Here is a 56492-nt window from a genome sequence, read left to right as displayed (position 1 = left end):
GGCTCGCCCGCACGGCTTCGACGACGTGCTCACCGCGCAGCAGCGGGGCGACCTCGCTCAGATAGGTGTTGGGGGTGACGGTGGTGAAATCCTGGGCGAGGTAGTCGGGCGCCTGGGCCGGGTTGACGTAGCGATCCTCGAGCTGGATCGGCACCTCGTCCTCGCGGTGCACCAGCAGCGAGTGGAACACCGTGCCGCTCAGGTCGTTTCCGAGGATCGGATGGCCTTCGTCGATCTGCTCGGCGCGCACGAAGACGACCTCGGTGCGGTGCCGGTGCCCACGCCGCGCGATCTCGTCGGCGATGTTCCTGACCTCGAACAGCGGCGAGGTGGCCTTGCCCGCGGCGACGAACGTGCCGACGCCCATCACCCGGGTGAGGGCACCGTCGGCGGTGAGATCGCGCAGGGCACGGTTGATCGTCATTCTCGACAGCCCGAGCGCGGCGACCAGCTGATTCTCCGATGGGATCTGCTCCCCCGCGCTCCATCGGCCGCCCTTGATCTGCGCCATGATCAGCTGCTTGACCCGCTCGTACGCCGCGAACTCCGTACCGAGCTCGCCGTAGAGCGCGGCCAGCTCCGCATCGGCCACTTCGATCGCCACCACCGGTATTTCCCTCCGCTCGACCAAGAGAATACGTCGCGGCCGATTTCGGCAGCTACTTGTATAGACAGGACTATACCACTAATCTGATGTTCAGTGACCCCGGACACACCCGTCTTTCGAGGAGTGAACACATGACCGACGACACCGCGCCCGCCGCAGGCCCGCGCCACGTCCGCGCCCCGCGCGGTCCCCAGCTGCACACCAAGGGGTGGCAGCAGGAGGGCGCCCTGCGGATGTTGATGAACAATCTCGACCCCGAGGTCGCCGAACGCCCCGACGATCTGGTCGTCTACGGCGGTACCGGGCGCGCGGCCCGCAGCTGGGCGGCCTACGACGCCATCGTGCGGACCCTGGAAACCCTCGAGTCCGACGAAACACTGCTCGTGCAATCGGGGAAGCCGGTCGGCGTATTCCGCACCAACGAATGGTCGCCGCGGGTGTTGCTGGCCAATTCCAATCTGGTCGGCGACTGGGCCAACTGGGAGAAGTTCCGCGAACTCGAACAGGCCGGCCTGATGATGTACGGGCAGATGACCGCCGGCTCGTGGATCTATATCGGCAGCCAGGGCATTCTGCAGGGTACTTACGAGACTTTCGGTGCGGTGGCGCGCAAACGTTTCGGCGGGTCGCTGGCCGGCACGATCACGCTCACCGCGGGTGTCGGCGGGATGGGCGGCGCGCAACCGCTCGCGGTGACGATGAACGACGGCGTGGCTCTGTGTGTCGATGTCGATCCGGCCCGCATCGATCGCCGCATCGCGCACGGCTATCTGGACACCAAGGCCGACTCGCTCCAGCAGGCGCTGGAGCTGGCCGTCGCCGCGCGCGACGAGCGCAGGCCGCTGTCGATCGGTCTGGTCGGCAATGCCGCCGAGGTGTTCCCGGCGCTGCTCGCCATGGACGCGCCGATCGATGTGGTGACCGACCAGACCTCCGCGCACGACCCGCTGTCCTACCTGCCGATCGGGGTCGCGCTCGAGGACTGGCACACCATGGCCGAGAAGGACCCCGTGTGGTTCACCACCGAGGCGCAGGCATCGACGGCCAAGCATGTCGAGGCCATGGTCGGGTTCATGGACAAGGGCGCCGAGGTGTTCGACTACGGCAACTCGATCCGTGACGAGGCCCGTAAGGGCGGCTACGACCGTGCCTTCGCGTTCCCCGGTTTCGTGCCCGCCTATATCCGGCCGCTGTTCGAGGAGGGCCTGGGCCCGTTCCGCTGGGCGGCGCTCTCGGGTGACCCGGCCGATATCGCCGCCACCGACCGCGCGATTCTCGAGCTGTTCCCCGACAACGAGCATCTGAAGCGCTGGATCACCATGGCCGGTGAGAAGGTGAGATTCGAGGGTCTGCCCGCGCGTATCTGCTGGCTCGGCTACGGCGAACGGCACCGCGCCGGACTGCGTTTCAACGAGATGGTGGCCTCGGGCGAGCTGTCGGCGCCGCTGGCGATCGGGCGCGATCACCTCGATTCCGGTTCGGTCGCCTCGCCCTACCGCGAGACCGAAGCCATGGCCGACGGCTCGGACGCCGTCGCCGACTGGCCGCTGCTCAACGCCCTGCTCAATACGGCATCGGGCGCCTCGTGGGTGTCGATCCACCACGGCGGCGGTGTCGGTATGGGCCGTTCCATCCACGCGGGTCAGGTGTGTATCGCCGACGGCACGCCCCTGGCGGCGCAGAAGCTGGAGCGGGTGCTCACCAACGATCCCGGTATGGGCGTGATCCGTCACGTGGACGCGGGCTACGAGCACGCGGCCGAGGTCGCCCGGGAACGCGGTGTGCGAATCCCGATGCAGGAGAGCTGATCTCGCATAATTCGGCGCCGGGTGCGAAATGCACCCGGCGCCGAATCGTGTCACGGGTGTCTACGCGGCGGATGCTGGGATCACCTGGGTGAGTCGCGGCTCCTACAGCCTCCAGCAAGGCGCGACGGCCCGGGTCGGCGGTTTCATCACACGGAGCCAGGGAATCCACCACGAAACGGCCCCAGGTGGCGGGAACCACCTGGGGCCGAATCGGTTACAGCGGCGCGATCAGAACACCCGGGTCAATCCAGCGGGCCGACAACGGTTTCAGCGGCCTCCAGCAGTGCGCCGGACGCGGCAAGATCGACCGCCGCCTCGATTTCGGGCGCGAGGTGACGGTCGGGGCCGGGACCGGGGACACGAGTGCGCAGGGCATCGCGGACCGCTGCCGTGGCGGGCGACGGTGTGAGCGGCGCACGCAGGTCGAGGGCGCGGGCCGCGGTGAGCGCCTCGATGGCCAGCACACGGGTGAGGCCGTCGATGGCGCGGCGCAGTTTGCGGGCGGCCGACCAGCCTATGGACACGTGGTCCTCCTGCATGGCCGAGGACGGGATCGAGTCCACCGATGCGGGCGCGGCGAGGCGCTTGAGCTCGGAGACGAGCGCGGCCTGGGTGTACTGGGCGATCATGTGGCCGCTGTCGACACCGGGGTCGTCGGCGAGGAACGGCGGCAGCCCGTGGTTGCGCGCCTTGTCGAGGAAACGGTCGGTGCGGCGCTCGCTGATACTGGCCACATCGGCGACGACGATGGCGAGGAAGTCCAGCACGTACGCCACCGGGGCGCCGTGGAAGTTGCCGTTGGACTCGACGCGGCCGTCCAGGGTGACCACCGGATTGTCGACGGCGCCGGCCAGTTCGTACCCCGCGACCCGCTCGGCGTGGGCGAGGGTGTCACGGGCGCCACCGGCCACCTGCGGTGCGCAGCGCAGCGAGTAGGCGTCCTGCACCACGGTGCAGTCGGGGGTGGCATGACTGGCCACGATCGCCGAGTCGGCCAGCAGCCGGGTCATGTTCGCGGCGGCGACCGCCTGGCCCGGTTGCGGGCGCAGCGCCTGCAGGTCGGCGGCGAACACCTTGTCGGTACCGAGCAGGCCCTCCACGCTCATGGCGGCGGTGACATCGGCCAGCCGCAGCAGCGCGCGCAGATCGTGACAGGCGAGCAGCAGCATCCCGAGCATGCCGTCGGTGCCGTTGATGAGAGCGAGCCCCTCCTTCTCCGACAGCTCCACCGGTGCGATCCCGGCGGCGGCGAGCGCCTGAGCGGCGGGCCTGGCGGTGCCGCTCGCGTCCCGGACCGTGCCCTCCCCGATGACGGCGAGGGCCACGTGGGCCAGCGGTGCGAGATCGCCGGAGCAGCCGAGGCTGCCGTATTCGTGGACCACCGGGGTGATGCCCGCCGACAGCAGCGCGGCGTAGGTCTCGGCGACCACCGGTCGCACGCCGGTGCGGCCGGTGGCCAGCGTCGAGAGGCGGAGCAGCATGAGGGCGCGCACCACCTCCCGCTCCACTTCGGACCCCGATCCGGCGGCATGCGAGCGGATGAGGCTGCGCTGCAATTGCTTACGCGACTCCTGCGGGATGTGGCGCACGGCGAGCGCGCCGAACCCGGTCGACACCCCGTACACCGGTCGCGGGTCGGCGGCCAGCGCCTCGATGCGCTCCCGGCTTTCGCCCATGGCGGCCAGCGCCTCCTCGGCCAACCGCACCGCGGCACCCTCCCGTGCCACCCGCACCACGTCGGCGGGTGACACCGGGCCGGTGCCGACGACGACCGGTTCCAGCGTGACCGACCGGTTCGAGTCGATACCCACGATATTTCTCCATTCCGAATAAGCTTGCAGGACAAGCAACTTCAGGCGACGTCGGCCGGTACGGCGACCGGTTCGGGTTCGGCGGTCGCGGGCCGCACCCACAGGCGGTAGGCGATACCGAGCAGCGCGAGCCACACCACACCCACCACCAGGGCCACCCGGCTGTCGGCATCGAAGGCGATCACCCCGATCACGAACACCAGGAACGCGATGGTGATCAGCTGGCCGTAGGGCCACAGCGGCACCGGGAACTTCAGTGCGGCGACCTGTTCGGGGCTCATGCCGCGCCGCGAGCGCAGGTGCGCGAGCAGGATCATCAGCCAGACGAAGATGGTGGCGAAAGTAGCGATCGAGGCGATCACCAGGAACACCTTGTCGGGGATCAGGTAGTTCAGCAGTACGCCCACCAGCAGGGTGACGGTCATGATGACCACCGTCATCCACGGCACCCCGTTGCGCGAGACCCGCTTCATCGCCGCGGGCGCCTGGCCCCGCTGGGCCATGCCGTACATCATCCGGCCCGCACCGAAGATGTCGCTGTTGACCGCCGACAGCGCGGCCGTGATGACCACGACATTGAGCACCGCCGCGGCGGGCCCGAGGCCCAGGCTCTGGAAGATCTGCACGAACGGGCTGCCCTCGTCGCCGATGGTGCGCCACGAGTCGATCGCCATGATCACCGCGAGGGTGAGCACGTAGAACACGATGATGCGCACCGGCACGGTGTTGATCGCGCGCGGGATGGTGCGCTGCGGATTCTCGGCCTCGCCCGCGGTGATGCCGATGATCTCGGTACCGCCGAAGGCGAACATCACGATGGCGAAGCAGGCGATGAAGCCGCCGATTCCGGTGGCGAAGAAGCCGCCGTCGGCCCACAGGTTCTGCACGCCCGCGCTGGTGTCGTGGAGGCCGAAGCCGAAGATCAGCACGGCGATACCGCCGGCGATCATCGCCACGATGGCCACGATCTTGACCAGGCTGAACCAGAACTCCACCTCACCGAAGACCTTCACGCTGAGCAGGTTGATCGCGCCGATGAAGAAGATGACCGAGAGCACCCAGATCCAGCGTGGCACGTCCGGGTACCAGAACCCCATGTACACACCGAACGCGGTGACGTCGGCCAGGCACACGATGAGCATTTCGAAGGTGTAGGTCCAGCCGGTGAAGAAGCCCGCGAGCGGGCCGAGGTGCTGGCTGGCGTATTCACCGAACGAGCCCGCGACCGGATTGCTCACCGCCATCTCACCCAGCGCCCGCAGCACGAGGAACACGGCGGCGCCGCCGATCAGATACGCCAGCAGCACCGAGGGACCTGCCCGGTGGATCGCCTCGGCGGACCCGTAGAACAGGCCGGTGCCGATGGCCGAACCGAGCGCGATGAAACGGATATGGCGGGCGGTGAGGCCGCGGGTGAGCGCGGCGGCGGGCTTGTTCAAACCATTCTCCCGGGATCGGAAAGGGCGCAGGGTCGCCGGTGATGCCGGGTCTCTTCGCCTGTGGGGCCGGTCACAACGACCTCCACATGTATATGCCTGTCTATACAGCCGTGTCAATGGCCAGTTACTGCCTGGCACCGTAGCGCTTGACTATCCTGTATAGACAGGCATATACATAGCGGGCGTGATCCACCGCACAGCCCCCCGCCAGGAGGACAACCCGTGCCAACCACCGTGCTGCGCGATATCGGCACCCTCGTCACCAACGACCCGGCTCTCGGGGACGGCCCGCTCGGGTTGCGCCGCGACGCGGCCGTCGTCTTCGACGACGCGCAGGTGGTGTGGGTGGGTGACAGCGCCGACGCACCCGCTGCCGATCAGGCGGTCGACCTCGACGGTCGCGCGGTGCTGCCCGGTTTCGTCGAGTCGCATTCGCATCTGGTCTTCGCCGGTGACCGTGCCGAGGAGTTCGCCGCGCGCATGTCCGGCCGTCCCTACGGCGCGGGTGGCATCCGCACGACGATCGCGGCGACGCGCGCGGCGACCGACGAGCAACTCGACGCGACCGTGCGCCGGCTGCTCGCCGAGTCGCTGCGGGCAGGCAGCACCACGGTCGAGATCAAGAGCGGTTACGGCCAGACCGTGGACGACGAATGGCGCAGCGTGCGCATCGCGGCCCGCCACACCGACGAGGTGACCTTGCTTGCCGCGCACGTCCCGCCGCCCGAATACGCCGGGCGCACGGACGATTACGTGGCCATGGTGTGTGCGGAGATGATTCCGCGTTGCGCGCCCGAGGCCCGGTGGATCGACGTGTTCTGCGAGCAGGGCGCCTTCGACCGGGACCAGTCGCATGCCGTCCTCAGTGCGGGCATCGCGCACGGGCTGGTGCCGCGCGTGCACGGCAATCAGCTGCACCAGGGGCCGGGCGTGCAGCTCGCCGTCGAACTGGGGGCCGCGTCGGTCGATCACGTCGCCCACGTCGGCGCCGCCGATATCGACGCGCTCGCGAACAGCGACACCGTGGCGACGCTGCTGCCCAGCGCCGACTTCTGCACGCGCAACAGCTATCCCGACGCGCGTGCGCTGCTCGACGCCGGGGTCACCGTTGCCCTCGGCGCCGACTGCAACCCGGGCACGAGCTACACCACCAGCCTGCCGTTCTGTATCGCCCTGGCCGTGCGTGAGCTGCACATGACACCGGACGAGGCGGTCTGGGCGGCGACCGCGGGTGGGGCGAAAGCGTTGCGGCGCGGCGATATCGGCGCCCTCTCCCCCGGTATGCGGGCCGACGCCGTCGCGTTGGACGCGCCGTCACATCTGCATCTGGCCTACCGTCCCGGCGTTCCGCTCGTGCGCCAGGTGTGGCGCGGCGGCGTGCTCGCATCGAATTGAGGTGTCCCCCATGACTTCCTGGACCGGCCGCGTCGACGGCACGGCACCCGAGCATCTGCGCTGGCATCAGGCCGTCGCACCCTATGAACCCGGCGTCGACCCCGGCGCCTGCGTGTTCGTCGGCTTCGCCAGTGACGAAGGCGTGCGCCGCAACAAGGGTCGGCCGGGCGCCGTCGACGGGCCCGACGCCCTGCGCCGCGCGCTCTCGCCGATGGCGCTGCCTGCCCCGCTGCGCGCCTTCGACGCGGGCACGATCGCGGTCACCGATCAGCGGCTCGAGGACGGCCAGCGCAGGCTCGGCGACACCGTGACCGCGCTGCTCGACGCGGGTGCCTTCCCGATCGTGCTCGGAGGCGGCCACGAGGTCGCCTTCGGCACCTACCTCGGCCTGGCAGGTGCCGAGTGCGCCAGGGCCGCCACCATCGGAATCCTGAATCTGGACGCGCATTTCGATCTGCGTCCGGACCCGGTACCCAGCTCGGGAACCCCGTTCCGGCAGATCCTCGAATCCGGCGCCGACGTGCGGTACGCGGTGCTCGGGATCAGCCAGCCGGCCAACACGACGATCCTGTTCGACACCGCCGCTCGGTTCGGCGTGCGCTATCTGCTCGACGACGACTGCACCGCCGAGCGTGCGCAAGCCTTCGTCACGGACTTCCTCGCCGACATCGACCTGCTGTATCTCACGATCGATCTCGACGTCCTGCCCGCCGCGGTCGCACCGGGTGTCAGTGCGCCCGCCGCGTTCGGTGTCGCGCTGCCCATCGTCCAAGCCGTCTGCGACCAGGTCGCCACGAGCGGCAAACTCGTGGTCGCCGACGTCGCCGAACTCAACCCGGCGCTCGATATCGACAACCGCACCGCCCGCACCGCCGCCCGACTCCTGCACCGCCTCGTCACCCGGCGCGTCCCTCAGAAGTAGCGCACACCGACGTAGGCCCAGGCGATGACGCAGCTGAACACAGTGACGACCGCGCCGTATTTCGTGAACTGCCAGAAGCTGATTCGCTGGCCCGCCCGCGCGGCGATGCCGAGCGCGACGACATTGGCGCTGGCCGCGATCGCCGTGCCGTTGCCGCCGAAGTCGGCGCCGAGCGCGAACGCCCACCACAGCGAGCGCCCGGTCTCGGGGTCGGGGGCATCCGCCACGATGCCCTCCACGACCGGTGCCATGGTCGCGGTATACGGGATGTTGTCCACGAACGCACCGAGCAGCGCGGACCCGAAGACGAGTGCGGTGGCGGCGAGGAAATAGTCGTCGCCGACCCATGCGCTCGCCGCCGCGCCGACCGCGGCGATCACCCCGGTGTGCACCAGGCCGGCGACCATCACGAACAGGCCCATGAAGAACACCAGCGTCGGCCATTCCACTTCGTGCAGGATGTCCCCGATGTCGAGCCCGGACACCAGCACCATCACCCCCGCACCCACGAGTGCGATCACCGACGGCGCCACGTGCACCACGCTGTGCAGGCAGAACCCGGCCACCACCGCGGCCAGCACGATCAAAGACCGCACGAGCAGTCTCGGGTCACGGATCGCGCGCCGCTCTTGCAAGGCGAGCACGGCCTCGACCGAGGCCGGATCGGTACGCAGCGCCGAACGGAACAACACCCGCGTGAACAACACGAACAGGGCGAAGACCAGCACCACGACCGGAGCCATGTGCACCAGGAAGTCGTTGAAGCTCAGCCCCGCCCGGCTGGCGATGATGATGTTGGGCGGGTCGCCGATCAGGGTCGCCGCGCCACCGATGTTGGCGGCGAGCACCTCCGCGATCAGGAAGGGCTGGGCGCTGATACCGAGCCTGCGGCACACCACCAGCGTCACCGGGGCGACCAGCATGATGATGGTGACATTGTCGAGGAACGGTGAGGCCACGGCCGTGATCAGCATGAGCATCACCATCAGCCGGTAGGGATTGCCGCGCGAGCGCTTGGCCGACCAGATCGCCAGGTAGTCGAACAGCCCCGTCTGCTTGACGACGCCGACGATGATCATCATGCCGAGCAGCAGGAAGATGACGTTCCAGTCGATGCCCGCGTGCGGCGAGAAGAACACCTGCTCGCCGGGGATCAGCCCGAGCACCGCCATCAGGCCGGCGGCGATCAGCACGGTCTTCACCTTGTCGACACGCTCCGTGGCGATGAAGAAGAACGCCACCACGAAGATGGTCACGGCGAGGACGGCGGCCATCGTCGTCGCCGATCAGTCGCCGGGGCCGGCGAGGGCGAGACTGGTCAGCAACCGTTCGAGGGTGATCGCCCCGCACAGGGTGCGGGCCCGGTCCACGACCGCGATGAGCGGACTGTGCTTGCGCGCCATCAGGATCGCGATCTCGAGCAGCGTGGCATCCGGGGTCACGGTGGCCGGTCGTGGGGCTCCGTCGGCCAGGCAATCACCGACGGTGAGGCTGCCTGGTTCCTGCCAGAACAGGTCGGCGTGCACCTCGTCGATCGTGCGGACCAGGGTCGTGTCGTCCTGATACGACGCCGGAATCGCCAGGCGCAGCACCTGGGTGCCGGGCAACACGGCCACCGGTCGGTCCTGGGCGTCGACCACGACCAGGCCGGGCAAACGGTTGACGACCATCACCCGCACCGCACGGGCCACCGGGTCGGTGATGCGGACGGTCGGCAGGTTCATCGCGATATCGCGTGCGCGCATGGCTCGGCTCCGGGGTGATTCGACGGTGCTCACGGCTCGGCCCGCTTTCCGGCGAGCCGATCGACCCGCTGCTCGAGCCTGGTCAACCGATCGGCGAGGGGACGGGTGTGCATCAGCTCGGCCACGTGGTCGGCTTCCTCGGGTTCGAGCACGAGATCGACGCACGGCTCGTCACTGCCGGGGGCGTACACGAGCAGCCTGCGACCGCCGGACGACTCGGTGAGCAGCGCGAAGTCGATGCCGCGACCGGTGCGGAAATGGTGCAGCACCCCGGTTCCGGGGATCGTCGTCCTGTCGGTATCCATCCCGGGCGGTCCTTCCCCTGACACGGTCGAGTGCGTGCGGATTCGAGTCTGGTGCGCGCTCGGGGCGGCGACCATCGGCGCCGGCACCCATTTCCGACACCCGTCCGGCGGTCGTGCGCACGCGCGGATGGGTGTCGCACCCGATGGACAGCGACCGGGCGGGTCAGCATGCTGGGAGCTATGAAGGGTCTCGCGAGGGTGCGAGCAGGACGGGATCAGCGCACGCCGGTGACGGCGCTGTTCTGGCGGATCTGCCTGCTCAACGGTGTGGTGTTCACGCTCGGCACGCTGATCCTCGCGCTCTCCCCGGCCACCGTGTCGGCCCGGCTGCGTTTGACCGAGGTGCCGGTGCTGGTGATCGGCCTCGCGGTGATCCTCACCGCCAACGCGCTGGCGTTGCGCACCAGCCTGGCGCCCCTCGACGAACTGGTCACGGCCATGCGCCGCGTCGACCCGCCACGGCGCGCGGCGCGTTTCGACCGGCGCGCCAGTGGGGACTTCCACCGGCTGATCGAGACCTTCAACGCGATGCTCGACCGGCTCGAGGCCGAGCGATCGGCGGCCGGAGCCACGGCGCTCGCCGCACAGGAAGGTGAGCGTCAGCGGATCGCGCGCGAACTGCACGACGAGATCGGCCAGAGCCTGACCGTGGCGTTGTTGCGGCTGAAACGGGTCGTGGACCGCGCGCCGGAGGGATTGCGGGACGAGGTGACCGACGCGCAGGAAACGGTGCGCGGATGTCTCGACGAGGTGCGCGGTATCGCGTCACGATTGCGGCCCGATGTGCTCGACGACCTCGGGCTGCACAGCGCCGTCACCGCGCTGTGCCACGAATTCACCCGCAGCGCGGGCATTTCCGTGCACCGCGAGGTCGACCCGTCGATCAGCAGGCTCGACCCCGCGGTCGAACTCGTCTGCTACCGCATCGCCCAGGAGAGCCTGACCAACGTGCTGCGCCACTCGGGTGCCGACCAGGTGAGCCTGCGCCTCGCCGGCCACGACGACTCCGTGGTGCTTCGCGTGCACGACAACGGGTGTGGCGGGGTGGTCACCGAGGGCGCCGGAATCCGGGGGATGCGCGAACGCGCCATGCTCGTCGACGCGACGCTCACGATCACCGCGTCCGAGGACGCCGGCACCACAGTCGAACTGGTCGTCCCGGTTCACCGCGAGGCACACGTCGGAGAACCGGTATGAGCGCCCCCACCCGGATCCTGCTCGCCGACGACCACGCCCTGGTACGCAGCGGACTACGGCTGATCCTCGACAACGAACCCGACCTCACCGTGGTCGCCGAGGCGGCCAACGGCTACGACGCGGTGACCGCCCTCGCCGGCGAAGCCGTCGACCTGGTGATCCTCGATATCGCGATGCCGAGGATGACCGGCATCCAGGCGGCGCGCGAGATCACCCGCGCGCATCCGGGTGTCCGCATGCTGATGCTGTCGATGTACGACAACGAGCAGTACTTCTTCGAGTCGCTCAAGGCGGGCGCCTCCGGGTACGTGCTCAAATCGGTCGCCGACCGCGACCTCATCGAGGCCTGCCGGGCGACGATGCGTGGCGAGTCGTTCCTGTACCCGGGTGCGGTGACCGCCCTGGTCCGCGACTATCTGCACCTGGCCCGCCAGGGCGGACGACTGCCCGAGACCATTCTGACCGCCCGCGAAGAGGAGGTGCTCAAGCTGATCGCCGAAGGGTATTCGGCACGGGAGGTGGCGGCCGAACTGGTCATCAGTGTGAAGACCGTCGACCGCCACCGCGCCAATATCCTGCAGAAACTCGGCCTGCGTGACCGGCTCGACCTGACCCGCTACGCGATCCGCTCAGGTCTGATCGAGCCGTGAATCATTCCGCGTTCGGATCGATGCGCACCTTCGCCTTGCGCCCGACGGTCGCCCGGACCACCGGTTCGACCACGCGCGCCGCGATCGGTCCCATCACGGCCATCAGCAGCACGTACGTGGTGGCCAGGGCGGCGAAGCTGTCGGGTACCGCGCCCGCGGCGACGGCGAGGCCCGCGATGACGATGGAGAACTCGCCGCGCGCGACCAGGGCAGCACCCGCGCGAGCCCGGCCCAGTTGGGAGGCGCCCGCGCGCTTGGCCGCCCACCAGCCGGTGTACAGCTTCGTCACGGTGGTGACCACGACCAGCAGGACCGCCCAGCCGAGAACCGGTGGGATGGTCGCCGGATCGGTGCTCAAGCCGAACAGGACGAAGAACATGGCGGCGAACAGGTCGCGCAGGGGTTCGAGGATCTTGGTCGCCTCGTGCGCGGTCGCCCCCGAGATCGCGATGCCGAGCAGGAACGCGCCGACCGCCGCCGACACCTGCACCGCCGAGGCGACACCGGCCACCAGCAGCGCCGAACCGAGCAGTTTGAGCAGGAAGATCTCGCGGTCCTCGCTGGCCACGATCGCCGACACGTACCGGCCGTACTTCAGCGCGACGATGAGCACCAGCGTCACCGCGACCAGCGCGATACCGACGGTGGTGAGCCCGGCCATGAAGCCGACACCCGCCAGCACGGCGGTGAGCACCGGCAGGTAGATCGCCATCGCCAGGTCCTCGAACACCAGGATCGACAGCACCACCGGTGTCTCGCGGTTACCGAGCCTGCCCAGGTCGTTGAGCACCTTGGCGACGATGCCCGAGGAGGAGATGTAGGTGACGCCCGCCATCGCGATGGCACCGGTCGGTCCGAGCCCGAGCCACAGCGCGACGATCACGCCCGGCGTGGCATTGAGGACCAGGTCGAGCAGACCGGCGATCCACGATTTGCGCATGCCGGTGACCAATTCACCCGCGGTGTACTCCAAACCGAGCAGCAACAGCAGCAGCACCACACCGATCTCGCTGGCGATGTGGATGAACTCCTCCACCTCGTGCAGCTCGATCAGGCCGCCGGTGCCGAAGAGCAGGCCCCCGAGCAGATAGAGCGGAATGGGTGACAGGCCGATGCGGCCCGCGATGCGCCCGAGCACACCCAATCCGAAGAACACAGCCCCCAGCTGGATCAGCGCCAGCGTTGTTCCACTGATCTGCACGGGCTCAGCCGTCGGACAGGATCGAAGCGGCAGCGTCGAGCCCGGCGGTCGTCCCGACGATGACGACCATGTCGCCTCCGAGGAAACCGAACTCCGGTCCGGGCGAGGGATGGACCTGACCGGCCCGCAGCACCGCGACGATGGAGGCCAGTGTCCGGGTCCGCATCTCCGTTTCGCCGAGGCGGCGGCCCGCGTAGGGCGAATCGGGCAGCACCGGCAGCGACCGGGTGCTCACACCGTCGAGATCGCGGTGTTCCTCCTGCAGTTGCGCGACGAGTCGCGGGGCACCGAGCAGGCTGGCGAGCGTGCGCGCTTCGCCGTCGGAGAGCGGGACCTGCACGGTGGTGTCGGGGTCGTCGATCTTGGTGAAGATCAGATCGGTGCCACCGTCGCGGTGGTCGACGACGCCGATGCGCCGAGCCACCTTGGTCAGCGAGAACTCTTTCCTGACACCGATTCCGGGCAGGGATGTGACTTCAACATTCATGGGATCACCTAACCTCAGCTAGGCGATACCTTACCTTCTCTTTACTATCGACAAGGACTCGTCAGCCTTCATCGAGCAATTTTCCGGCGGCCTCCAGGCCCTTACCGGTACCGACGACGACCACCAGATCACCGGCGACGAAGGTGAAATCCGTTCCCGGGGACGGGGTTACCTCCCCCGCCCGGACCACCGCGACCACCGAGGCCTTGGTGCGGGTCCGCATGGCCGTGTCGCGCAACGGGCGCCCGTCGAAGGGGCTGCCGCGATCGATCGCGAACTGCCTGGTCGACAGGTCGTCGATGCCGAGCGAGTCGGCCTTCTTCTGCACCACCTGGGGCGCGCCGAGCAACCCGGCCAGCACACCGATCTCGGTGCTGGACAACGGAATCGACGTCTTCGTCTCGGCGTCACCGGCGCGAGAGACGACCAGATCGACAGTGCCGTCAGGGTGTTCGACCACGCCGATCCGGCGGCGAGCCTCCGCCAGCGGAAAGTCCTTGCACACGCCGATTCCCGGTAGCGGCGTCACATCGATGTTCACGCCCACACAGTACGACGACCGCGCCCGTCGGTGCGGCCACCCCCGCGCGGGAGCCGCGACGATGCCCATCCGCCGTCGATCGTGACGCACCGCACGCCGCCGTTTCCGCCGGATCGATGGCGGTCACGACCGGGGCGCGGGCACCCGGTGGCGCACCGGTGCGGCGACAGCGATCGGGGCAACGGCTTGCGTATTCGGGCGAAGTTGTGTGTTGTTGATCGGTGACCAACACACCCGGAGACGCTTATCCACTCACGGACACGATGACCACCACGACGGCGGTACACGACGGCGTCACGGTCCTGACGGTGACCGGTGAGGTCGACCTGGCGACCGCGCCCGCCCTCGACGCCGCCATCGAGGCCATCCTCGCCGACAAGCCCGCGACCCTGGTGATCGACCTGACCGCGGTCGGGTTCCTCGCCTCGGCGGGCATGGCCACGCTGGTCGCCGCGCATCAACGCGCGGGCGACGACACCGCCATCGCGGTGGTCGCCGACGGGCCGGCTACCAGCCGTCAGCTGAAGATGACCAGCCTCGATCAGGTGTTCGCCATGCACACCACCCTCGCCGACGCCCTGGCGTCGCTGCGGTCATGACCACCTAGTCCCCAACGCGACGCGCCGCATCCCGGGGTTACCCGTGATGCGGCGCGTCGCGTCGGTGGGTGGGTCAGCAGAGGCCGCGCAGCTGCTCGATCAGCTTGATCCGGCCCGCCGCGTTCTCGGCGATCGGGGTGACGTTGAGCGTGGTGACACCGGCCTCGGCGAAGGCGGCGATGCGGTCCTTGACGAAGCCCTCGGGCCCGATCAGCGACACATCGCGCACCAGGTCGTCGGGCACCGCGGCCGCGGCGGCCTGCTTGTCGCCGGCCAGGTACAGCTCCTGGATGCGGTCGGCGGCCTCGCCGTAGCCGTACTTGGTGGCGAGGGTGTGGTAGAAGTTCTTGCCCTTGGCGCCCATGCCGCCGATGTAGAGCGCCAGGTGCGGCTTCACGAACTCCAGCAGCGGCGTGACGTTCTCGCCGATCGCCAGCGCGGGACCGGCGTACACCTCGAGGTCGCCCAGCGACGGATCGCGCTTGGCTTTGCCCGCGGCCAGCGCGTCACCCCAGACATCGTTCGCCTTCTCCGGCAGGAAGAAGATCGGCTGCCAGCCCTCGGCGAGTTCGGCGGCCAGTTCCACGTTCTTGGGGCCGAGCGCGGCCAGCAGCACCGGAATGTTCTCGCGCACCGGGTGATTGATGAGCTTGAGCTCTTTGCCCAGGCCGGTGCCGCGGTCGGCGGGCAGCGGGATCTGGTAGTACTTGCCCTGGTAGTTGAGCTTCTCGCGGCGCCACACCTTGCGGCAGATCTCGATCAGCTCGCGGGTGCGCCCGATCGGGGCGTCGTAGGGCACACCGTGGAAGCCCTCGATCACCTGCGGGCCGGACGCGCCGATGCCGAGGATGAACCGGCCGTCGGAGACGAAGTCCAGGCCCGCCGCCGTCATCGCGGTGAGGCTGGGGGTACGGGTGTAGAGCTGCAGGATGCCCGAGGCCAGCTGCACCCGCTCGGTGCGCGCGGCCAGGAAGCCCAGCGCGCTCACCGCGTCGAACGAGTACGCCTCCGGCACGAAGACGACGTCGAGGCCTGCCCGTTCCAGGTCGGCGACCTCGGCCGCCACCTCCTTGAAACCGCCCGAGTAGTTGATGCTCAATCCGATCCGCATGCACCCAACATAGACCCGGCCCACTCGGGCACCCCGACCGGTCGGTCCGTGCCTACATTCGCTGGTCGGGCAGGGTGCGCGGTAGCGTTGAGAGTGAAGCACTCCCCGTCGAAAGGCCACCACGTCGTGTCGCAGCCCACCGTGTCACCGCAGCAGACCGCACCCTCCTTCGGTGACGTGACCCTGGAGCACTACCTGTCGGAGCTGGCCGCCAAGGTGCCCGCCCCCGGCGGTGGCGCGGTGGCCGCACTGCACGTCGCCCAGGCCGCGGCACTGGTGGCGATGGTCGCGCGCTACACCACTCGGGCCAAGGACGCCGAGAACCGGCCGGTGATCGACCGGATCATCGAGGCCGCCGACGCCGCCCGCGCCCGCTCGCTGGCGCTGGCCGATGCCGACGCGGCCGCGTTCACCGCCGTCGGCGCCGCCTACAAGCTGCCCAAGGACACCGACGACCAGGTCGCCGAGCGCACCGCCGCGATCAACGCCGCCCTCGTCGAGGCCGCCCGGGTGCCCGCCGCCGTGGTCGACGAGGCCGACGAAATCCTTTCCCTGGCAGGGGAACTGCTGCCGATCGGCAACCCGAACGTGGTCACCGACATCGGGGCCGCCGCCGACGCCGCCCGGGCCGCCGCGTTCAGCTCGCAGCTCAATATCGAGATCAACGTGGCCTCGCTGCCCGCCGAACTCGGTGACGATTTCGCAGCGGCCTTGTTGCGGGTGGAGACCGTCGCCGCGCGCGCCGACGCCCTGCACGCCCAGGTCCTGCACGTAGTGCGCGGCTGAGCACAAGCCGACACTCCGATCACCCCTTCGGCCGTTACCACTTCGAGAGGTCCAGTTGATCATGGACGCCTAGACTCGGGAAACGCCTACGAGTGACCGAAGGGGTGGCGTTTATGCGAAACGCACTTCGTTTTCTGTTCGTCGCGATCATGGCGGCCCTCCTGGCCGCGTCCTGGTCGGGAGCCGCGTCCGCGGACCTGATCGGAGGCCAGCGCACCCAGTACGGCGGCGGCACCTATGCCGAAGCCGACCTGTCCAACCACACGTTCACGGTGACCGCTAACGGGGAGACGCGGGTGCTGCCCGCTTCGATGGGCAAACCGGGTTTCGAGACGCCCACCGGCACCTTCACCGTGCTGGAGAAGGACCGCGCAGTGGTGTTCGATTCACGCACCATCGGCATCCCGCTCGAGGATCCGGAGGGCTACATCATCGACGGTGAGTACGCCGTTCGCCTGACGTGGGGTGGCGTGTACGTCCACTCGGCGCCGTGGTCGGTGGACTCGCAGGGCTACGCCAACGTGAGCCACGGCTGCATCAACCTCTCGCCCGAGAACGCCGCCTGGTACTTCGAGAACGTCGGTGTCGGCGACCAGGTCTATATCCACTGGTGACGCGCTCATCGCCCGCGCATTCGGCGAACACGGCGTCAGGGCAGTATCGTGCCCGTAATGAAATCGTTGCGGGACATTCCCTGACGGCGGATGCCTGATGAAGGTGGGGCGATGGATCGACCGGAAGCGCGCAGACCGATCGGGGCTCGACAGCAGGACCCGGGATCGGCTGGTGTTCCGCTCCGAGGTGCCCTGCCACGGCGCCGCAGCCGCGAGGCAGGCACCTCGGGAACCGGTGCCCGGCACCGGATAGAGGGCGGACCGACCACGCCGGCGGGTATTCCGGTCGTCTCGCTGTCGGCTCCGGTACCCGTACGCGACGCCTTCGCCACCGATCGGCTCCCGATCGTGGGTGGGCCGATGGATCCCGGTGCGGGCCAAGTCGATACGCCGTTCATCTTGCCGAACAACGGGCCCGACACCGACAAGCTGCCCATCGTCGGCGCCGACTTCCCCGCACCCGAACCGGCTGACGCGCAGGGCGAATGGGAGTCGTCCACCTCGGCACGATCGGCATCGACCTGGCCCGCGTCGTCGTGGTTCGACTCGGCCCGAGCGGAAACCACTCGGCCGGAAGCAACCCGGCAGGAATCCGAGCGGACCGAATCGGCCGCTGAACCCGGGCGGCACCGATCGGCCCGACCGGGATCGGCCCGGCAGGAACCGACGTGGACCGAATCGGCTCGGCCCGAGCCGGAGTCGAGCTGGTCCGAATCGGCGGCGACCGTGCCGGCCCGGCAGGAAGCGGCGGCGACACCGACCGAATCGCCCGCTGCCCCAGTTGGTGCTGGTGACGGCTGGTCGGATCGGTATACGGCGGAGTGGGAGCCGCGTCCGGCGCCCGACTACAACGGTGACGACGAGGTTTTCGCGCGGATGATCGACCGGTCCAAGCGCCGGCGCACACCTCGGTGGGCGGCTCCGCTCGCCGCGTCGGTGGCCGGGGCGGTCCTGATCGGCGTCGGATACTTCCAATTCGGTGGTCCCGCACCGGCTTCCACGTCGGCGAGTACCACGCTGTCGACCGTCGCCGCGCCCGCGCCCGGCGTCGGGCACTGCCCGTCCGAGCAGGTCGGCAGCCTCGTGCGTGGCAACGGGCCAGGCGGAACCGACAGCGGAGTCTCGGCCATCATGGCCTTCCAGCACGCCTACTACGTCGCACGGTCCGGCGATCAGGCGCGCACGCTGGTGGCCGGTGACGCCGCGCTGCCCACGGGCGCGCAGATCCAGTCGGGCATCGACACCATTCCGGTCGGTACCACGCACTGCCTCGACATCACGCCGGGCGCGTTCGCCGGACAGTACTTCGTGACGATCACCGAGTACCGCCCCGACGAGGTGCCGATCGTCTACAACCCGCAGCTGGTCGGCACGACCAAGGTGGGCGCCAAAACGCTGATCACCTCGATCGGGCCGGTCCGCTAGCTCCGGAAAGTGTTCAGCCCCTTGCCTTCTCGGCCGCGACCACCACGTGCCGCATGAGCAGCGCGGTGGTCACCGGGCCGACGCCACCGGGCACGGGGCTCAGGGCGGCGGCCTTGCCGTCGACCGAGGCGGCGTCGACGTCACCGACGATGCCACCGTCGGCGGCCTCGTTGGTGCCCACGTCGATCACCACGGCGCCCTCACGGATGTGCTTGCCGGTGACCAGGCCGATCCGTCCCGCGGCCGCGACCACGATGTCGGCGGCCGTGGTGACGGCGGCCAGGTCGGTGGTGCGCGAGTGCGCGACCGTGACAGTGGCGTTCTCGGCGAGCAGCAGCTGCGCCAGCGGCTTGCCGACGATGTTGGAGCGGCCGACCACGGTGACGAGCTTGCCCTGCAACGCGATCGAGTGATGCTTCAGCAGCTCCACGACCGCCTCGGAGGTGGCGGGGACGAACCCGTCGAGACCGGCGGCGAGCAGGCCGAGTGACAGCGGGCTCACACCGTCGACGTCCTTGCTCGCGGCGATCGCGGAGCTCACGTCGTCGAGGCTGACGCCCGCGGGCAGCGGGGTCTGCAGCATGATCGCGTCGGTGGCCGGGTCGGCGCTGCGGGCATCGAGTTCCGCGCGGATCCGCTCGGCGGTCGCGTCGGCGCCCAGATCGATCTTCTCGCAGGCGATGCCGAGCCGTTCGGCGGCCTTGCGCAGGGAGTTCACGTACCAGGCGCTGGCCGGGTCGTCGTTGGCGACGACCAGCGCCAACGTGGGCGCGGTGCCCGCGTCGGTGAGCGCGGCGGCGCGCTGTTTCGAGTCGGCGTTGATGGCGGCGGCGAGTTCCTTGCCGGTCAGCGAAGCGGTATCCACGGTTGGTCAGCCTATCGGCCACCGGGTGCACCCCGAAGCGCCGGGCCGCGACGCGCCTGCCGACGGCGGGTTACCCGGACCGGACCGTCACGGGTCGTAGGGTGTCCGGCAGCTCTGCCATCAGCTCTGCCCGCATGTACGCCACCCGGAAGGTCGCGACTGTCGTGAAGATCTCGAGGCAATGGAAACAGCTCGCCGCGGCGTTCGCCGCGGTCGCGGCGGTCACGAGTGCCACGGTCGGCCCCGCCGCCGCCGAAGCGGACGTGACAGCCCTCTACAACTCGGCGCAGCGGCATTTCACCGACGGCGATCTCGATGCCGGGCGCGCCGATCTGCGTGCCCTCATCAGCGCCGACCCCGGTGATGCCGAAGCTCTTGCCCTGCATGCCATCTGGTCGCATCACGCCGGTGACGCGGCGGCGGTGAACGAGGCGATGCAGCGGTTGGGCAGTCTCGATCCAGCGATGGCGGCGGGGACGCAGCGGGTGCTGCACGCGGTGACCGCCGCGGTGTCGACGCTGCCCAATCCGCTCCCCTCCCTCATCGGCCCCCAGACCGGCATCGTCGTACTCGGGTACGGTCTGCTGCCCGACGGTGCGCTGCGGCCGGAACTGGAGAACCGGCTCACGGCCGCCTGGTTGCAGGCCATCGCGGCGCCGTTCTCACCGGTCGTGGTCACGGGCGGCAACCCGCAGAACGGGATCTCCGAGGCCGAGGCGATGCGGCGGTGGTTGATCGGGCGCGGGTTGCCCGCCGATCGGATCCATGTCGAGGACCGGGCCGGGTCGACGGTGCAGAATGCGCTGTTCAGCACGAAGCTGCTGCGCGATCTCGGCGCGAACAGTGCGGTGGTGGTGACCTCTCCCAACCACATCCGGCGTGCCGTTGCGGATTTCATTGTGGCGGGGACGCATGTGGTGGGGGCTATGACCTCGCTCGAGCAATTGGTTTCCCAGTTGCCGCCGCCTGATCGCAGTGCTCAGCGGGGGATCTATCTGGATGCGACTCGTACTTTCGAGCTCGACAGTTCGCGCTGAGATCCGGCCCCCTGCCCTCCTACCGATACGCCCAGGCACAATCGGCGGATGGGTATTACCGGGTCTGCCGATGTGGTTGCTGCTTTGCGGCGGGCGGGGTGTGTTTTCGCCGAAGACGAGGGCGCGTTGCTGATCGAGGCGGCGGGTGCTGATTCAGCGCGGCTCGAGGAGCTGGTGGCACAGCGGGTTTCGGGGGTGCCGCTCGAATATCTGTTGGGGTGGGTGGAGTTTCGTGGGGTACGGGTCGGGGTGCGGGCGGGGGTGTTCGTGCCGCGTCAGCGGACGGCGTTTCTGGTCGAGCAGGCGCTGCGGGATGTGACGGCGGAGTCTGTTCGTGTCGTCGATTTGTGTTGTGGTTGTGGGGCACTCGGGCTCACGGCCGCGACGGAACTGACCGGGCGTGGATGTTCGGTCGAATTGGTCGCCGCGGATATCGATCCGGTGGCGGTGGCGTGTGCGCGCGAGAATCTGGCTGCGCTGGACGCACCCGTCTACGAGGGTGACCTCTTCGACGCGCTCCCCACCGAGTTGCGCGGACACGTCGACGTACTCCTCGCGAACACCCCGTATGTGCCGAGCGCCCGCATCGCCGATCTGCCGCCCGAGGCGCGCGAGCACGAACCACTCGTCGCCCTGGACGGTGGCGACGACGGCCTCGCGATATTCCGCCGGGTCGCCGAGAAGGCGGCGGAGTGGCTGGCACCTGGCGGCTCCGTCTACGTGGAAGCCGGGACGGGGCAGGTGGATTCGGCGCTGACCGTGCTTCGCGAACACGGACTGGCACCCCGGGTCGAGCATTCCGAGGAGTACTACGCCACCGTGGTGATCGGCACCCGTCGGGACTGAGCGGACACAACGATGCCCCCGCCGACCATCAGGCCGACGAGGGCATCGCGACGACTACTTACGTCCGGTGAAGTGATCCATCGAGTGGTACACACCCACCGCGTTGAGGTACAGATCGCGGATCTTGATCGGCAGCAGGCCGGTGAGCGCGCGGTTCATCCGCGAGGTCCACGGCAGTACCACCAGGGCGCCGCCGTTCTTCATCTCCCGCCACGAGGTGTCGACGACCTCGTTCTGCTCGAGCATCGGGGTGAACAGGATGCCCTTGGCGCCGTCGAACATGCCGGTGTTGATGTAGGTGGGACAGACCGTGGTCACCTTCACGTGGTCATGGCCGGCCTGCTCGAGCTCGAGCCGCACCGAATCCGACCAGCCCAGCGCCGCCCACTTCGACGCCGCGTACACCGCCATGCGCGGGTTGGCGACCAGACCGGCCGAGGACGCGATGTTGAGAATGCGCGCCTGACCGGCACCGGCCACCATGCCGGGCAGGAACTCGAGGGTGACGTACATCGGGGCCAGCGAATTGATCGCCATGGTCTTGTCGATGTCGGCGCGGTTCTCGGTTTCCCAGAAGTAGGTGTTGCCGCGCACGATCCCGGCATTGTTGACCAGGATGTCGATGCCGCCGATCTCCTTGCGGACCGCCTCGGCGTTCTCGCGGATGGAGTCCTGCGACGACACGTCGACCACGTACTGATGCACCTTGCCGCCCTGCGCGGACAGCTGCGCGGCGGTCTCGCGCAAGGCGATCTCGTTGATGTCCCACAGCACCACCGCGTCGGCGCCCTCACGCACCGCGTGCTCGGCGAACAGCTTGCCCAGACCCATGGCGGCGCCGGTGACCAGCACCCGCTTGCCCGCGACCGATTCCATCTTCATGTGCTACCTACCCCTGCTCGTTCGTGCGCGCTACTTCTGGCGCAGCGTCTTCATGGCACCGAGAACCAGCGTCATCGTCTTGGCCCACAGCTGCTCGGACATACCGGGCAGCGGCCCGATCGGCAGCACGCGCTGCACCGCGACGGTCTGGGTGTCGACGTACTTCAGCAGGCCCTCGGGGCCGTGGCGACGGCCCTGACCCGAGATCCCGAGACCACCCGACGGTGCGTCGATGCTGCCCCAGGCGGCGGCGAAGCCGTCGTTGACGTTCACCGATCCGGCATTGATCCGCGCCGCGACCTCGCGGGCGCGGTCCACGTCGCGGCTCCACACGCTGGCGTTGAGGCCGTAGGCGGTGTCGTTGGCCGCCTCGATGGCGTCCTCGTCGGAGTTCACCTTGTAGACCGAGACGACCGGGCCGAAGGTCTCCTCGCGGTAGACCGTCATGCCGGGAGCCACGTCCACGAGCACGGTCGGCTCGTAGAAGTAGGGGCCGAGGTCGGGGCGGGGCCGGCCACCGGCGAGCACCTTGGCGCCCTTGGCGACCGCGTCGTCCACGTGGGCGGTGACGGTGTCGAGCTGGCGCTGGAAGGTCAGCGAACCCATGTCGCGGCTGTAGTCGAGTTCGCCACCGAGCGACATGTTCTTGACGTTGCCGACGAATTCGGCGACGAACTGGTCGTAGACCGAGGCGTCGACGTAGATGCGTTCCATCGATTCGCACAGCTGGCCGGCCGAGGAGAAGCACGCGCGCACAGCCACTTTCGCGGCCTTGGACACGTCGGCGTCGGCGAGCACGAGCAGCGGGTTCTTGCCGCCGAGCTCGAGCGAGTAGCCGATCAGGCGTTCACCCGCCTGCTGGGCGATGGTGCGGCCGGTGGCGCTGGAACCGGTGTAGTCGACGTAGTCGGCACGGGCGATCACGTCGCCGCCGATCTCGCGGCCGCGACCGAGCACCGCCTGCCACAGCCCGCGCGGCAGACCCGCGCGCTCGGCGGCATCGATGGCCCACAGGGCCGACAGCGCGGTCTGGTTGTCGGGGCGCGCGATCACGGCGTTGCCCGCGATCAGGGCGGGCAGGGCGTCGGAGGCCGACAGGGCCAGGGGGTAGTTCCACGGCGAGATGACCGCGACGACGCCCTTGGGGCGGTTGTGCACATCGACGGCGGTGAGCACCGGGAGCACACCGCGCGGCTTGCGGTCGGCCAGCAGTTTGGGGGCGACGGCGGCGTAGTAGCGCGAGTTCAGCGCGACATCGGCGACCTCGTCGAAGGCGTGCGGGCGCGACTTGCCCGTCTCGGTCTGGACGATGTCGAGCACGGTCTCCTGCTCGGCGAGCACGATGTCGTGGAAGCGGCGGATGATCTCGACGCGCTGCTTCACCGGCACCTTGGCCCAGTCGCGCTGCGCGTGCCGGGCGACGGCGAACGCGCGGTCGATATCGGCGATCGAGGACTGGGGCAGGTCACCGATCTTGTGACCGGTGGCGGGAGCGAAGATCTCGACCGACGGTGCGCCACCGGCGACGGCCCGGTCGAACAGAGGCTTGACCAGCGTTTTCGGCAGCGCGGTCGGTTCGGCGGTCAATTCAGGGGCGGTCGTCATTGTCGGCCCTTCTCCTCACCAGGTGGTCGCGCGGTGCAAGCGCGGATATTCGGCTATTTGCTGAACACTAGTGTTAGATTAATGCGTGGGTCCGGGTTCGTGTCAAGCTTTCGGCAGCCAGTTCGCCGACGGAGTGGAGGTGCGATGACCGAGGAGGCGACGTCGGTGCGTCGCGGTAGGCCACCGCAGACCCAGGAGCAGGCCGAGGAAGTGCGTGCCCGGATCGTCGAGGCGACCGCGGCGGTGTTCGCGCGCAACGGTTCGCGCGGGTTGAGCGTCGCCCAGATCATCGAGCAGGCGGGTCTGGCCCGGCCGACCTTCTACCGGTACTTCAGCAATGCCGCCGAACCGTTGCGCGCGGTGCTCGACGCGAGCAACGACGGGCTGGTCGGTGGGATCAGCGCGGCGCTGGCCGGGACCGACGAGCCGGTGCAGTTGGGCATCCGGCTCATCGACGCGTATGTGGACTGGGCGCGCGGGCACGGTGCGATGCTGCGGCCGTTGTTCGCCGAGTTGCACGATCCGGGTTCGCCGGTGTCGGCCTATCGCGAACGCGCGCTCGACGACATCCGGGATCTGGTGCGCAAGACGTTCGGCGAGCTCGGCCGTACGGTGCCCGCCCCGCTCGATCTGGACGCGGCACTGCACGTGTGCGAGTACGTGGTCTACCGGCTCACGGCCGATGCCGAGCCGGGCAGCGACCCGGATCCGATCCTGGTGTCGGAGGCGAGGGTGACCATGATCCGCATCCTGCTGGTCACCCTCGGCACCCGCGACGACCTCGCCTACGCGATGGAACTGCCCGGTCTGTTCCCGGATTCCTGAGCACGCTGCGGGCGGCTCGCCGCGACGAGCGCGACCGACAGCAATACCGCACCGAGCCAGCCCATCGGCGACAGGCGTTCGGCGAGCACCAGCACCGCCAGCAGGGTGCCGGTGAGTGGCTCGAGCAGGGCGAGCAGGGCGCCTGTTCCCGCGCCGACACCGGTGAGACCGCGGAAGTACAGCGTGTACGCGATCGCGGTGGGGAACAGTCCGAGCGCGAGAATCGTCACCACCGAGCCGGGGGCGAGCTCGACGGCTCGGGTGGTGAGAACGGCCGGGACGGCGAGCACAATCGCGCCGATGGTGAATCCGGCTCCGGTGGCAGCCACCGGGTCAAGGCCCGGCACCTCGGACGCCGAGACCAGGGTGAGCAGCGCGAACGCCGACGCCGCGGCGACGGCGAGCGCCGCACCGACCAGCACCCCGGACCCACCCGCACCCGGAGTTCCGACGAGCAGGACGAGGCCGAGGAGTGCGAGCGCGATGCCTGCCGCGCGGCCGGTATCGAGGCGTTGTCGGCCGGTGACGTATTCGAGCCCGGCGACGATCACCGGGGACGTGCCGATGGTGAGCAGCGTCGCCAGGCTCACCGACGACAGCGCCACGGCACCGAAATAGCAGCCCTGGAAGATCGGCGCGAGCAGGGCGATCGCGGCGATGCGACGCCAGGCTGGTCCACCGCGCGGTATCGCGCGCCGGGTGAGCACGCACAGCCCGAGCAGCAGCAGGCCGCCGACCGCCAGCCGCACAGCGGCGACCGCAACCGGTGACAGTCCCGTCCCGCGCTGGACCACAGTGCCGAGCAGTCCGCCGGTCCCCCACAGGACACCCGCGAGAACGAGTTCGGTGATGCCTGCCCGGCGGAGTGCGGCGGGCCGGGACGCTCGCCCGGCAAGAAGAGAAGACATGAAAGCTCCTGCGACAGAAGGAATGGGTGGTCGCGAGAAGCGAGGTGCGGACATGCGGAACCGCTGTGCCGTCGACCCGACGGCGGGGGCCTGCCGACCCGCGCGGCGCGCGCGGGGGCACCTCGCTCAGGAGGTGGGCGGCGGGGTGCAGCGGAAACGCGGGTTCACCCGGCCGAGGATACTCCACACACAATCTCCACATTTGGCGACGGAACCCTCCACACCCGGTCGCTAGGGTCGCAGCATGGAACTCAGTGGGGGTACGGCGCGGCGGGTCCTCGTCGTCGACGACGAGGTGACGATCGCCGAGTCGGTGGCGGCGCGTTTGCGCGCCGAGGGATTCACCGTGGATCTGGCGCACGACGGTCCGGCGGCCGTGGCCGCCGCGGCGGCGAGGGAACCGGATCTGGTGGTGCTCGATGTGATGCTGCCCGGCTTCGACGGTCTCGAGGTGTGCCGGCGGATCCAGGCCGAGCGTTCGGTTCCGGTGCTGATGCTCACCGCGCGCACCGACGAGACCGACCAGCTGATCGGGCTCGGCGTCGGCGCCGACGACTATCTGACCAAACCGTTCTCCATGCGGGTGCTCGCCGCCCGGGTGCACGCGCTGCTGCGGCGGGTGGAGCGGGCCGCCGACCGCGGTGACAGCAGCATCGTCGTCGGTGATCTGCGGATCGACCTCGCCGAGCGCCGGGTGTGGCGGGGCGAGACCGAAGCACGGCTCACCCCGCTGGAATTCGATCTGCTCACCCGGTTGGCGCAGCGGCCCCGTGCGGTGCTGGCCAGGGAGCGGTTGCTGGAGGACATCTGGGACTGGTCGGACGCGGCGGGCACCCGGGCGGTGGATTCGCACGTGAAAGCGTTGCGGCGCAAGCTCGGTGCCGATCTCATCCGCACCGTGCACGGTGTCGGCTACGCCCTGGACGCACGATGAGCGTGCCGACCACACTGGACCGGATCGCCGACCGGATGCCTCGCCCGCTCGACCCGCTGCGCTCGATCAAGCTGAAACTCGCTGTGCTGATGGTGTGTTCGGGCGCGGTGGCGTTCGCCTACTTCTGGTTCCGGATCGGCTGGTTGCCGACGTTCACCACCCTCACCGCCATGTTCATCGCGTTGGTCACCTCGCAGATCCTCGCGCACGGCATCACCCGGCCGCTGCGTGAGATGACGGCGGCGGCCCGGCGAATGGCGCAGGGCGACTACAGTTTCCGGGTGCGGGCGTCGTCGCGGGACGAGGTGGGCCAGCTGGCGACGGCGTTCAATCAGATGGCCGCCGATCTGGCCGCCGCCGACCGGCAGCGCCGCGATCTCATCGCGAATGTGTCGCACGAATTGCGCACACCGGTCACCGCGCTGCACGCCGTCCTGGAGAACATCGTCGACGGGGTGAGCGACCCCGACCCGGCCACCCTGCGCACCGCGCTGGCACAGACCGAACGGCTCGGGTTGCTCGTCGCCGAACTCCTCGACCTGTCGAGCATCGAGGCAGGGGCCAGTCCCCTGGATCGCGAAACCCTTCCGCTGACAACACTTCTGACGGAAGCCATCGCCGAGGCCGAGGTGATGACGGCCGCGCTCGGTCGCGGGGTGCGGTTCACCACGACGGTCGAACCGGCCGACGCGGTGGTCCTCGGCGATCGCGCCCGGCTGCACCAGGTGCTGTTCAACCTCCTCGACAACGCCGCCCGGCACGGGCCCGCCGGCGGTGAGGTACGCGTGACCGCCCGCGCAGGTGTCGACGCGGTGGTCCTCGAAATCCAGGACGACGGCCCCGGCATCCCGGAAGCCGACCGCGCCACCGTCTTCGACCGTTTCACCCGGGGCGGGCGCACCGACGGCGGCGGTACCGGGCTCGGCCTCGCCATCGCCCGCTGGGTCGTCGACCTGCACGGCGGCACGATCGCGGTGGCCGACCCCGGCTCGCGCATCCGGGTAGTCCTGCCCACTTCCTGACTCACGCACATCACCACCCCCGACCACTGGTCCCGGGGGTGGACGAGCACACCTATTTCGAGGGGAAACATGACGAAATCGACCACAGAACGGTCCGGCGAGGACAACGAACTTCCCGCTGCCACACCGAATCCGGCGGACGCTGCTGGGACAGATGCGGATCGCGGAGACTCTCCCGCACCCGCCGCACCCGAGGGCCGAATCGAGCCGAGCCCAGAAGCCGGCCCCGTCGCCCTCGCCGGGCCGGACACCGGCCGGTCCGAGGCGACACCCGATGCCGCCCCACCTGGCGCGAAGGAGCAGAGCGGGCTCGGAGCGACGCACCACGGCGCCGATTCCGGGGATTCGACCGCGAATTCTGTTGTCCCCGCGATCACCGCTCAGGCCGCCTCCACCACGGCGCTGCCCTCCCAGAAGGGCAATCAGCCGTCCGATACCGCGCAGTCCGGTGACTCAAACACTGCAACTGCCGATTCCGGCGCTGACACCACCGCCCCGGCGCGCGAACCTGTCCAGTCCGATTCGACCCCCGCACCCGATAGTGCCGCGCCCAACGAATCACCAGGCTCCGTGGTCGAGCCGACGACCTCCCCCGCAGGCCGGTCGGCATCGGGCAGTTCCACTCCCCCGTCCTGGACATCCGGCTGGCAGGCAGCCGCCGTGGAACCGATGTCACCCATTCGGCACACGGCAGCGCCACCACGTCCCCCTGCCCCACCGCGCTGGCGCCGCGTCGCCCGCCCTTCCGGCGTCCTTCCGGCTGCAGCGCTCGTCGGAGTCGTCGGCGCCACCGTGATCCCCACCGACCGCCCCGGCATCGGCTGGCTCCTCACCGGCACCGCCATCACCGCCACCCTCTGCGCCGTCGACCAGCGGGCACGCAGAAGTTCGACGCGAACGCCGGAGCGAATTCCTGGTGCGTCCGAGGGCGATTCAGCGAATCTCCGCGAGAAGCCGGTGGCAGCTGCCGACACGACGACGGCACCGAGTGCGCCCGGCACCCGAGCCGTCCACGACTCCCCGACCGAGCGGACGAAGGCCATCACGCCCTCGATGCCCGGCGCACGCTCGGATACCGCTACGAGCGCAGCCGCGAAATCAGATGCCGACACCAACACCGCCGCGAGCGCGAGCACCGAGATTTTTGCGGGTGCCGGTGCGAATGCGGGCACGAGCCCGGGTGACAGCGCAGACGCCGACCCAATTGCGAGTGCGGAATCCGGTGCGAGTCCAACAGCCGCTCCGGGTCCGGCAACCGCTACGAGTCCGGCAACCAGCGCGGGTCCGGCAACTGGTGCGGGTGGGGTGACGGCTCCTGAGGCTGTGACAGCTGGTGGGGACAGCGGGGTTGCCGGGGTTAGTGCAGGTTTCGTTGGTGCGGGACGGGGCGGAGGGTCCGGGGGATCGGTTGTGGGGGTGGTGCAGCGGGTGGCGATGCGGTGGGGGCGTGGTTGGTGGGTCGGGTTGGCGCTGGTTCTGTTGGGGGTCGGGGCTGTTCGGGCGGCCGGGTGGTTGTTCGCGTGGTGTGTGGTCGGGGCCTGTGTGGCTGGGTCGTTCGCGGTGTTGGGGCGGCGGAGTACGCGGGGTGTGTGGTTCGACATGATCGCGGTGCCGGTCGAGTCGCTCGTCGCTGCGCCGTGGGCGTTTTCGGGGGTGCGGCAGGCCGGGACGAGCGAGTTGTCCCGGGTGCGGCGGTACGGGGTTTCGGTGGCCGCGACGGCGGCGCTGCTCGTGGTGTTCGTGCCGCTGCTCGGTGGGGCCGACGCGACGTTCGCGACGCTGTTGAGCGGGCTGGTGCCTGAGGTGGACTCGGCCGCCGCGTGGGAGTGGTTGTTCCTGTTCGCCGTGCTGGGGATGGGCGCGTTGGGTGCGCTGTATCTGCTGGCCGGCCCGCTGCCCGCCGCAGGCGATGCCGGACGGCCGAGCCGGCTGTGGACGCGCAGTGAGTGGGCGTTGCCGGTCGCGGTGCTCGCGGCGTTGTTCGGGGTGTTCCTCGGCGGCCAGTTCGTCGCCCTCTTCGGCGGCGACGATTACGTGCAGCGCACCGCGGGACTCACCTACGCCGAATACGCGCGCAGCGGGTTCTGGCAGCTGTCGGCGGTGAGCATCCTCGCCCTGGCCGTGATCGCCGCGGTCCTGCACTTCTCGGCCAAGGACACCGCCGCCGACCGGCTGTGGGTGCGGGCACTGCTCGGTGCGGTGAGCCTGCTGACACTGATCATCGTCGTCTCCGCACTCGGCCGCATGTGGACCTATCAGCAGGCCTACGGGTTCACGGTGCTGCGCCTGCTGGTGTCGATGTGCGAGCTGTGGGTCGGGTTGCTGTACGTGCTGATGCTGGTCGCGATCGCGCGCCTGCGCTGGAGCTGGGTGCCGCGCGCGGCCGTCGGCACCGCCCTCGCCACACTGGTCGCGCTCGCGGCGATCAACCCCGAATACCTTGTCGCCGAACGTAATATCGCCCGTTGGGAACAGAACGGACGGCTCGACGCCGACTACCTGACGTCCCTGTCCCCCGATATCCTCCCGGCACTGGAGGGTCTGCCCGACCCCCTTCGCGCCCGGATCGAGCCGAACATCCGCAGAGGCATCGACGACGACCCCTGGTGGGCCTGGAATCTCTCCCGCAGCTCCGCTCGCTGACCTGGACACTCGATCACCAGCTCTGATGGCGGGTTTCAGCCCGAAATCCCGCCGTCAGAGCGTGGTGATCTCGATCGGAGCTCAGGTGGCGAGGGTGGTGCGGGTGAGGCCGCTGGCGCGCAGGACGCGGCGGGCGATGGCGGCGCGGATGGCGTCCTCGGTACCGATGATGCGCACGTGGGTGCGGGCGCGGGTGATCGCGGTGTAGAGGAGTTCCCTGGTGAGGAGCGTGGATTCGGGTTCGGGCAGGACCACCGAGACGGTGTCGTACTGGCTGCCCTGGCTGCGGTGGATGGTCATCGCGAAAACCGTGACGACCGAGGGGAATTGGGTGGGATGCACGAGGTAGGGTTCGCTGCCGCGTTGCAGGGCGGCCCGCAGGGAACCGTCGGGTCGGCGGATGATGACACCGGTGTCGCCGTTGTAGATGCGCGCCTCGTGGTCGTTGGCGGTGACGAGCAGCGGTTGACCCGGATACCACACCGCTTGCGGGCCTTCGGGTCCCGCGCCACCGGCAGCCGCCCAGTCGGCCGCCATCCGGTCCCACCGCTCCACACCGAACGGGCCCTGCCGGTGCGCGCAGAGCAGACGATGTGATTCCAGCGCGCCGAGCGCACCGACCGCGTCACCGGCTTCCGCCGCCTCGGTGACAGCGAGCGCGGCGGTGGTCACATCGGCGCGCACCGCACGGATATCGTCAGGGCCACACAGTGATACGTCGTCGCCCCCGGCGCGCAGAATCGCCAACGCCGCATCGGCGTCGCCCGCTCGGACGGCGACAGCCAGATCCGCGATCCGTCCACCGAAGCGCCGCCCACGGGTCAGCCGGACGATGCCGCCCTCCAGACGCCGCATCTCCAGCGCACTCAGCGAATCGACATCCTGCGCGGGCGAATTCGCAGGCATCGCTTCCCCATCACCGGCTGAGGTTCCGGACGCAGCGGTCACAACGGCAGTGCCATCGCCGGAGGCGGTCTCCTCCCCCGCACGAGCGGCAGCGGATGCCGACCCGGTGCCGGACGTCAGGAGTTCGCGCAGGGCCGGGTTCGGGACGCCGACGACCGGACCGGCGACGAGGTCGGCCAGGACTGCGCCCGCGTCGACGGAGGCGAGCTGGTCGGGGTCGCCGACGAGGATGAGGCGGGTATCGGGGCGCAGGGCCGAGAACAGGTGGCTCATCATCGTGAGCGAGACCATGGAGGTTTCGTCGACCACCACCACGTCGTAGGGCAGGCGGTTGTGGGCGTGGTGGCGGAAACGGGTGGTGCGGCCGCGTTGCCAGCCGAGCAGGCGGTGCAGGGTGGACGCGGTGAGCTCGGGGAGGCCGAGTTCGGCGGCTTGGTCACGCACGGCTTCCTGCAGGCGGGCGGCCGCTTTCCCGGTGGGGGCGGCCAGGGCGATGCGCAGGGCGGGCAGTTTGGGGGTGGCCCTGCGGTGTGCCGTGAGCAGGGCGAGGATACGGGCGATCGTGTGGGTCTTGCCGGTGCCGGGACCGCCCGCGACGACGGTGGTCCAGTGGGTGGCGGCCAGCGCGGCGGCGAGGCGTTGCCGGTCGGGGCCTTCGCCGAGGGGGTCGGCGAACAGGCGGTCGAGTTCGGCGCGCACGAGGGCGGTGTCGACGACGGGGTGGTCGGCGCTGCGTTCGACGAGTGCCCGGCGCAGCGTCTGTTCCTGCTGGTAGTAGCGGTCGAGGTAGAGCAGCGCCCCACCGTCGGCATCGGCCTCGACCACCCGCAGCGGACGCAGCGGTCCGGCCTGACCACCCTGCACGAGCGGACTGGCCCGCAGCGCCGTGAGCACCCGATCCGTTTCGGGCCACGGCAGCGTCGCGGGGTCGATTCCGGTCACACCGTCACGACTTTCGTCGGCGTCGACACCGATCTCACGCATCCGCGCCAGCTCGAGACACACCGATCCCGACCGCACCGCGCGCACGGCAAGCGCCGCCGCGAACAACACATCCTCGCTGTCCTCGCGCCCGAGCCGTCCCAGCCGCACGGCCACATGCACGTCGGCGGCCGACAGCACACCTGCCTCGTTGAAGACCCGCAGCAGACCGGTCCCCCGCTGCGCCACCTGAATCGATGTCACCTTCTCGCTCTCCCACCGATTCGCCGCCCACAGGCGGGACGCTCGTCTTCGTCGCGGGTGCGATCATCCGCCGACATCGCTGTCCTGGAATGTCCCCGTATGCCGAGGGCCGGCCGCACGACCGTGTCGGGTCGAAGGTGCGGGTGCATTCTCCGATGCGCGCCCGGATCCGTCGGTCGGGATCCTCGGGCGTCGGTCGACCGGACGCACCCGGTGCAAACAGTTGCACCGGTCATCGACGTCCCTCCCCGGCGAGCAGGTCCGACAGTGCCACAACGAGTTCGGCGGGTGGGTACCAGTCGAAGACGCCGTGGCCGGGTGGGGTGTCGGCGCCGATCATCCCTCGGACGAACAGGTAGCGGGCGCCGCCGAGGTGGCGGGCCGGGTCGTAGTTCGGCAAGCGCCACCGCAGATAGCGGTGCAGTGCGACGGCATACAGCAGTGCCTGCAACGGGTAGTGGGAGCGAATCATCTCCGCGAGCATGTGTTCGCGACGGTAGTGCTCGACAGTGAGGTCGCCGGTGCCGAGCCGGTTGGTTTTGTAGTCGACGATCACGTACCGGAGATCACCGTCGCCGGGTACCCGCAGCACCGCGTCGATGCTGCCGGTGAGGTAACCGCGCAGCACCGTCTCGGGCAGGGCGGCGAGGTGATCGGCATAGCCTGCCAGGTCGTCGTCCGGGGGAAGGTGGGTGCGCAGCAGGGCGGCGATATCGCGCAGGGTGGCGGCCCGGCCGCGCGGGTCGTCACCGCCGCCGAGTGGTAGTTCGAACTCCAGCTCGTTGAGCCGGTCCCTGGTCGGGATCCGGGCCAGCGAGCCGAAATCGGTCGGTGTGCAGAGGACTTGGAACAACGCCTCCGACAGCAGGTCGACATCGAGTTCGGCCATGGTGTGCTCGACCGCTTCGGCACACCGTGCGCGTACCTCGGCGGCGAGGTCGGTGACGGAGGTGTCGACCGTTTCGAGCACGCCGTGCACGAGGGTGCCGAATTCGGCACCGTAGGGCAGGGCGTTCATCAGCGACGGCGGCGCCGCGACCACCGTCGGCACGTCGAGCGGCGGGGTATCCGGTTCGTCGTCGGGACCGGGACCGTCCTCGGGTTCGCTGTCGTTGACCGAGGCCAGGTCGTGCGCGCCCGCGGTGAGGGCCGAGTAGGAGGTGCGTCGCCACAGCTGGTCGAGGGGCCGGTCGAATTCGGCGGCTGCCAACTCACCGGTGGGTAGTTCGGCGCGTACTCGTCGCGGGGCCACGTTCTCGGGGCGGTCGACCGCCGTCACCGAGATCACGTCGGCGGCCGGGGCGGCCCATTCCGAAAGGCGTTGCAGGGCTGCCGCGTCGGCGGGAATCTCGGCGCGCCGAGGTACCTGCGACGCGCCGGGACGGCGACCGAGGATCATCCGGTGCAGTGGCGCGGCACCCGTGGTGACGGCGGGCGCCCACCAGGTGACCACCTGGCACATCGCCCTGGTCGCCGCCACGTACAGCAGCCGCAGCTCTTCGCCGGATTCCTCGGCCTCGCAGCGCAATTGGCGTTCGCCGTAACCGGGGGCGTCCTTGCCGCCGATGTCGAGCACCCGGGTGCCGTTGTCGTCGTGGAACAGCAAGGTCGCCGGGTAGGGGTTCTTGGCACTGTCCCACGCGAAAGGCAGGTACACGATGGGGAATTCGAGTCCCTTGCTGGCGTGCACCGTGGCGATCTGCACGGCGGCGGCGTCGCGGTCGAGGCGACGGCTGCGCCCGCTCACCGATCCCGCCTCCGGGTCGCGGACCCGGTCGGCCAGCCAGCGGGTGAGGGCGGTCAGACCGAGCCCTTCGGTGTGGGCAACTTCGTCGAGGAGGCCGGCCAGGTGGCGCAGGTCGGTGAGTTCGCGCTCGCCGTTGTCGACGGCGAGCAGTCGGGGGGCGAGTTCGGTTTCGGTCGCGAGTTTGTCGAAGACGGCGGCGAATCCGGCGCGGGCGAACAGGCGGGCCGCCTCACGCAGCTGTGTGGAGATCCGTCCGACGAGATCGGCACCACCGGCATCGATCTCGGCGAGCGTGACGCCGAGGATCGGTGTGCAGGCCGCCAACCGCACCCGGTCACCGCGATGGGGTTGCTCGAGCGCGCGCAGCACCCACAGCCAGTCGGTGGCGGCCGGGGTCGCGAAAACACTTGTGCCACCGGCGAGTACCGAGGCCACACCGACCCGGTCCAGGGCGGCGCGCACCACGTCGATCTGAGTGCGGGTGCGCACCAGGACCGCGATGTCGCCGGGCCCGATCGGCCTGCGCACCCGGCCGTCGCCGACCTCGGTGAGCGAATAAGCCGCGCCGCGTCCGGATTTGGCCTCGATGCTTGTGCCGGATTCGAGCAGCGTGACGATGTCGGCGGCGAGATCGGCGGCTACCTTCGCGCGCTGCCTGCCGACCGACGGGAATCCCGACTTGTTCCGCGGCCCGGCACCGGTGCGCGGCAGTACCCGCAGCCGCAGCGGGGTGACGATTTCCGGGTCGCCGTGCAGCCGGGTGTCGGCGCGGGTCGCGGCGACCGGGTACACGCTGATCTCCGGATGACCGAGTTCCGCGCCGCCACAGAGGTGATCGATCGCGCGCAGCAGTCCGGCGTCGCTGCGCCAGTTGCGGGTGAGTTCGCTGCGCTGCCGGGCGTGCGCCACCGCGTCGAGGTAGCTGAGCACCTCCGCGCCGCGGAAGGCGTAGATGGCCTGTTTCGGGTCGCCGACCAGCACCATGGTCGCGTGTTCGTGGAAGGCGCGGCGCAGGATGTCCCACTGCAGCGGGTCGGTGTCCTGGAATTCGTCGACGAGCGCCACCCGGTAGCGCTCGCGGATGCGGGCACAGGCCGCCCGACCGTGCACCGGGTCGGCGAGTACGTCGTGCAGCAGCACGAGCAGATCGTCGAAGTCACGCAGCCCCGCACGGCGTTTGCGGCGGTCGGTTTCGGCGCGCACCGCGGTCGCGAACGCCACCCGTTCGCCCGCGGCGCCTTCGGTGCGTGGCGCTAGTTCGGCGTGCCGGTCGTGGACGGCGGCCAGCGCGAGGATGTGCGCGTCGCGCAGGGTGAAGGGCGCGCGGTCGCGGGCGTAGCGGGCCAGGTACAGGTCGTCGGTGACGGTGGCGACGAGGTCGTCGACCGATTCGACCAGCCGCGCGCCGGGGTCGTGTTCGCCCGCCAGGCCGAGTTCGTCGAGCATGCGCTGGCAGAACGAGTGGGTGGTGGCGATGGTGCCCGCGTCGAAATCGGCGAGAGCGGTGAGCAGCCTGCGGCGGCGCAGCCGCACCGTCGCCGGATCGGCGGCGGCGAGGGCGCGCACGAGTTCGTCCGGATGCGCCTGTGCCGCAGCGGGTTCGGCCAATGCGGTGGCGACGGTGACGAACCGGTCCCTGGTGCGTTCGCGCAGTTCCTGGGTGGCGGCGCGACTGAACGTCACCAGCAGCAGTTCGGTGATCGAGATCCCCTGCTCGGCCACGTACCGCACCGCCAGCCCGACGATCGCATGGGTTTTGCCGGTGCCCGCGCTCGCCTCGAGCACGGTGGTGCCCTGCGGCAGTGGACCAGCCGCATCGAATGCCTCGGTCGGCGGGGCCGACATCATCCCGGTCACCGCTTCGACCCTGCGGATGACAGCGCCACCGATGCCCGAGGGGCCACCGCAGCGCGACGGAGGCGACCGGCCCACATCGCGGTGACCGGTAGCCGCCCACCAAGTCGGACGGTCGGACCAACTGACCGCTCCCAACCCGCCGCGGTCGCCCACAGCACCCCCACGGGCAGCGATGTCTTCATGGTTGCCCCTGACTTTCGGCGGCGAGCAACGGGCCCCACCAGCGACGGGCGATGGCGCCGAAGCGGGTGGTCTCCGGCTCGCCGGGGCGGGCGGGTTCGGCGATCAGCTGCTCGAAACGTGGTGCGCGGCCCCAGATGTAGCGCAGGTAGCGGTCGGTGTGGTCACCGAATTTGTCCGGGCCGTTGGGACCGCCGTCGAAGGCATGTTCGGCGGCGAGCAGGGCATCGGCGACGCTGTCGCCACGGAAGCGACGTTCGGCGTAGGCAGCGGTGGCGGTGGGCGCGACGGGCAAGGGTTCGCACAGGCCCTCGTCACGCAGACGGACCAGGTCGCGCAGGATCGACAGTGCCGCAGGTGGCTCGGGTGCGGTGATGATCGACCGGGCGACCGGGCGGCTGCGGAACTGGCCGCGACCGGTACTGATCGCCCGCCACGACCGGTCCTCGGTGGCGGCCAGCGCGAGCAGCGAAACCCACGCTGCCAGACGGTGTTTGGGGGCCAGGCGGGAATACGTGGTGCGGACGAGGGTTTCGCCACGAACTTCGGGGACGGTACCGGCGAGGGTGCGACCGTTGCCCAGGTCGACGGCGATGTCCACAGCTCGCGGACTCGCCTCGTAGTCGGGCAGCGCGGTGCGCACGATGGTGTCGACCGTGCCCTCCACCTCGTCGAGCACGCGGGTGCCGAAACCGAAGGGCGGCAACGTCCCCCGTCGCCACTCGGCCGCGCGCAGGCCCGCCGGGTCGGCGCCGGTGAGGCGGGCGGTGAGCATCCGCTCCCCCAGGTCCCATTTGGCCAGGCCGTCGAGTTCGATGGGCAACTGGTCGGCGATGTCCTCGGATTCCTCGGGGACCCGCAGGCCGAGGCGCTGCCACAGGAACGCGCGCACCGGGTGTTCGGCATACGCGATCAGTTCGGCCAGTGCCACGTCCGCGGGCGGGGCGGGCGGGAGTGGTTCGGCGAGCAGCGGTGGGCGCGGGCGGGACGGACGCGCGGCGGCCCGGGCGCCCGCGAGCGCGACGGTGTCGAAGCTGCGTGGGCGCTCCGGTGCGAAATTGCGCCGGTCGAAGGCCTGGAGCGGGTGCCGGATGTGCACGTCGGACATCGCGGCCGAGCCCACGTGGGTGGCGAGCACGTCGAGCAGTTCGGCCACCGGGACAGCGGGCGGGCGGGGTGCACCGGTGACCGGGTCGGCGCCGGTGTGCAGCACCAGCAGCTGTTCGGTGGCGGCCATGATCGCGTCGAGCAGCAGTTGCCGGTCCTCGCTGCGGGCGTCGCGTTCACCGATCAGCGGGTCGCGGGCCAGCAGGTCGTCGCCGTCGACGCTGCCGGTACGCGGGAAGATGTCGTCGTCGAGGCCGAGCAGCACCACCACCCGGTGCGGCACCGATCGCATGGGGACCAGCGAGCACACCGTGAGTTCACCGGTGCGGAAGTTGGCGCGGCCGGGTGCGCCCGCGAGCCGGGAGGTCAGCAGCACCGCGACATCGGCCAGCCGCAGCGGCGCGTCACCCGCGTGCTCGGTGGCGGCGACGATCTCGCGGCGCGCTTCGGCCCGGATCCAGGCGTAGGAGTCCGGCACATCGGTGAGCAGCTCGAGCGCGCGCAGCAGCACCGCCGTCCACTGGGCGGCGGGCCGGGGACCGCGCAGGTCGCGCAGGCAGACCGCGACCCGGTCGACGAACTCGGCGAAGCGCCCAGCGAGGTCGACGTCGTTGGAGTCGACGTCGTCGAGGGGCAGGGCAAGGTCGAGCCAGTCGTCGCCGGACTCGTCGGCGGTGACGCCGAGCAGGATGCGGTCCACGGCGGCGTTGAGGGTGTTCTGGGCGAAATCGGCCAGGCCGAACGCCTCCCGCTGGCGCTGCCCGATACCCCAGCGCGCACCGGACTCGGCGGCCCAGCCACGCAGTCGTTCGATGTCGTCGTCGTCGAAACCGCAACGGCGGCGCACGCTTTCGGCGGCGGCCAGGTCGAGGACCTGCGTCACGGTGACGCGCCCGTCGGCCAGTTCGAGCAGATCGATCACCACCGCGAGCATCGGGTTGGTCACCGCCCGGCCCCGGTCCGCCAACCGCACCCGCAACTGATGGGCCGGATGCTCACCGGCGACCGGCTGATCCCCGGTGCCCGACCCGCGCTGCCCGAAGGCCGCCCGAACCAGCGGGGCATAGGCCTCCACGTCGGGGCACATGATGAGCACGTCGCGCGGTTCCAGCGTCGGATCGGCGGTGAACGTGCGCAACAACAGATCCCGCAGCACCTCCACCTGCCGGGCCGCACCGTGACAGGCGTGCACCTCGATGCTGCCGTCCGGCACCGCCCCCGCCTCCGGGGCGCGGTCGTCGCGGATCGCGCACTGCACCCGGCCGAGCAGGGTCGTCGAATCGAGTCGCGCCGGGAGATGACTATCGCTGTCCAGCAACGGTTTCAGCCGCTGCTCCAGTTCCCGGACATCGCGGCCGAGGCCGGCGAGCAAGGGGTGCGAAACGCGATCCGCGGTCCGATCGGCAGACCGGGGCGCCGCCCAGAAGCGCTGAACCCCAGCTGGATTCGCCCGCGCCGACCCACCCCGATCGGCGACCGGATCCGGGCTCTCCCCGATCGGTGGACCACCGGGAGACTCGAGATCGAACCGCGCAGCCGCAGCTGTGCTCGGCGAAGCCGTACCGGACCGCGGCGACGATGCGTCCCCGGCGCCACCACGCCCGGCAGCATCGGCGAGTGCCGTCCACAGCACCGGACTCGGGTGTGCCAGCCACAGGTGCACATCGCGATGGGCGGCGAGGGCGGCGAAGACGGCGAGCTGGTCGACGGGCAACCGGGTGAGGCCGAACAGCGACAGGCGCTCGGGCAGGTCGACGGACGCGGGGTCGGTGCGCAGCCGGGCGCAGGCGTCGGCGAGGCGTTCGGCGGGGCTCGGGGAGCCGATGGCCGTGCGCAGCGTGCGCCACAGCTTCGGCTGCCACGCCAGGTCGTCGGGCACCGGGCCACCCGCACCGTCGCCGTCGATACCCGCGGCCCAGTCGAGCAGCACGCGCGGGCGCTGGGCGGCGTAGGAGTCGAACAGGGCGGCCAGGTGGGCGGCGGTCGAATAGCGCCTGCCGAGCCGGTGATCGCCGCCGGGCAGCCCGAGATGGCGGGCCAGCACCGCCGCCCACGGTTCGGCGGCCACCTCGTCGATCACCCGCAGCACCGACCACACCACCCGCTGCCCGGACCACGGGTCGTCCTCGGCGGTGATCCCGTTCGCGGCGGCCAGCACGTCGGCGACCAGCGCGGCAGGTGAGGGGAAGGAGATGTTGGCGGCTACCCCGTCGCCTGCGCCGCCCACGCCGAGCACACCGGACAACCGTTGCGCCAGCCAGCGCTCGACACCTTTCGCGGGAACGGCGACCACCTCGGTGGCGAAAGGATCACCGGGCGCAACCGCGAGCACCTGCCCGAGACCGTCGGCCAGCGCGTCGGCGCGTTCGGCGCGATGGAGGTGCAACGGCATCCGTCGTTTATACGCCCAGCGACCGACCCGCAATCATGCGACCCCGCCCGCACCCCCGGCAAGAGCTAGTGAAATAGACCACACTGCAACGCGTTACCGGCCACGCCTGCGGCGGGACGAAACCGGGGCGTGGGACTCTGCTGGCTCGGGTGGGACGGTTCGGCCGCAGTACGAAAGGCGGGTTCGGTTCATGATCGCGCAGGTGATTGCCCTGGTTCCCGACGGCGGATTCGTCGTCCGCCGCGCAGGCGCCCGCTGGGAACTCATCAATTCCCGGCGCTACGGCCCCGACCAGGTGCTGCACACCTGGCCCCTCGATCGCCACGGCGAGGCGTTCGAGCACTGCCACCGGCTCAACGGCTGCCCCATCGCCACCCCGCACGCCGCGCATCACTGATCGCAATCCCGCTGTGCCACAAGGCCGATTTGTGACGATTCGGCAGCGAAGGGTGCGCCCGGGCCGCCGATGTGCCAGTGTGGTGCCTCGTGCGTGACCGTTCCCCCGCCACCCGCGTCGTTTCCCGGGTCGCAGCAACAGCTTGTCTCCTCGCCGCCGCGGCCGCCCTCACCCCGGGCGTCCCCGTACTCACCGCCACCGCGCAGGCCGCGCCGGTCCTGACCCAGGCGTGCCTGTCCGGATTCGACTGCGACATGAGTTCGCGGATCGCGCGCGTGAACAGCTACCTGGCCGGCCGCCCCGGCGTCGTCGGCTACGTGCTGCGCGACCGCGTCACCGGCGGCATCTACGCCAACGAACACGCCGAGAACCAGGTGTGGACCGCCTCGACGATCAAGCTGGCCATCGCCGCCGACCTGCTCAACCGGGCCCGCGTCGGCGCCATCGCGCTGTCGCCGGAGGACCGGGGCAATATCGAGGCGATGCTCGCCACGTCCAACGACCAGGCGACGGATGTGCTGTGGCACAAGTACATCGGCTTCGACCGGATGGCCTACAACAATGCCTTCCGCGCGTACGGCATGGTCAGCCTGATCCCGCAGCCGACCAACACCGCACTGTTCCCGGACTGGTCGTTCCAGAAGTGCACCGCCGCCGACCTGGACCGACTGATGAACACCATCCTCGACACCATGCACCCCGACGACCTGGCCTACCTGCTCGACCGGATGCGCTCGGTCGACTCCAACCAGCACTGGGGTGTGTGGGGGGCCGGTGCGGCGATGCGTCCCGGCCTGAAGAACGGCTGGTCGGCCGAGGCCGACGGCTGGGTGGTCAACTCGGTCGGCGTCGCGGGCGAGGGCGAGCGCTATACCCTGGCCATCATGAACGCGCTCGGCGCCGACGGCGGCTACACCGAGGGCGCCGAGACCGACACCAAGGTCGCCCAGCTGCTCCTTGCGGGTCGCTGAGGCGGCACGTCCCGTAAGGTCGGTTCTGTAATCACCCCAGTCAGCCGAGGAGTCAGGACGATGAGCACTCAGTCTGTCGGGAACCAGCGGCACCGCGTGGTGGTGATCGGATCCGGGTTCGGCGGGTTGTTCGGCACCCGGCACCTACGCAGGGCCGATGTCGATGTCACGCTGATCTCCAAGACGTCGACCCACCTGTTCCAGCCACTGCTGTACCAGGTGGCGACGGGCATCCTGTCGACGGGCGAGATCGCCCCGGCCACCCGGCTCGTGCTGCGCAAGCAGAAGAACGCGCAGGTGCTGATGGGCGACGTCGTCGACGTCGACCTGGAGAACCAGACGGTCACCTCGCGCTTACTCAACCGCGATACCGTCACCCCCTACGACAGCCTCATCGTCGCCACCGGCGCGCAGCAGTCCTACTTCGGTAACGACCACTTCGCCACCTACGCGCCCGGCATGAAGACCATCGACGACGCCCTGGAATTGCGTGCCCGCATCCTCGGCGCCTTCGAGCAGGCCGAGCTGGCCGAAACCCAGGAGGAACGCGACCGGCTGCTCACCTTCATCGTCGTCGGCGCGGGCCCGACGGGTGTCGAGCTGGCCGGGCAGATCGCCGAACTCGCCGACCGCACCCTCGACGGCACATTCCGCACCATCGACCCGCGTGACGCGCGCGTCATCCTGCTCGAGGGCGCGGGCGCGGTGCTGGGCCCGATGGGTCCGAAGCTGGGAGCCAAGGCCGCCAAGCGGCTCGAGAAGATGGGCGTGGAGATCCAGCTCAACGCCATGGTGACCGATGTCGACGCGCACGGTGTCGTCGTCAAGGACAAGGACGGCAGCACCCGCCGCATCGAGGCGATGTGCAAGGTGTGGTCGGCGGGCGTGCAGGCCAGCCCGCTGGGCAAGATGATCGCCGAGCGTTCCGACGGCACCGAGGTGGACCGGGCCGGTCGCGTCATCGTCGAGCCCGACCTGACGGTCAAGGGTCATCCGAACGTCTTCGTGGTCGGCGACCTGATGTCGGTGCCGGGTGTACCCGGTCAGGCCCAGGGCGCGATCCAGGGTTCCACCTACGCGGCCAAGGCCATCAAGGCCGGGCTGAAGGGGCAGACCCCGGCCGAACGCAAGCCGTTCAAGTACTTCAACAAGGGCTCGATGGCGACCATCTCGCGTTTCGACGCGGTCTGCCAGATCGGCAAGCTCGAGTTCAGCGGGTTCCTCGCGTGGCTCGCTTGGCTGGCCCTGCACCTGTACTACCTGGTCGGCTACCGCAGCCGGATCGTCACCGTGATCGGCTGGTTCGTGTCCTTCCTCGGCCGCAACCGCGGTCAGATGGCGGCGACCGAGCAGTGGGTGTTCGCGCGCCTGGCGATCGAGGAGGTCAACTCCGACGTCTCCGAAGCCGACGAACTCGCCGCCCACCTCGGTGCCCCGCCGTCGGGGCGCAAACAGATCGACGAGCGCAAGTCCGGGTAGTACACCTGCCCGAAAGCCGGATGGTTCCCTCGAACCATCCGGCTTTTTTCGTCTCCAGTTACCTTCCGGCACACCGATATTGCGGGCTGCCGACGTTTCGGACCCATCCGCCCACGGCACCGGTCCGAATGTCGGAGGTCATATGTGTGACCAAATCCCCCGGATGAAAGGTGATCTATGGCGACGGGGAAACACAGGGCGCCGAGCCCGCAGCGACAGAAGGTCGGTTCGGTCGTCGCGGCGGGAGCGGTACCCCTTGTCATGGCCCTGATCGGCACGGGCACCGCGAATGCCGATCCCGCGCAGGCGGCGGTGACGCAGCCCGAACAGCAGCCGATCGCACCGGAGTACGACGCGGCCGCGCCCAATGCCACCCCCTACGTGACCGCGCCGAAGCCTGCGAACACCCGCAGCTCGCTGCCGTGGGCACGCACGGGGCCGGAGACCGACTACCTGTCTCCGGTCGGCCCACTGCACCTGCCGACCGCGGTGGCGCCGGTTCCGCCGATCCTGCCGCCGCCGGGCCAGTTCCGCTTCGGTGACCAGCAGGTTCCGGTACCCGACTTCGTTCCGGTGGAGACGTCGATCCAGATCAACGACGCCTCGGCCAACACCGAGGCGAACCTCGCGACGTTCCTCGACTCGATCGGGCTCGAGCGCAGTCGCTCCGACCGGATCGCCCAGGAGACCCTCGGCACCGCCGCGCGCGGTGCCGCAGTCGGGTCGACGGTGGCGATTCCGGCCGCGATGATGGGCAGCACGGTCGGCGCGGTGGCCGGGCTCGTCACCGGGCTCGTCTTCTTCCCGGTCGGCCTGGTCGCGGGCCCGATCCTGGGCGGGGTGGCCGGATACATGGCGGTGTCGGTGCCCGCCACGATCGTCGGTGCCGGCGTGGGCGCCGTGGTCGGTGCGACGAACGGTTTCCTCGCACCGCCGCGCGGAATGTCGCCCGACGCCGTCGACGGCGAGGACGCGCCCGAGACGGTCGAGGCCGAGGCCAGCGAGTCGGCCATCGCCTGATCGTCGGTGTGCCGGTGGTGGGAGTCGGATACGTCCGGCTCCCACCACTTATCGGTCAACCGACCGCAACCGGTGCGTGCAGGCGCGCACTCGTGCGGGTCGCCAGAGAGCCGCCCGCGGCCAGCGGCAGCCGGACCGCGTCCAGGCCACCCGACCAGGCGGGTCGATCGTCGGGATAGCGCAATTCGCTGTCGAGCGCTCGCGCGGCGCTCAGCCGGTCGTCGGCAGACGTGCCCGCCCCGAGTTCCAGCCGGTGCCGTAGCAGCGGCAGCTCCCCCACGTCGGCGATCAGATCACCGCGCCAGCCGCCGCCGTCCTCCCCGCTGCGGCCCAGCTGGATCCGTTCCCGCAACCGCAACCGCGCTCCGACGCCGAGCACGACGGTGGTCACCGCGTGATGATGTGCCCCGCCCGCGACGATTGTCGGCTCCGGGTCGAAGTCCAGCTCCGCCTCCGCACCGACCTCGAAGTGCCAGCGCGCCGAGGACACCGGAGTCGTGGTGCTCGGCAGGGCGATCGTCGCCGCCACCGAGCGGACAACCAGTCGCGCGCCGGGAAGCACCACCACGCGGATGTCGAGTTCGTCCCCGCCGAGCGGGGTGGCGGCGGTGCCGATCAGGTGCACGGTGTCGGCGCCGGTGTGTCGCCCGGCCAGGCCGCCGACCGCATCGATGCGCGGCAGGCGGCCCGGCGCGGCGACGATGCTCAGCTCAGTGCGCAACGCCGGCGGCCGCGTCCTGCTCGGCGACCACGCGCAATTGTTCACGAACCCAGGCGAGCACGGGGGTGGCGGCGGGGTCCTCGGTGAGCGAGATCAGGGCGGTCGGCCTGCCCTCGCGCACCTTCGCGGCGTCACGCTCCATCACGCCGAGGTCGGCGCCGACCAGCGGGGCGAGGTCGGTCTTGTTCACCACCAGCAGGTCGGAGAAGGTGACACCGGGGCCGCCCTTGCGCGGCACCTTGTCGCCACCCGCCACGTCGATCACGAAGATCTGCACGTCGATCAGGCCGGAGGAGAAGGTGGCGGTGAGGTTGTCGCCGCCGGATTCGACGAGGATCAGGTCCAGCGGCGGGTTGGCCGCGACCAGGTCGTCGATGGCGTCGAGGTTGGCGGTGATGTCGTCGCGGATGGCGGTGTGCGGGCAGCCGCCGGTCTGCACGGCGGTGATCCGCTCGTCGGGCAGCACCGCGTGGCGGCGCAGGAAGTCGGCGTCCTCGGTGGTGTAGATGTCGTTGGTGAGCACCGCGAGCGAGAGCTCGTCGCGCAGCTGCCTGCACAGCGCCGCGACCAGCGCGGTCTTGCCCGAGCCGACCGGGCCGCCGATGCCGACGCGCAGCGCCTCACCGGGAACCCGGTCACGCTTGGGCCGATCGTGGCTGTGATCGTGCGGTTCACCATCGATCAGGTGCGGCGGCATGGGAACTCCTTCATCTCGGGGTCAGGACGCGAACAGTGGCATGTCGCGATGGAGGTGACGTTCGGCGAGCGCGTCCTGCAACGGGTCCGACAGCGCGGCCAACCCCGTGGCGGCCTCGGCGGCGACCCGGTCGCACAGGGATGCCAGGCGCAGCGTGCTCGCCGCGATGGCGGCGGGGTCGAGGGCGAGGAGGCGCTGGGCGGCTGTCGCGGCACCGGTGAGGGTGGTGTAGACGACGACGCCCGCCAGTTCCCGGGGATCGGCACCGCAGGCCAGCCCGACCATGCCGAACACGGTCGGCAGGTGCGGGCGGGGGCCGACCGCCGCCCAATTCGAAGAGGCCCTCTCGCCGGGGCGCCCCCCGAAGCTGTCTCCGCTCCCCAGCGTGCCGGTGTCGGGCAGATCGGTCGGATCGCTGTGGTGCGCCGACCGCGAGTCGTCGCCGACCATCGCCGGGCGGCCGGACGAGCGTGCTTCGACCGGGTTCGGCCAGAGTTGTTTGGCGAGTCTGAGAAGGCCGCGACCCTGGGCGCGAGACGCGGCGCGCGCGGCGGGAGATGGCGTGCGAGCATCGGTTTCGAGGTCGGCACGGTCGGGGGCGAGCGTGCCCGCGCACACCGCGGCGGCCAGTGACGCCGTCACCAGTCCGGTGGTGGCGATGCGGCGGCGCAGGTAGAGCTCGACACTCGCGGCGTCGCGCAACAGTCCCGAGGCCACAGCCTCTTCCACGCCGCCGGAATGCACGTGCCCGCCGATGGGCAGGCGCGAATCGGCGAGGGCGAGCAATGTCGCCAGGCCCGTCGCACCCTCGTTTCGCATCCGACGATCCTATGCAAAGCCGCCTCCAGGACGCGCGGCGAGCCGACTCCGACCGAGCACCGGGTGGTAGTCCTCACAGCGAGCGCGGTGGATTCCCGTGGCAGCGCTCCCATGGTGCGCCACCACCGGTCGTATCAGCGTGCCGACCGCCATGCGAACACGCCGCGACCGGTCGTGTCAGCCGGTCGTCAGCGCCGACCGCCGCTACCTGTCGTCAGCGAGTCGATCGCGCCGACCGCCAGGCGAGCGCGGCCATCGCCAGCAGCAGCAACGCGCCGCACGTGGTGGCGACATGCATGCCGCTGACGAACGATTCGCGAGCGGCGTGGGCCAGGCCCGCATTGCCACCGGAGTGTGCGAGGGTCTCCCCCAGCGTTTCGTCGAAGTCGCCGCCGGAGCGGAACACCAGCGCCGCCAGCGAACCGAGCAGCGCGAGCCCGAGCGCGTTGCCGAGTTCGAAGCTGGTCTCCGAGATTCCGACCGCCGAACCCGCACGCTCGGCGGGCACCGCCGACACCGCCACATCCGACACCAGGGTGAAGGAGATGCCGTATCCGACACCGGCGATCACCGAACCGGCCACGTACCAGGCCAACCCGCCGTCGACACCGACGCCGAGCAGCATCAGATTGCCCACCGCCGACGCGACGAGCGCCAGGGTGAACGCGGCCCGCACGCCGATCCGCAACCCGAGATTCGCCCCGCTCATCGAGCAGACGAACACGGCCACCGCCATCGGAATGCCGAGCAGCGCGGCCTGCAACGGGTCACGCCCGGTGACCGACTGCAGATACACGCTGGTCAGGTAGCTCATCGCGGCCAGCGACATCATGCCGGCCATGCTGGCGCCGATCGCGACCCGGAACAGCGGCCGGGTGAACAGCGACAGATCGAGCAGCGGTTCGCTGAGATGCCGCTGCCTGCGCACGAACAGCACGAGCATCACCGCGCCGATTCCCGCGATCACCAGCGAGACGAGATCGAACCCGTCGGCGGCGATGTGCTTGATGCCGTAGACCACCGGCAGGATGCCACCGATCGACAACGCCACGCTCGGCAGATCGATCGGGCCGAGGGTCGTGGAGCGGTGCTCGGGCAGCAGGAACGGCCCGAACAGCAGCAGGATCGCGAGCACCGGGATATTGATGAGGAACACCGAACCCCACCAGAAGTGGTGCAGCAGCAGGCCGCCGATGATCGGGCCGACGGCCGAACCGCCCGCGAAGAACGCCGTCCAGATGCCGATGGCGGTGGCGCGCCTACGGGCGTCGGGGAAGAGCGTGGAGATCAGCGCCAGGCTCGACGGCAGCAGGGTCGCACCGCCGATACCCATCAGCACGCGCGCGGCGATGAGGATCGGGGCGCTCGGCGCGAACGCGGCGAGCACCGATGCCACACCGAACACGGCCGCGCCGGCGAGCAGGATATTGCGCCTGCCGATCCGGTCACCGAGATTGCCCATCGTGATGAGCAGGCCGGCCAGCATGAACCCGTAGATGTCGAGAATCCACAGCTGCTGGGAGGCAGTGGGGTCGAGGTCGGTCGTCAGGGTCGGCATGGCGAGGAACAGCACCGAGATGTCCATCGACACCAGCAGCACCGGCAGCAGCAGCACGCCCAATCCGAGCCATGCGCGGCGTCCACCGGCGACTGCGGTGGGCACCGCCGGTTCCAGCTTCGTCATTCCGAGTTCCTTCCCAGGGTATGCGTACGGCGTACGCGAGGCACCGGTACAGTGTACGCATTAAGACCGGATGACGAAAGTGAGTCATGGGATGACTGAGGCCAAGCTCACCAGGGCGGCGATCGTCGACGCCGCGATCGACCTCGCCGACGCCGACGGCCTCGACGCGGTGTCGATGCGGCGCATCGCCGATCGGCTCGCGGTGGGGACCATGTCGCTGTATCGGCACGTGGACAGCAAGGACGAACTGATCGCGGCCATGACCGACGAGATCGCAGCCCGGCACCCCTATCCCGACCCCACCGGGCAGAACTGGACCTGGCGCGACCGGGTGCGCATCGCCGCCGAGATCGATTGGCAGCTCTACCAGCAGCATCCGTGGGTGCTGCTGACCTTCGCGGTCCCCCGCTACAGCTTCGGCCCCCAGGGGCTGGCGAGCCTGGCGTGGCTGGTGGCGGGCCTGCGCGAGCTGGAGGTGTCGGCGCGCGAGGCCACGACCATGGCGTTCACGGTGTGGAACTACATCTCGGGCGCGAGCCTGCCGGTGGTCGGTGGCGCCCTGCTCGCCGACAAGCGCACCGCGACCGACGACCCCAACGGTCTGCGCGATCTGCTGGAAGGCACGCCACAGTTCCCGGTGCCGCCCGCCTTGGCGGACCTGGAGGGCGCGGGCGTGAGCGAGCTGACCTCGCAGGATCTGCTCTACCTCGGTCTCGACGCGCTCTGCGACGGTTTCGCCGCGCGCGCCGACCGGTCCGGCTAGGTCATCGAACAGGCTGCGCCGCAGCCGCTTTCGGCTTCCTCCAGGCGGGCACTGTCAAATAGGTGGCGGCGCGCAACACCCATTCCACCGGGCCGTAGGGATGGTGACGCAACCACCAGGCACTGAGCGCGAGCTGGGCGGCGAAGGTGACCAACGCGACGAGCACGACCACCGGCGGCGCGACGGTATCGGCGAGGGCGAAACCGTACCCGGTGTAGACCACCATCAGCACCACCGACTGACCGATGTAGTTGGTAGCCGCCATCCGCCCGGCGGGCGCGAGCGCGGCGAGATACCGGCCGGTGCGCGGCGAGCCCGCCAGCCGCAGGACCAGCGCGACATAGGCGAAAGTCATGGCGGGCGCGATGAGGTACTGGAATCCGTGGACGAGAACCGGCGGATGCCACCAGCCCATCAGCTGGGCGAAGGTCATGGCCGAGATCGGGAGCCCGAGCCCGAACCCGATCCACAGCACCCGGGGCGACCAGCGCGCGATGGTCGCGGCGTCCTCGAACAGATTGCGTTTACCCGCCACCATGCCGAGCAGGAACATCGCCAGGCTCGGCACGCCCTGGCCTATCCAGATGAGGATCGCGAATACCGGGGCGACGGAGGTCTGGGCGGCGAAGGTGTCGGCGAAGCTGCCGGTGAAGTCCGCCGACATCTTCGGCAGGTCCAAGAACAGGCCGAGGCCGAGCGTGCCCGTGCCGCTCCCGGGTAGGAAGGCGAAGACCGACCACAGCGAATACAGCACGATCGCGGTGATGACGGCGGTGCGGGCCGAGAGTTTGCGCAGGGCGATCAGCAGCAGGCACAGCGCCGCGTACAGGGTGAGGATGTCGCCGACCCACAGGAAGTACACGTGCAGCAGGCCGATTCCCATCAGCGCCGCGCACCGCCGCAGCAGCCGCCGCACCGGTGGCGCCCCGGCCCGCTGGGCCGCCGCGATCTGCAGGGTGAACGAGTATCCGAACAGGAACGCGAACAGCAGGTAGAAACGCCCGGTGAACAGCGCGTCGACGCCCGCGCGGACCAGCTGGTCGGCGGTGCCGTCGAACAGTGAACGCGGGTCCTCGCGGGTGCCGACCGCGGACCACAGGGTGGTCGCGATGATCACATTGGTGATCAGAATGCCGAACAGGGCGAATCCGCGCAGGATGTCGACCTCGCCGATGCGGCGGCCGGAAGATGCCGCTGGGGAAGGGGTTCCGGCTGTCATGGACCGAGAGTAGGCCGGAGTGTCTCGTCGGTCGTCCCCCGAAGGACCGATTCGGTGGAGCTACCGCAGGGGGTATCGGTCACCCTTGCGGCGTATTGACACGGGCGAACTGTGCGCGGAGCGATGGCGAAAATGTCGCATACGGGCCGATCGGCACAGCCTCGCATCCTGCGCTGAGTGGTCCGAGGTCGGCTGCCGTCGGCCTCTGCGCCGAGTACGCGAGACGCGCGACCAGAACGTGCGGAGACCGGGGAAGTGCGGGGCGGTGGAAGAATGGGCGCATCGTGCACGACTCGCAACCAGCTTCGGAGGCGGACATGCAGGCAGTGGTGATCGAACGATTCGGGGAGCCGAAGGACGTACTCGCGGCGCAGACCGTGCCCGTGCCCGAACCGGGACCGGGTGAGGTGCGGCTGTCGATGACGCTCTCACCCATCCACAACCACGACCTCGCGATCGTGCGCGGGGTATACGGCTACAAACCGCCCCTGCCCGCGATTCCGGGCACCGAGGCCGTCGGCGTCGTCGACGCGGTGGGCCCGGGGGCCGATCGGGTGCAGGTCGGGCAGCGGGTCGCGGTGGCCGGGGCGCGGGCCGCGTGGGCCGATTACTTCGTCGCGCGCGCCGACCAGGTGGTTCCCATGCCGCCGACGGTGCCCGACGAGACCGCCTGTCAGTTGCTGGCCATGCCGTTGAGCGCGCTGATGCTGCTCGACGACCTCGCCGTGCAACCCGGCCAGTGGATCGTGGTGAACGCCGCCAACGGCGCCGTCGGCCGGCAGGTCAACCTGTTCGCGAAGCAGCGCGGAGTGCGGGTGCTGAGCCTGGTGCGCGGACCCGGTTCGGTGCGGGCACTCGAGGACCTCGGCTACGGCCCGGTCCTCGACACCGAGAGCGAAGGATGGGCCGACCGGGTGACCGAGGTGACCGGCGGCGAACCGATCGTGCGGGCCGTCGACCAGGTCAGCGGTCCGGCCGCGGCCACGCTGATGTCGCTGCTCGCCCCGCGCGGTGAACTCATCTCCTTCGGCGCGCTGTCGGGCAAGCCGATGGTCATCGACACCGGTGCGGTGATCTTCAAACAGGCTGTGGTGAAGGGTTTCTGGGGTCAGCAGCGCAGCGCCGAGATCGACCGCGCCGATTACCTGCGGCTCATCACCGAACTGGTCGGGCTGGCCGCCGACGGCACACTGCGCCTGGAACTCGACGGTGAGTTCCCCCTCGACAAGGCCGGTGACGCGGCCGTCGCCTCGGAAACGCCGGGACGCAACGGCAAGATCGCCCTGCACGGGTCCGCCCGCTGATCCGGACATCGCCTGTCACAAGGGAATTCGGTAATCGGGGTGGTCGCTTCCGGCGCGTCGCCGCGGCCACCCCGGTACCGTGACGAAATGGCCGACACCACCACCGCCGCCGCCCCTGTCGAGACCATCGGCGCCGACTTCTTCGACGACCCGCACGCCCACTACCGCCGCTGGCGCACCACCGGTCCGGTGCATCGGGTGCTGTTCCCCGACAATGTGATCCGCTGGATCGTCATCGGTCATGCCGAGGCGCGCGCCGCACTCGCCGACCCTCGGCTGCGCAAGGACACGGTGCGTGCCGACGAGATCCTGCGCGCCAAACGCGACGGCACCCCCACCGACGCCAACACCATGGTGCTGCTGCAGCACATGCTCAGCACCGACCCGCCCGAGCACACCCGCCTGCGCAAATTGGTGAACAAGGCGTTCACCACCCGGCAAGTGGCGGCTCTGCGTCCCCGCATCGAGGAGATCACCGAGAACCTCCTGGCAGCGATGGACGGCCACGACGAGGTCGACCTCATGCAGGTGTTCGCCAATCCCCTTCCGGTGACGGTGATCTGCGAACTGCTCGGTGTCCCCTTCGACGACCGCGACGACTTCCAGGCGTGGACCCGGTCGCTGGTCGGGGTGGTCGGCGAGGAGGAGGGGCGGCCCGCCGCCGCGGCCGCGATGGCGGCGTACCTGTCGAGCCTGGTGCGCGCCAAGCAGTCCCGGCCCGCCGAGGATCTGCTGTCGCAGCTGGTGCTCGCCGACGAGGACGGCGACCGGCTCACCGACCGCGAACTGGTGTCGATGGCGTTCCTGCTGCTGGTCGCCGGGCACGAGACCACCGTGAACCTGATCGGCAACGGTGTGCACGCCCTGCTGCGCGAGCCCACCCAGTGGGCGGCACTGTGCGCCGACCCCGCGGGTGTGCCCGAGGCCATCGAGGAGTTCCTGCGCTTCGACGGGCCCGTCGACATGGCGACGCTGCGGTTCACCGCCGAGCCCGTCACCCTCGGCGGAGTCGAGATTCCGGCGGGTGAGATCGTGAACGTCGCCCTGGCGGCCGCCAACCGCGACCCCGCCCGATTCACCGACCCCGATACGCTCACCGTCGACGGGCCGACCTCGGGCCACCTCGCCTTCGGTCACGGCATCCACTTCTGCGTCGGTGCACCGCTCGCCCGCCTCGAAGCCGAGATCGCCTTCACCGCATTGCTCCGGCGCTTTCCCGACCTGCGCCTGGCAGACCCCGCCGCCACCATGCACTGGCAGACGAGCACACTCATCCGCGGTCTGCTCGACCTCCCGGTCCGGCTGCGGTGAGTCCTTCTGTCTCGTGGCTGCGCTCAGCCCTCGTCGCTGCGCCGAAGTCCGCGGGCACACACCGGGCGTAGCATCGGGACCGAGACGTCATCCGGGAGACAGGGGCCGATCATGCCGAAGAAGTTCGCCGCCGCGGCGCTGATCGTCTGTGCCGCGGCGGTGCCGGTACTCGCCGCACCGGCCGCCTCGGCCGAGATCCCCGGGCCGAACCGCCCGACGGTCCACACGGGGTCCGGCGAGCTGGCCGACGCGACGGCCGGGCTCGTCCTCTGCCTCATCCAGCTGCCGCCCTCGGCATCCGGCGACCCCGGGCAGGGCTGCCCGACCTGACCTACTGCCGGTAAGTAGCCAGGAAGCGGCCGATGCGTTCGATGATGGCCTCGAGTTCGTCGGCGTGCGGCAGGGTGACGATGCGGAAATGGTCGGGACGCGGCCAGTTGAAGCCGGTGCCCTGCACGATGTGCAGCTTCTCCTGCAGCAGCAGGTCGAGCACGAACTTCTCGTCGTCGTGGATGGGGTACATGTCCAGGTCGATGCGCGGGAAGGCGTAGAGCGCGCCCTTGGGTTTCACGCACGAGACACCCGGGATGGAGTTGAGCGCTTCCCACGCCCGGTCGCGCTGTTCGCGCAGCCGGCCACCGGGCAGAACCAGATCGTTGATGCTCTGGTACCCGCCGAGCGCGGCCTGAATAGCCTGCTGCGCGGGGACATTCGCGCACAAGCGCAGACCCGCCAGCATGGTCAGACCCTCGAGGTAGCTCGCCGCGTGCTGAACGGGGCCCGACACCACGAGCCAGCCGGAACGCAGACCGGCGGCGCGGTAGTTCTTCGACAGGCCGGAGAAGGTCAGGCACAGCAGATCGGGGGTGAGCGAGGCGACCGCGGTGTGCTCGAGGTCGTCGTAGTAGATCTTGTCGTAGATCTCGTCGGCGAACACGACGAGGTTGTGCCTGCGGGCGATCTCGAGGATCTCGCGCAACACCTCCGGCGGGTACACCGCACCGGTCGGATTGTTGGGGTTGATGAGAACGATGGCGCGGGTGCGGTCGGTGATCTTGGCGGTGATGTCGGCCAGGTCGGGATACCAGTCGGCGCCCTCGTCGCACAGATAGTGCACCGGGGTACCGCCGTTGAGGGCGGTCGCGGCCGTCCACAACGGGAAGTCGGGGGCGGGCACGAGGACCTCGTCGCCGTTCTCGAGCAGCGCCGTCATCGCCATCATGATGAGCTCGGAGACACCGTTGCCGAGGAACACCTGTTCCACGTCGACATCGGGCACGCCGAGCGTCTGGTAGTACTGCACCACCGCGCGCCGGGCCGAGAGCAGGCCCTTCGACGAGGTGTAGCCGGTGGAGGCGGGCAGGGTTCGCACCATGTCCTGCAAGAGGTCCGGCGGCGCGTCGAACCCGAAGATCAGCGGATTGCCGGTGTTGAGCTTCACGACGTGATGCCCCTCGGCCTCGAGCCGGGCGGCTTCCTCGGCCACCGGACCGCGAATCTCGTACGACACTCCCGACAGCTTGCTCGACTGCTTGAACTGCATGGACTTCCCTCCGCGATGTGGTTGCCGCACACACTACTTGGTTTTTCCAAGATCTCACTTGGATTTTCCAAGTATCAGGTTAGAGTGATAGCCGTGTCACGCCGAAGCTACGACCACTACTGCGCCGTGAGCCGCGCGCTCGACCTCGTCGGGGACCGGTGGAGCCTGCTCGTTGTCCGCGAATTGTGTTCCGGCCCACGCCGTTACAGTGATCTGTTCGCCGACCTGCCCGGGATAAGCACCGATATGCTCGCGACCCGGCTCAAGGGGCTCGAGCGCGACGGTGTGCTCACCCACCACCGCAACGGGATGCGTTCGAGCTATGAGCTCACCGAACTCGGCCGGGGGCTGCGACCGGTGCTCGACGCGCTGGCCGGGTGGGGTGCGCCGCTGCTCGGGCAGCGCAATCCCACCGACGCGGTGCGCGCGCATTGGCTTGCCCTGCCGCTGGGCCGGGCTCTCGCGGAGGTCATCGACGCGGGCACCGTCACCGTGCACATCGGCGACACCGTGCTGCACTACGTGCGCACTGCCGAGGGCATCACCCATCACGACGGACCCGCGCCCGCATCGGATCACGAACTGCGGCTCGACCTGGCCGAAGCCATCGATATCGCGACCGGTGCGCAGCCGCTGTCGCCCCGGGCGCTGTCACCAGCACGCTGACCCGCGCGATCGCCGCCCGGCTGATCGACGCCGCGTCGAGGCGGTACCGCTAGGCCTCCGGACCGTTGACCACCGCGTACGCGAAACCGTCCCAGCCTTTGGCGCCGACGGTCTGGATCACCGTGGCGTCCAGGCTGGGTTCGGCGGCGAGCAGGTCGATGAGTTCGCGGCTGGCCCGCACGTTCGGGTCGTCGGAGTGTTCGTCGGCGACTGCCCCGCCCCGCACCACATTGTCGACGATGATCACAGAGCCCGGACGGGTCAGCCGCAGCGCCCACTGCACATAGTTCGAGTTGTTCACCTTGTCGGCGTCGATGAACACCAGATCGAACGGTTCGCTGCTGTCCTCGGCGACCTCGGGCAGGGTGTCGAGTGCGGCACCGACCCGGATATCGACTCGCTCACCCACCCCGGCCCGGTCGAGGTTCTCCCGCGCGACCTTGGCATGACGAGGCTCGAATTCCAAGGTCACCACGGTGCCGCCCTCACCGACCGCCCGCGCGAGCCATTCGGTGCTGTACCCACCGAGTGTGCCGATCTCGAGCACCCGACGCGCACGCGCGGTGCGCGCCAACAGGTTCAGCAGTTTCCCCTGCGGCGGCGACACATCGATCGCGGGCAGCCCCGCGGTAGCGTTCGCCTGCAGCGCGGGCACCCCCTCCTCCCCGACAAGCGTACTGACGAGATAACTGTCGACATCGGCCCACTCAGCACTGGTCATACCCGCAGTCTGCCACCATCCCCCACCGGACAGCGGCACCTATTTCGCGGATTCCACCTCGGCGACCCCGCGCACCAACTGCACCGCGCTCTGGGCCAAGGTCTTCGTCGACACCAGCGCCTCGGCGAGCTTGATCAGCATCTGCCACACCGTCATGGTGGCCAGCGAGATATCGGCCAGCGCGCGAGCGATGAGCGCGGGCGACGCGGTTCCGGCCGAGGCGATGAGGATCGCGGTCATCTCGAGCAGCATGCCCGCCAGACTGCTGAGGATCTCGACGACGATGCCGCGCACCGTTTCCACGATCGACTTCATCGCCTATAGGCCTCGGCGGCACAGCCCGTCCACTCCCCGATGCCGGTGTCGACAGCGGCGGCCAGTTGCCCGGCGGTGGTGGTGAGATGGTCGGCGATCTTCTTCCACGAATCCGAATACGCCTGGACCATGTCGGGATTGCCGGTGATGGAGTCGAGCGACTTGCGCATCGGTTCCACGTGTTCGAGCATCCAGCTCATCAGCTGTGAGCCGATGAAGTTGAACGGGTCGAACTTCGCCAGGGCCGAGGTGCCTTTGACGGCCTTGCCGAATGTCTGCACAGCGGAGGACCAGTCGGCCGCTGTCGATCCGGCCTTGGCGATGGCGTCGATCTTGTCGGTGGTCGACCCGCCGCCCGCGAAGGCGTTGTAGAGGCCGTACCCGTTCTCGATGGTGTCGCCCTGCAGGGTGCCCTCGAGGATGCCCGCGTCGGCCTCCTGCCCGCCGCTCTTCTCCTCGATCCGTGGTACGCCCACGTTGTCGAACAGGAAATTGGTTTCCTGGTAGTAGGTGTCGCGGTAGTTGGTTCCGTCGGCCAGCAGGTCGTTGTCGGGTGCGGGCGCGTCGTCGAAGGTGTCGACGGTGCCCGGCAGCACCGAGTTCTCGTTGAGGAAGGTGCCGAGGGCGGTCGGTTGGTCGGCCATGCTCAGACGGTCCCCTCGATCTCGGCGGTGGTTGCTTTCAGCTGTCCGGCCCGGGTGGTGTCGCACGTTTCGAAGGTGTCAGCGGCGGTGCGCAACTTGCCCGGCATCGCCGCCACCAGGGCATCGAGTTCGGTGAGCCCGTCGACGATCTCGTCGTGCAGCGTGTTGAGAGTGTTCACCGCGTACGGCTTCACCAGCAGGCCGTAGCCGTCGTCGGCGTGCGCCAGGTAGCTCGCCGCCTCCAGGGCGGAGGCCACCCCGCTCGCGACGCCGTCCACCGATCCGGCGTGCGTTCTGATCGCATTCGGGTCGACATTCACCACACCGGTCACGCTGACTCCCTCCTGAAGGCGAACCCGATCGAGTCCGCGCACCTGTCTCGAACTGTTTGGACGCGGCACCACGTTGTTCGGTTCCCCCGAACATTCGCCGCAGCCGAGATCGCGCTACTGCAGCCAGGATTTGCGCTGGTAGAAGAGATCTTCCTCGTCGGGTTCCACGGGCGCGACAATCCGATCGCGGTCAGGTTTGCGGGCGGCGGGCACCTCGGGTTCGACGGGCGGCCACGCGGCGACCGGCGGCGGAGGCGGCGCGGCAGCGACGGGCGCCTGCTCGGAATCGAGCGGATCGGGGA

At 69.7% G+C, this 56492-nt stretch carries 51 protein-coding genes and 1 pseudogene (2 of these 52 running past the window's edge); 24 read left to right on the top strand and 28 right to left on the bottom strand.

Features of this window, described 5'->3' with window-relative positions; translation table 11 throughout:
* On the bottom strand, positions 1 to 613 hold the 5' portion of the coding sequence (hutC, locus tag ACWEVR_RS05730; protein ID WP_452466162.1) for a histidine utilization repressor. 158 nt of this gene lie to the left of the window's left edge; only the first 613 of its 771 coding nucleotides appear in the window; the start codon lies at positions 611 to 613; its stop codon lies off the left edge, out of view.
* 125 nt (positions 614 to 738) lie between these two features.
* On the opposite strand from hutC, the gene hutU reads away from it, so the two are divergent.
* Complete coding sequence (gene hutU / locus ACWEVR_RS05725) at positions 739 to 2415, top strand: urocanate hydratase (protein WP_452465983.1); 1677 nt, start codon at positions 739 to 741, stop codon at positions 2413 to 2415.
* A 242-nt stretch (positions 2416 to 2657) separates the two neighbouring features.
* Here the strand turns inward: hutU and hutH are convergent, their stop codons facing one another.
* Together hutH and ACWEVR_RS05715 are read right to left on the bottom strand one after the other, a co-directional pair.
* Positions 2658 to 4226 (bottom strand): histidine ammonia-lyase, encoded by a 1569-nt coding sequence (gene hutH, locus ACWEVR_RS05720; RefSeq protein ID WP_452465982.1) that lies wholly within the window; start codon positions 4224 to 4226, stop codon positions 2658 to 2660.
* Positions 4227 to 4267: 41 nt separating this feature from the next.
* Positions 4268 to 5665 carry an amino acid permease gene (locus ACWEVR_RS05715; RefSeq protein WP_452465981.1) on the bottom strand — a complete coding sequence of 466 codons (1398 nt, stop codon included), beginning with the start codon at positions 5663 to 5665 and terminating at the stop codon, positions 4268 to 4270.
* A gap of 222 nt (positions 5666 to 5887) precedes the next feature.
* Between ACWEVR_RS05715 and hutI the strand changes: the two genes are divergently transcribed.
* Both hutI and hutG read left to right on the top strand, forming a co-directional pair.
* Entirely contained in the window at positions 5888 to 7060 is a 1173-nt protein-coding gene (gene hutI / locus ACWEVR_RS05710) for an imidazolonepropionase (RefSeq protein ID WP_452465980.1), read from the top strand.
* 10 nt (positions 7061 to 7070) lie between these two features.
* Positions 7071 to 7982, top strand: coding sequence for a formimidoylglutamase (gene hutG / locus ACWEVR_RS05705; protein ID WP_452465979.1), 912 nt, complete (start codon positions 7071 to 7073; stop codon positions 7980 to 7982).
* On the opposite strand, the gene ACWEVR_RS05700 is transcribed toward hutG, so the two are convergent.
* The 3 genes from ACWEVR_RS05700 to ACWEVR_RS05690 are packed head-to-tail and all read right to left on the bottom strand — an operon-like array spanning position 7973 to position 10032.
* Positions 7973 to 9256, bottom strand: a complete 1284-nt coding sequence (locus ACWEVR_RS05700; RefSeq protein ID WP_452465978.1) for an SLC13 family permease — start codon at positions 9254 to 9256, stop codon at positions 7973 to 7975. The genes hutG and ACWEVR_RS05700 overlap by 10 nt on opposite strands.
* Positions 9257 to 9268: 12 nt before the next feature.
* Positions 9269 to 9727, bottom strand: a complete 459-nt coding sequence (locus ACWEVR_RS05695; protein ID WP_452465977.1) for a CBS domain-containing protein — start codon at positions 9725 to 9727, stop codon at positions 9269 to 9271.
* 29 nt (positions 9728 to 9756) lie between these two features.
* Positions 9757 to 10032 (bottom strand): hypothetical protein, encoded by a 276-nt coding sequence (locus ACWEVR_RS05690; RefSeq protein ID WP_452465976.1) that lies wholly within the window; start codon positions 10030 to 10032, stop codon positions 9757 to 9759.
* Positions 10033 to 10212: 180 nt separating this feature from the next.
* Between ACWEVR_RS05690 and ACWEVR_RS05685 the strand changes: the two genes are divergently transcribed.
* Both ACWEVR_RS05685 and ACWEVR_RS05680 read left to right on the top strand, forming a co-directional pair.
* Positions 10213 to 11229, top strand: a complete 1017-nt coding sequence (locus ACWEVR_RS05685; RefSeq protein WP_452465975.1) for a histidine kinase — start codon at positions 10213 to 10215, stop codon at positions 11227 to 11229.
* Positions 11226 to 11879 carry a response regulator transcription factor gene (locus ACWEVR_RS05680; protein WP_357146368.1) on the top strand — a complete coding sequence of 218 codons (654 nt, stop codon included), beginning with the start codon at positions 11226 to 11228 and terminating at the stop codon, positions 11877 to 11879. The genes ACWEVR_RS05685 and ACWEVR_RS05680 overlap by 4 nt, the downstream gene beginning before the upstream one ends.
* 1 nt (position 11880) lies before the next feature.
* On the opposite strand, the gene ACWEVR_RS05675 is transcribed toward ACWEVR_RS05680, so the two are convergent.
* The 3 genes from ACWEVR_RS05675 to ACWEVR_RS05665 form a co-directional block, all read right to left on the bottom strand.
* Entirely contained in the window at positions 11881 to 13074 is a 1194-nt protein-coding gene (locus ACWEVR_RS05675) for a cation:proton antiporter (protein WP_452466161.1), read from the bottom strand.
* 10 nt (positions 13075 to 13084) lie between these two features.
* A complete protein-coding gene (locus ACWEVR_RS05670) occupies positions 13085 to 13567 on the bottom strand; it encodes a cation:proton antiporter regulatory subunit (protein ID WP_067491996.1) in 483 nt (160 codons plus the stop codon).
* A gap of 61 nt (positions 13568 to 13628) precedes the next feature.
* Positions 13629 to 14108 carry a cation:proton antiporter regulatory subunit gene (locus ACWEVR_RS05665; protein WP_452465974.1) on the bottom strand — a complete coding sequence of 160 codons (480 nt, stop codon included), beginning with the start codon at positions 14106 to 14108 and terminating at the stop codon, positions 13629 to 13631.
* 263 nt (positions 14109 to 14371) lie between these two features.
* Here ACWEVR_RS05665 and ACWEVR_RS05660 point away from each other — a divergent pair, with 263 nt between their 5' ends.
* The gene (locus tag ACWEVR_RS05660) at positions 14372 to 14707 is read left to right on the top strand and encodes an STAS domain-containing protein (protein WP_067492179.1); all 336 of its coding nucleotides are present in this window, start codon (positions 14372 to 14374) and stop codon (positions 14705 to 14707) included.
* Between the two features lie 73 nt (positions 14708 to 14780).
* On the opposite strand, the gene ACWEVR_RS05655 is transcribed toward ACWEVR_RS05660, so the two are convergent.
* The gene (locus tag ACWEVR_RS05655) at positions 14781 to 15818 is read right to left on the bottom strand and encodes an LLM class F420-dependent oxidoreductase (protein ID WP_067491994.1); all 1038 of its coding nucleotides are present in this window, start codon (positions 15816 to 15818) and stop codon (positions 14781 to 14783) included.
* Positions 15819 to 15944: 126 nt separating this feature from the next.
* On the opposite strand from ACWEVR_RS05655, the gene ACWEVR_RS05650 reads away from it, so the two are divergent.
* The 3 genes and pseudogenes from ACWEVR_RS05650 (at position 15945) to ACWEVR_RS05640 (ending at position 18643) form a co-directional block, all read left to right on the top strand.
* Positions 15945 to 16604: a cyclodeaminase/cyclohydrolase family protein gene (locus tag ACWEVR_RS05650; RefSeq protein WP_452465973.1), complete on the top strand. Its 660-nt coding sequence runs from the start codon at positions 15945 to 15947 to the stop codon at positions 16602 to 16604.
* Between the two features lie 230 nt (positions 16605 to 16834).
* A pseudogene (locus ACWEVR_RS05645) lies at positions 16835 to 17218 on the top strand (L,D-transpeptidase); the annotation flags it as partial.
* Between the two features lie 111 nt (positions 17219 to 17329).
* Positions 17330 to 18643: a hypothetical protein gene (locus tag ACWEVR_RS05640; protein WP_452465972.1), complete on the top strand. Its 1314-nt coding sequence runs from the start codon at positions 17330 to 17332 to the stop codon at positions 18641 to 18643.
* Between the two features lie 13 nt (positions 18644 to 18656).
* Here the strand turns inward: ACWEVR_RS05640 and ACWEVR_RS05635 are convergent, their stop codons facing one another.
* Positions 18657 to 19508, bottom strand: coding sequence for a bifunctional 5,10-methylenetetrahydrofolate dehydrogenase/5,10-methenyltetrahydrofolate cyclohydrolase (locus tag ACWEVR_RS05635; protein WP_452465971.1), 852 nt, complete (start codon positions 19506 to 19508; stop codon positions 18657 to 18659).
* A gap of 164 nt (positions 19509 to 19672) precedes the next feature.
* Here ACWEVR_RS05635 and ACWEVR_RS05630 point away from each other — a divergent pair, with 164 nt between their 5' ends.
* Both ACWEVR_RS05630 and ACWEVR_RS05625 read left to right on the top strand, forming a co-directional pair.
* Complete coding sequence (locus ACWEVR_RS05630; RefSeq protein WP_452465970.1) at positions 19673 to 20545, top strand: ElyC/SanA/YdcF family protein; 873 nt, start codon at positions 19673 to 19675, stop codon at positions 20543 to 20545.
* 48 nt (positions 20546 to 20593) lie between these two features.
* Positions 20594 to 21391: a putative protein N(5)-glutamine methyltransferase gene (locus ACWEVR_RS05625; RefSeq protein WP_452465969.1), complete on the top strand. Its 798-nt coding sequence runs from the start codon at positions 20594 to 20596 to the stop codon at positions 21389 to 21391.
* A 54-nt stretch (positions 21392 to 21445) separates the two neighbouring features.
* Here the strand turns inward: ACWEVR_RS05625 and ACWEVR_RS05620 are convergent, their stop codons facing one another.
* Both ACWEVR_RS05620 and ACWEVR_RS05615 read right to left on the bottom strand, forming a co-directional pair.
* Complete coding sequence (locus ACWEVR_RS05620) at positions 21446 to 22273, bottom strand: SDR family NAD(P)-dependent oxidoreductase (RefSeq protein WP_452465968.1); 828 nt, start codon at positions 22271 to 22273, stop codon at positions 21446 to 21448.
* A 30-nt stretch (positions 22274 to 22303) separates the two neighbouring features.
* On the bottom strand, positions 22304 to 23878 hold the full coding sequence (locus ACWEVR_RS05615; protein ID WP_452465967.1) for a succinic semialdehyde dehydrogenase: 1575 nt from the start codon (positions 23876 to 23878) through the stop codon (positions 22304 to 22306).
* A 144-nt stretch (positions 23879 to 24022) separates the two neighbouring features.
* On the opposite strand from ACWEVR_RS05615, the gene ACWEVR_RS05610 reads away from it, so the two are divergent.
* Positions 24023 to 24703 carry a TetR/AcrR family transcriptional regulator gene (locus ACWEVR_RS05610; protein WP_067491967.1) on the top strand — a complete coding sequence of 227 codons (681 nt, stop codon included), beginning with the start codon at positions 24023 to 24025 and terminating at the stop codon, positions 24701 to 24703.
* Here the strand turns inward: ACWEVR_RS05610 and ACWEVR_RS05605 are convergent.
* A complete protein-coding gene (locus ACWEVR_RS05605) occupies positions 24664 to 25611 on the bottom strand; it encodes a DMT family transporter (protein ID WP_452465966.1) in 948 nt (315 codons plus the stop codon). The two genes, ACWEVR_RS05610 and ACWEVR_RS05605, sit on opposite strands and share 40 nt — an antisense overlap.
* A 244-nt stretch (positions 25612 to 25855) precedes the next feature.
* Here ACWEVR_RS05605 and ACWEVR_RS05600 point away from each other — a divergent pair, with 244 nt between their 5' ends.
* The 3 genes from ACWEVR_RS05600 (at position 25856) to ACWEVR_RS05590 (ending at position 30210) form a co-directional block, all read left to right on the top strand.
* Positions 25856 to 26545: a response regulator gene (locus ACWEVR_RS05600; RefSeq protein ID WP_452465965.1), complete on the top strand. Its 690-nt coding sequence runs from the start codon at positions 25856 to 25858 to the stop codon at positions 26543 to 26545.
* Positions 26542 to 27567 (top strand): HAMP domain-containing sensor histidine kinase, encoded by a 1026-nt coding sequence (locus ACWEVR_RS05595; protein WP_452465964.1) that lies wholly within the window; start codon positions 26542 to 26544, stop codon positions 27565 to 27567. The genes ACWEVR_RS05600 and ACWEVR_RS05595 overlap by 4 nt, the downstream gene beginning before the upstream one ends.
* 69 nt (positions 27568 to 27636) lie before the next feature.
* Positions 27637 to 30210 carry a DUF4153 domain-containing protein gene (locus tag ACWEVR_RS05590; protein WP_452465963.1) on the top strand — a complete coding sequence of 858 codons (2574 nt, stop codon included), beginning with the start codon at positions 27637 to 27639 and terminating at the stop codon, positions 30208 to 30210.
* Positions 30211 to 30291: 81 nt separating this feature from the next.
* On the opposite strand, the gene recD is transcribed toward ACWEVR_RS05590, so the two are convergent.
* From recD to recC, 3 genes are all read right to left on the bottom strand, one after another.
* On the bottom strand, positions 30292 to 32301 hold the full coding sequence (recD, locus tag ACWEVR_RS05585) for an exodeoxyribonuclease V subunit alpha (protein WP_452465962.1): 2010 nt from the start codon (positions 32299 to 32301) through the stop codon (positions 30292 to 30294).
* 232 nt (positions 32302 to 32533) lie between these two features.
* Positions 32534 to 35896, bottom strand: a complete 3363-nt coding sequence (locus tag ACWEVR_RS05580; RefSeq protein WP_452466160.1) for a UvrD-helicase domain-containing protein — start codon at positions 35894 to 35896, stop codon at positions 32534 to 32536.
* Positions 35897 to 36083: 187 nt separating this feature from the next.
* A complete protein-coding gene (gene recC / locus ACWEVR_RS05575) occupies positions 36084 to 39584 on the bottom strand; it encodes an exodeoxyribonuclease V subunit gamma (protein ID WP_452465961.1) in 3501 nt (1166 codons plus the stop codon).
* Between the two features lie 190 nt (positions 39585 to 39774).
* Between recC and ACWEVR_RS05570 the strand changes: the two genes are divergently transcribed.
* The 4 genes from ACWEVR_RS05570 (at position 39775) to ACWEVR_RS05555 (ending at position 43451) form a co-directional block, all read left to right on the top strand.
* Positions 39775 to 39981 (top strand): hypothetical protein, encoded by a 207-nt coding sequence (locus tag ACWEVR_RS05570; protein ID WP_067491955.1) that lies wholly within the window; start codon positions 39775 to 39777, stop codon positions 39979 to 39981.
* A 77-nt stretch (positions 39982 to 40058) separates the two neighbouring features.
* Positions 40059 to 40952 (top strand): serine hydrolase, encoded by an 894-nt coding sequence (locus ACWEVR_RS05565; RefSeq protein ID WP_084456367.1) that lies wholly within the window; start codon positions 40059 to 40061, stop codon positions 40950 to 40952.
* 60 nt (positions 40953 to 41012) lie between these two features.
* On the top strand, positions 41013 to 42431 hold the full coding sequence (locus ACWEVR_RS05560) for an NAD(P)/FAD-dependent oxidoreductase (protein WP_452465960.1): 1419 nt from the start codon (positions 41013 to 41015) through the stop codon (positions 42429 to 42431).
* 177 nt (positions 42432 to 42608) lie between these two features.
* Positions 42609 to 43451, top strand: coding sequence for a hypothetical protein (locus ACWEVR_RS05555; protein ID WP_452465959.1), 843 nt, complete (start codon positions 42609 to 42611; stop codon positions 43449 to 43451).
* A 55-nt stretch (positions 43452 to 43506) separates the two neighbouring features.
* Here ACWEVR_RS05555 and ACWEVR_RS05550 read toward each other — a convergent pair whose 3' ends face one another.
* From ACWEVR_RS05550 to ACWEVR_RS05535, 4 genes are all read right to left on the bottom strand, one after another.
* Positions 43507 to 44172: an urease accessory protein UreD gene (locus tag ACWEVR_RS05550; RefSeq protein WP_452465958.1), complete on the bottom strand. Its 666-nt coding sequence runs from the start codon at positions 44170 to 44172 to the stop codon at positions 43507 to 43509.
* A complete protein-coding gene (gene ureG / locus ACWEVR_RS05545; RefSeq protein ID WP_067635885.1) occupies positions 44162 to 44869 on the bottom strand; it encodes an urease accessory protein UreG in 708 nt (235 codons plus the stop codon). The genes ACWEVR_RS05550 and ureG overlap by 11 nt, the downstream gene beginning before the upstream one ends.
* Positions 44870 to 44890: 21 nt before the next feature.
* A complete protein-coding gene (locus ACWEVR_RS05540) occupies positions 44891 to 45688 on the bottom strand; it encodes an urease accessory protein UreF (RefSeq protein WP_452465957.1) in 798 nt (265 codons plus the stop codon).
* 214 nt (positions 45689 to 45902) lie between these two features.
* Positions 45903 to 47372 (bottom strand): MFS transporter, encoded by a 1470-nt coding sequence (locus ACWEVR_RS05535; RefSeq protein ID WP_452465956.1) that lies wholly within the window; start codon positions 47370 to 47372, stop codon positions 45903 to 45905.
* Positions 47373 to 47463: 91 nt separating this feature from the next.
* Here ACWEVR_RS05535 and ACWEVR_RS05530 point away from each other — a divergent pair, with 91 nt between their 5' ends.
* A complete protein-coding gene (locus ACWEVR_RS05530) occupies positions 47464 to 48135 on the top strand; it encodes a TetR/AcrR family transcriptional regulator (RefSeq protein ID WP_452465955.1) in 672 nt (223 codons plus the stop codon).
* 1 nt (position 48136) lies between these two features.
* Here ACWEVR_RS05530 and ACWEVR_RS05525 read toward each other — a convergent pair whose 3' ends face one another.
* Positions 48137 to 49354 (bottom strand): DUF418 domain-containing protein, encoded by a 1218-nt coding sequence (locus tag ACWEVR_RS05525; protein WP_452465954.1) that lies wholly within the window; start codon positions 49352 to 49354, stop codon positions 48137 to 48139.
* Positions 49355 to 49671: 317 nt separating this feature from the next.
* On the opposite strand from ACWEVR_RS05525, the gene ACWEVR_RS05520 reads away from it, so the two are divergent.
* From ACWEVR_RS05520 to ACWEVR_RS05510, 3 genes are all read left to right on the top strand, one after another.
* Positions 49672 to 50658: a zinc-binding dehydrogenase gene (locus tag ACWEVR_RS05520; RefSeq protein ID WP_452465953.1), complete on the top strand. Its 987-nt coding sequence runs from the start codon at positions 49672 to 49674 to the stop codon at positions 50656 to 50658.
* A gap of 87 nt (positions 50659 to 50745) precedes the next feature.
* Complete coding sequence (locus ACWEVR_RS05515) at positions 50746 to 51969, top strand: cytochrome P450 family protein (protein ID WP_067491934.1); 1224 nt, start codon at positions 50746 to 50748, stop codon at positions 51967 to 51969.
* 111 nt (positions 51970 to 52080) lie between these two features.
* Entirely contained in the window at positions 52081 to 52299 is a 219-nt protein-coding gene (locus ACWEVR_RS05510; RefSeq protein WP_452465952.1) for a hypothetical protein, read from the top strand.
* A gap of 1 nt (position 52300) precedes the next feature.
* On the opposite strand, the gene ACWEVR_RS05505 is transcribed toward ACWEVR_RS05510, so the two are convergent.
* The gene (locus tag ACWEVR_RS05505; RefSeq protein ID WP_452465951.1) at positions 52301 to 53512 is read right to left on the bottom strand and encodes a pyridoxal phosphate-dependent aminotransferase; all 1212 of its coding nucleotides are present in this window, start codon (positions 53510 to 53512) and stop codon (positions 52301 to 52303) included.
* Between the two features lie 93 nt (positions 53513 to 53605).
* Here ACWEVR_RS05505 and ACWEVR_RS05500 point away from each other — a divergent pair, with 93 nt between their 5' ends.
* A complete protein-coding gene (locus tag ACWEVR_RS05500) occupies positions 53606 to 54178 on the top strand; it encodes a winged helix-turn-helix transcriptional regulator (RefSeq protein ID WP_452465950.1) in 573 nt (190 codons plus the stop codon).
* A gap of 49 nt (positions 54179 to 54227) precedes the next feature.
* Here the strand turns inward: ACWEVR_RS05500 and ACWEVR_RS05495 are convergent, their stop codons facing one another.
* From ACWEVR_RS05495 to ACWEVR_RS05475, 5 genes are all read right to left on the bottom strand, one after another.
* The gene (locus tag ACWEVR_RS05495) at positions 54228 to 54899 is read right to left on the bottom strand and encodes an O-methyltransferase (protein WP_452465949.1); all 672 of its coding nucleotides are present in this window, start codon (positions 54897 to 54899) and stop codon (positions 54228 to 54230) included.
* 39 nt (positions 54900 to 54938) lie between these two features.
* Positions 54939 to 55214 (bottom strand): hypothetical protein, encoded by a 276-nt coding sequence (locus ACWEVR_RS05490; protein ID WP_452465948.1) that lies wholly within the window; start codon positions 55212 to 55214, stop codon positions 54939 to 54941.
* The gene (locus tag ACWEVR_RS05485) at positions 55211 to 55858 is read right to left on the bottom strand and encodes a WXG100 family type VII secretion target (RefSeq protein ID WP_452465947.1); all 648 of its coding nucleotides are present in this window, start codon (positions 55856 to 55858) and stop codon (positions 55211 to 55213) included. Before ACWEVR_RS05485 ends, ACWEVR_RS05490 begins: the two co-directional genes overlap by 4 nt.
* 2 nt (positions 55859 to 55860) lie before the next feature.
* Positions 55861 to 56190: a type VII secretion target gene (locus ACWEVR_RS05480; protein WP_452465946.1), complete on the bottom strand. Its 330-nt coding sequence runs from the start codon at positions 56188 to 56190 to the stop codon at positions 55861 to 55863.
* A 114-nt stretch (positions 56191 to 56304) separates the two neighbouring features.
* Positions 56305 to 56492: the end of a YbaB/EbfC family nucleoid-associated protein gene (locus ACWEVR_RS05475; protein WP_452465945.1), read on the bottom strand. It continues 349 nt past the right edge of the window; the window shows 188 of its 537 coding nt (coding positions 350-537); its start codon lies beyond the right edge, outside the window — the gene reads right to left on this strand; it ends in the stop codon at positions 56305 to 56307.

The sequence above is a fragment of the Nocardia sp. NPDC003979 genome (assembly GCF_053605015.1).
This window is presented reverse-complemented; position numbering and strand designations above follow the sequence as displayed.

What these genes read in the sequence shown, in the direction of transcription:
- ACWEVR_RS05490 (WP_452465948.1), bottom strand. Translation starts at nt 55,214, where the DNA reads ATGAAGTCGATCGTGGAAACGGTGCGCGGCATCGTCGTCGAGATCCTC.
- ureG (WP_067635885.1), bottom strand. Translation starts at nt 44,869, where the DNA reads ATGCCGCCGCACCTGATCGATGGTGAACCGCACGATCACAGCCACGAT.
- ACWEVR_RS05530 (WP_452465955.1), top strand. Translation starts at nt 47,464, where the DNA reads ATGACTGAGGCCAAGCTCACCAGGGCGGCGATCGTCGACGCCGCGATC.
- ACWEVR_RS05570 (WP_067491955.1), top strand. Translation starts at nt 39,775, where the DNA reads ATGATCGCGCAGGTGATTGCCCTGGTTCCCGACGGCGGATTCGTCGTC.
- ACWEVR_RS05625 (WP_452465969.1), top strand. Translation starts at nt 20,594, where the DNA reads ATGGGTATTACCGGGTCTGCCGATGTGGTTGCTGCTTTGCGGCGGGCG.
- ACWEVR_RS05680 (WP_357146368.1), top strand. Translation starts at nt 11,226, where the DNA reads ATGAGCGCCCCCACCCGGATCCTGCTCGCCGACGACCACGCCCTGGTA.
- ACWEVR_RS05590 (WP_452465963.1), top strand. Translation starts at nt 27,637, where the DNA reads ATGACGAAATCGACCACAGAACGGTCCGGCGAGGACAACGAACTTCCC.
- ACWEVR_RS05605 (WP_452465966.1), bottom strand. Translation starts at nt 25,611, where the DNA reads ATGTCTTCTCTTCTTGCCGGGCGAGCGTCCCGGCCCGCCGCACTCCGC.
- ACWEVR_RS05700 (WP_452465978.1), bottom strand. Translation starts at nt 9,256, where the DNA reads ATGGCCGCCGTCCTCGCCGTGACCATCTTCGTGGTGGCGTTCTTCTTC.
- ACWEVR_RS05685 (WP_452465975.1), top strand. Translation starts at nt 10,213, where the DNA reads ATGAAGGGTCTCGCGAGGGTGCGAGCAGGACGGGATCAGCGCACGCCG.
- ACWEVR_RS05620 (WP_452465968.1), bottom strand. Translation starts at nt 22,273, where the DNA reads ATGAAGATGGAATCGGTCGCGGGCAAGCGGGTGCTGGTCACCGGCGCC.
- hutU (WP_452465983.1), top strand. Translation starts at nt 739, where the DNA reads ATGACCGACGACACCGCGCCCGCCGCAGGCCCGCGCCACGTCCGCGCC.
- ACWEVR_RS05510 (WP_452465952.1), top strand. Translation starts at nt 52,081, where the DNA reads ATGCCGAAGAAGTTCGCCGCCGCGGCGCTGATCGTCTGTGCCGCGGCG.
- recC (WP_452465961.1), bottom strand. Translation starts at nt 39,584, where the DNA reads ATGCCGTTGCACCTCCATCGCGCCGAACGCGCCGACGCGCTGGCCGAC.
- ACWEVR_RS05520 (WP_452465953.1), top strand. Translation starts at nt 49,672, where the DNA reads ATGCAGGCAGTGGTGATCGAACGATTCGGGGAGCCGAAGGACGTACTC.
- hutG (WP_452465979.1), top strand. Translation starts at nt 7,071, where the DNA reads ATGACTTCCTGGACCGGCCGCGTCGACGGCACGGCACCCGAGCATCTG.
- ACWEVR_RS05655 (WP_067491994.1), bottom strand. Translation starts at nt 15,818, where the DNA reads ATGCGGATCGGATTGAGCATCAACTACTCGGGCGGTTTCAAGGAGGTG.
- ACWEVR_RS05555 (WP_452465959.1), top strand. Translation starts at nt 42,609, where the DNA reads ATGGCGACGGGGAAACACAGGGCGCCGAGCCCGCAGCGACAGAAGGTC.
- ACWEVR_RS05595 (WP_452465964.1), top strand. Translation starts at nt 26,542, where the DNA reads ATGAGCGTGCCGACCACACTGGACCGGATCGCCGACCGGATGCCTCGC.
- ACWEVR_RS05610 (WP_067491967.1), top strand. Translation starts at nt 24,023, where the DNA reads ATGACCGAGGAGGCGACGTCGGTGCGTCGCGGTAGGCCACCGCAGACC.
- ACWEVR_RS05495 (WP_452465949.1), bottom strand. Translation starts at nt 54,899, where the DNA reads ATGACCAGTGCTGAGTGGGCCGATGTCGACAGTTATCTCGTCAGTACG.
- ACWEVR_RS05515 (WP_067491934.1), top strand. Translation starts at nt 50,746, where the DNA reads ATGGCCGACACCACCACCGCCGCCGCCCCTGTCGAGACCATCGGCGCC.
- ACWEVR_RS05695 (WP_452465977.1), bottom strand. Translation starts at nt 9,727, where the DNA reads ATGCGCGCACGCGATATCGCGATGAACCTGCCGACCGTCCGCATCACC.
- ACWEVR_RS05525 (WP_452465954.1), bottom strand. Translation starts at nt 49,354, where the DNA reads ATGACAGCCGGAACCCCTTCCCCAGCGGCATCTTCCGGCCGCCGCATC.
- ACWEVR_RS05600 (WP_452465965.1), top strand. Translation starts at nt 25,856, where the DNA reads ATGGAACTCAGTGGGGGTACGGCGCGGCGGGTCCTCGTCGTCGACGAC.
- ACWEVR_RS05660 (WP_067492179.1), top strand. Translation starts at nt 14,372, where the DNA reads ATGACCACCACGACGGCGGTACACGACGGCGTCACGGTCCTGACGGTG.
- ACWEVR_RS05580 (WP_452466160.1), bottom strand. Translation starts at nt 35,896, where the DNA reads ATGATGTCGGCCCCGCCGACCGAGGCATTCGATGCGGCTGGTCCACTG.
- ACWEVR_RS05690 (WP_452465976.1), bottom strand. Translation starts at nt 10,032, where the DNA reads ATGGATACCGACAGGACGACGATCCCCGGAACCGGGGTGCTGCACCAT.
- ACWEVR_RS05505 (WP_452465951.1), bottom strand. Translation starts at nt 53,512, where the DNA reads ATGCAGTTCAAGCAGTCGAGCAAGCTGTCGGGAGTGTCGTACGAGATT.
- ACWEVR_RS05615 (WP_452465967.1), bottom strand. Translation starts at nt 23,878, where the DNA reads ATGACGACCGCCCCTGAATTGACCGCCGAACCGACCGCGCTGCCGAAA.
- ACWEVR_RS05560 (WP_452465960.1), top strand. Translation starts at nt 41,013, where the DNA reads ATGAGCACTCAGTCTGTCGGGAACCAGCGGCACCGCGTGGTGGTGATC.
- ACWEVR_RS05535 (WP_452465956.1), bottom strand. Translation starts at nt 47,372, where the DNA reads ATGACGAAGCTGGAACCGGCGGTGCCCACCGCAGTCGCCGGTGGACGC.
- ACWEVR_RS05670 (WP_067491996.1), bottom strand. Translation starts at nt 13,567, where the DNA reads ATGAATGTTGAAGTCACATCCCTGCCCGGAATCGGTGTCAGGAAAGAG.
- ACWEVR_RS05540 (WP_452465957.1), bottom strand. Translation starts at nt 45,688, where the DNA reads ATGCGAAACGAGGGTGCGACGGGCCTGGCGACATTGCTCGCCCTCGCC.
- ACWEVR_RS05640 (WP_452465972.1), top strand. Translation starts at nt 17,330, where the DNA reads ATGGATCGACCGGAAGCGCGCAGACCGATCGGGGCTCGACAGCAGGAC.
- ACWEVR_RS05485 (WP_452465947.1), bottom strand. Translation starts at nt 55,858, where the DNA reads ATGGCCGACCAACCGACCGCCCTCGGCACCTTCCTCAACGAGAACTCG.